Source organism: Streptomyces sp. NPDC093097 (genome assembly GCF_044754325.1).
In the GTDB taxonomy this organism is placed as follows: domain Bacteria; phylum Actinomycetota; class Actinomycetes; order Streptomycetales; family Streptomycetaceae; genus Streptomyces.
Genome location: NZ_JBIVOW010000009.1, coordinates 115,343 through 171,169, shown reverse-complemented (window position 1 = coordinate 171,169; position 55,827 = coordinate 115,343). Strand labels below are relative to the sequence as shown.

Annotated in this window: 54 protein-coding genes and 5 tRNA genes (2 of these 59 only partly in view); 48 read left to right on the top strand and 11 right to left on the bottom strand. The window is 72.4% G+C overall.

Annotated elements, in window-relative coordinates:
* The 6 genes from ACIQE0_RS17980 to ACIQE0_RS17955 form a co-directional block, all read left to right on the top strand.
* A protein-coding gene (locus ACIQE0_RS17980; RefSeq protein ID WP_402333050.1) for an HAD family hydrolase crosses the window boundary here: on the top strand, nt 1–176 show its 3' portion. 550 nt of this gene lie to the left of the window's left edge; only the last 176 of its 726 coding nucleotides appear in the window; its start codon lies beyond the left edge, outside the window; the stop codon is at nt 174–176.
* A gap of 89 nt (nt 177–265) precedes the next feature.
* Nucleotides 266–337: transfer RNA gene (locus ACIQE0_RS17975), tRNA-Gln, on the top strand.
* 21 nt (nt 338–358) lie between these two features.
* Nucleotides 359–431: transfer RNA gene (locus ACIQE0_RS17970), tRNA-Glu, on the top strand.
* Nucleotides 432–493: 62 nt separating this feature from the next.
* Nucleotides 494–566 (top strand) — tRNA-Glu (locus tag ACIQE0_RS17965).
* 16 nt (nt 567–582) lie between these two features.
* A tRNA-Gln gene (locus ACIQE0_RS17960) sits at nt 583–654 on the top strand.
* 21 nt (nt 655–675) lie between these two features.
* Nucleotides 676–748: transfer RNA gene (locus ACIQE0_RS17955), tRNA-Glu, on the top strand.
* Between the two features lie 224 nt (nt 749–972).
* Here ACIQE0_RS17955 and ndgR read toward each other — a convergent pair.
* Nucleotides 973–1,692 carry an IclR family transcriptional regulator NdgR gene (gene ndgR / locus ACIQE0_RS17950; protein ID WP_100599612.1) on the bottom strand — a complete coding sequence of 240 codons (720 nt, stop codon included), beginning with the start codon at nt 1,690–1,692 and terminating at the stop codon, nt 973–975.
* Between the two features lie 174 nt (nt 1,693–1,866).
* On the opposite strand from ndgR, the gene leuC reads away from it, so the two are divergent.
* The 5 genes from leuC to ACIQE0_RS17925 all read left to right on the top strand — a co-directional run bounded on the left by leuC (nt 1,867) and on the right by ACIQE0_RS17925 (nt 5,365).
* Nucleotides 1,867–3,297, top strand: coding sequence for a 3-isopropylmalate dehydratase large subunit (gene leuC / locus ACIQE0_RS17945; protein ID WP_402333046.1), 1,431 nt, complete (start codon nt 1,867–1,869; stop codon nt 3,295–3,297).
* A 5-nt stretch (nt 3,298–3,302) separates the two neighbouring features.
* A complete protein-coding gene (gene leuD / locus ACIQE0_RS17940) occupies nt 3,303–3,896 on the top strand; it encodes a 3-isopropylmalate dehydratase small subunit (RefSeq protein WP_384098800.1) in 594 nt (197 codons plus the stop codon).
* Nucleotides 3,897–4,032: 136 nt separating this feature from the next.
* Nucleotides 4,033–4,278 carry a hypothetical protein gene (locus ACIQE0_RS17935; RefSeq protein ID WP_402333043.1) on the top strand — a complete coding sequence of 82 codons (246 nt, stop codon included), beginning with the start codon at nt 4,033–4,035 and terminating at the stop codon, nt 4,276–4,278.
* Between the two features lie 125 nt (nt 4,279–4,403).
* Nucleotides 4,404–5,060: an HU family DNA-binding protein gene (locus tag ACIQE0_RS17930; protein WP_366330659.1), complete on the top strand. Its 657-nt coding sequence runs from the start codon at nt 4,404–4,406 to the stop codon at nt 5,058–5,060.
* Nucleotides 5,061–5,161: 101 nt separating this feature from the next.
* Nucleotides 5,162–5,365, top strand: a complete 204-nt coding sequence (locus ACIQE0_RS17925) for a hypothetical protein (RefSeq protein ID WP_366330658.1) — start codon at nt 5,162–5,164, stop codon at nt 5,363–5,365.
* Here ACIQE0_RS17925 and cofC read toward each other — a convergent pair.
* The gene (cofC, locus tag ACIQE0_RS17920) at nt 5,346–6,095 is read right to left on the bottom strand and encodes a 2-phospho-L-lactate guanylyltransferase (protein ID WP_402333039.1); all 750 of its coding nucleotides are present in this window, start codon (nt 6,093–6,095) and stop codon (nt 5,346–5,348) included. The genes ACIQE0_RS17925 and cofC overlap by 20 nt on opposite strands.
* Before the next feature lie 140 nt (nt 6,096–6,235).
* On the opposite strand from cofC, the gene ACIQE0_RS17915 reads away from it, so the two are divergent.
* The 3 genes from ACIQE0_RS17915 to ACIQE0_RS17905 all read left to right on the top strand — a co-directional run bounded on the left by ACIQE0_RS17915 (nt 6,236) and on the right by ACIQE0_RS17905 (nt 9,411).
* Entirely contained in the window at nt 6,236–7,102 is an 867-nt protein-coding gene (locus ACIQE0_RS17915; protein WP_366330656.1) for a lysophospholipid acyltransferase family protein, read from the top strand.
* Entirely contained in the window at nt 7,099–8,100 is a 1,002-nt protein-coding gene (locus tag ACIQE0_RS17910) for an NAD(P)H-dependent glycerol-3-phosphate dehydrogenase (protein WP_366330655.1), read from the top strand. Before ACIQE0_RS17915 ends, ACIQE0_RS17910 begins: the two co-directional genes overlap by 4 nt.
* Nucleotides 8,101–8,274: 174 nt before the next feature.
* Nucleotides 8,275–9,411 carry a D-alanine--D-alanine ligase family protein gene (locus ACIQE0_RS17905; RefSeq protein WP_402333035.1) on the top strand — a complete coding sequence of 379 codons (1,137 nt, stop codon included), beginning with the start codon at nt 8,275–8,277 and terminating at the stop codon, nt 9,409–9,411.
* A 163-nt stretch (nt 9,412–9,574) separates the two neighbouring features.
* Here ACIQE0_RS17905 and ACIQE0_RS17900 read toward each other — a convergent pair whose 3' ends face one another.
* Both ACIQE0_RS17900 and ACIQE0_RS17895 read right to left on the bottom strand, forming a co-directional pair.
* Entirely contained in the window at nt 9,575–10,057 is a 483-nt protein-coding gene (locus ACIQE0_RS17900) for a DUF3515 domain-containing protein (protein WP_366330653.1), read from the bottom strand.
* 21 nt (nt 10,058–10,078) lie between these two features.
* The gene (locus tag ACIQE0_RS17895; RefSeq protein WP_366330652.1) at nt 10,079–10,312 is read right to left on the bottom strand and encodes an Lrp/AsnC ligand binding domain-containing protein; all 234 of its coding nucleotides are present in this window, start codon (nt 10,310–10,312) and stop codon (nt 10,079–10,081) included.
* A 158-nt stretch (nt 10,313–10,470) separates the two neighbouring features.
* Between ACIQE0_RS17895 and ACIQE0_RS17890 the strand changes: the two genes are divergently transcribed.
* Entirely contained in the window at nt 10,471–11,439 is a 969-nt protein-coding gene (locus ACIQE0_RS17890; RefSeq protein ID WP_366330651.1) for a thiamine-phosphate kinase, read from the top strand.
* A 9-nt stretch (nt 11,440–11,448) separates the two neighbouring features.
* Nucleotides 11,449–12,267 (top strand): bifunctional hydroxymethylpyrimidine kinase/phosphomethylpyrimidine kinase, encoded by an 819-nt coding sequence (thiD, locus tag ACIQE0_RS17885; RefSeq protein WP_402333030.1) that lies wholly within the window; start codon nt 11,449–11,451, stop codon nt 12,265–12,267.
* Between the two features lie 115 nt (nt 12,268–12,382).
* Here the strand turns inward: thiD and rpmB are convergent, their stop codons facing one another.
* Nucleotides 12,383–12,568 carry a 50S ribosomal protein L28 gene (gene rpmB, locus ACIQE0_RS17880; protein ID WP_043266286.1) on the bottom strand — a complete coding sequence of 62 codons (186 nt, stop codon included), beginning with the start codon at nt 12,566–12,568 and terminating at the stop codon, nt 12,383–12,385.
* 234 nt (nt 12,569–12,802) lie between these two features.
* On the opposite strand from rpmB, the gene ACIQE0_RS17875 reads away from it, so the two are divergent.
* From ACIQE0_RS17875 to mutM, 9 genes are all read left to right on the top strand, one after another.
* A complete protein-coding gene (locus ACIQE0_RS17875; RefSeq protein WP_402333026.1) occupies nt 12,803–14,455 on the top strand; it encodes a DAK2 domain-containing protein in 1,653 nt (550 codons plus the stop codon).
* A gap of 103 nt (nt 14,456–14,558) precedes the next feature.
* Entirely contained in the window at nt 14,559–17,552 is a 2,994-nt protein-coding gene (locus ACIQE0_RS17870) for a helicase-related protein (RefSeq protein WP_402333023.1), read from the top strand.
* A 209-nt stretch (nt 17,553–17,761) separates the two neighbouring features.
* Nucleotides 17,762–18,361, top strand: a complete 600-nt coding sequence (rsmD, locus tag ACIQE0_RS17865) for a 16S rRNA (guanine(966)-N(2))-methyltransferase RsmD (RefSeq protein WP_402333020.1) — start codon at nt 17,762–17,764, stop codon at nt 18,359–18,361.
* Entirely contained in the window at nt 18,358–18,870 is a 513-nt protein-coding gene (gene coaD, locus ACIQE0_RS17860; RefSeq protein ID WP_366330646.1) for a pantetheine-phosphate adenylyltransferase, read from the top strand. The genes rsmD and coaD overlap by 4 nt, the downstream gene beginning before the upstream one ends.
* Nucleotides 18,871–18,998: 128 nt before the next feature.
* Nucleotides 18,999–20,066 carry a cell division initiation protein gene (locus ACIQE0_RS17855; RefSeq protein WP_402333017.1) on the top strand — a complete coding sequence of 356 codons (1,068 nt, stop codon included), beginning with the start codon at nt 18,999–19,001 and terminating at the stop codon, nt 20,064–20,066.
* Nucleotides 20,067–20,280: 214 nt separating this feature from the next.
* The gene (locus ACIQE0_RS17850; RefSeq protein ID WP_366330644.1) at nt 20,281–20,868 is read left to right on the top strand and encodes a YceD family protein; all 588 of its coding nucleotides are present in this window, start codon (nt 20,281–20,283) and stop codon (nt 20,866–20,868) included.
* A 2-nt stretch (nt 20,869–20,870) separates the two neighbouring features.
* Nucleotides 20,871–21,044 carry a 50S ribosomal protein L32 gene (rpmF, locus tag ACIQE0_RS17845; RefSeq protein WP_016578620.1) on the top strand — a complete coding sequence of 58 codons (174 nt, stop codon included), beginning with the start codon at nt 20,871–20,873 and terminating at the stop codon, nt 21,042–21,044.
* Between the two features lie 7 nt (nt 21,045–21,051).
* The gene (gene rnc / locus ACIQE0_RS17840) at nt 21,052–21,900 is read left to right on the top strand and encodes a ribonuclease III (protein ID WP_366330643.1); all 849 of its coding nucleotides are present in this window, start codon (nt 21,052–21,054) and stop codon (nt 21,898–21,900) included.
* Between the two features lie 128 nt (nt 21,901–22,028).
* On the top strand, nt 22,029–22,976 hold the full coding sequence (gene mutM / locus ACIQE0_RS17835; RefSeq protein WP_402333012.1) for a bifunctional DNA-formamidopyrimidine glycosylase/DNA-(apurinic or apyrimidinic site) lyase: 948 nt from the start codon (nt 22,029–22,031) through the stop codon (nt 22,974–22,976).
* 22 nt (nt 22,977–22,998) lie between these two features.
* On the opposite strand, the gene ACIQE0_RS17830 is transcribed toward mutM, so the two are convergent.
* Nucleotides 22,999–23,925, bottom strand: coding sequence for a CAP domain-containing protein (locus ACIQE0_RS17830; RefSeq protein ID WP_402333009.1), 927 nt, complete (start codon nt 23,923–23,925; stop codon nt 22,999–23,001).
* A 132-nt stretch (nt 23,926–24,057) separates the two neighbouring features.
* Between ACIQE0_RS17830 and ACIQE0_RS17825 the strand changes: the two genes are divergently transcribed.
* The 4 genes from ACIQE0_RS17825 to ACIQE0_RS17810 all read left to right on the top strand — a co-directional run bounded on the left by ACIQE0_RS17825 (nt 24,058) and on the right by ACIQE0_RS17810 (nt 30,668).
* Nucleotides 24,058–24,339, top strand: coding sequence for an acylphosphatase (locus tag ACIQE0_RS17825; protein WP_366330639.1), 282 nt, complete (start codon nt 24,058–24,060; stop codon nt 24,337–24,339).
* A gap of 385 nt (nt 24,340–24,724) precedes the next feature.
* Nucleotides 24,725–24,928, top strand: a complete 204-nt coding sequence (locus ACIQE0_RS17820) for a hypothetical protein (RefSeq protein WP_039632428.1) — start codon at nt 24,725–24,727, stop codon at nt 24,926–24,928.
* Nucleotides 24,929–25,324: 396 nt separating this feature from the next.
* Nucleotides 25,325–28,996 (top strand): chromosome segregation SMC family protein, encoded by a 3,672-nt coding sequence (locus ACIQE0_RS17815; protein WP_402333005.1) that lies wholly within the window; start codon nt 25,325–25,327, stop codon nt 28,994–28,996.
* A 253-nt stretch (nt 28,997–29,249) separates the two neighbouring features.
* Entirely contained in the window at nt 29,250–30,668 is a 1,419-nt protein-coding gene (locus tag ACIQE0_RS17810; RefSeq protein ID WP_402333002.1) for a sugar porter family MFS transporter, read from the top strand.
* 98 nt (nt 30,669–30,766) lie between these two features.
* Here the strand turns inward: ACIQE0_RS17810 and ACIQE0_RS17805 are convergent, their stop codons facing one another.
* From ACIQE0_RS17805 to ACIQE0_RS17795, 3 genes are all read right to left on the bottom strand, one after another.
* Nucleotides 30,767–32,476: an ankyrin repeat domain-containing protein gene (locus ACIQE0_RS17805; protein WP_402332999.1), complete on the bottom strand. Its 1,710-nt coding sequence runs from the start codon at nt 32,474–32,476 to the stop codon at nt 30,767–30,769.
* Nucleotides 32,477–32,538: 62 nt separating this feature from the next.
* Nucleotides 32,539–33,543 carry an LLM class flavin-dependent oxidoreductase gene (locus ACIQE0_RS17800; protein WP_402332996.1) on the bottom strand — a complete coding sequence of 335 codons (1,005 nt, stop codon included), beginning with the start codon at nt 33,541–33,543 and terminating at the stop codon, nt 32,539–32,541.
* A 91-nt stretch (nt 33,544–33,634) separates the two neighbouring features.
* On the bottom strand, nt 33,635–35,134 hold the full coding sequence (locus tag ACIQE0_RS17795) for a cytosine permease (protein WP_366330634.1): 1,500 nt from the start codon (nt 35,132–35,134) through the stop codon (nt 33,635–33,637).
* 465 nt (nt 35,135–35,599) lie between these two features.
* Here ACIQE0_RS17795 and ACIQE0_RS17790 point away from each other — a divergent pair, with 465 nt between their 5' ends.
* Both ACIQE0_RS17790 and ftsY read left to right on the top strand, forming a co-directional pair.
* The gene (locus ACIQE0_RS17790; protein ID WP_366330632.1) at nt 35,600–35,842 is read left to right on the top strand and encodes a hypothetical protein; all 243 of its coding nucleotides are present in this window, start codon (nt 35,600–35,602) and stop codon (nt 35,840–35,842) included.
* A 111-nt stretch (nt 35,843–35,953) separates the two neighbouring features.
* Nucleotides 35,954–37,183, top strand: coding sequence for a signal recognition particle-docking protein FtsY (gene ftsY / locus ACIQE0_RS17785; RefSeq protein WP_366330631.1), 1,230 nt, complete (start codon nt 35,954–35,956; stop codon nt 37,181–37,183).
* 265 nt (nt 37,184–37,448) lie between these two features.
* On the opposite strand, the gene ACIQE0_RS17780 is transcribed toward ftsY, so the two are convergent.
* The gene (locus ACIQE0_RS17780; RefSeq protein ID WP_402332991.1) at nt 37,449–38,159 is read right to left on the bottom strand and encodes a bifunctional DNA primase/polymerase; all 711 of its coding nucleotides are present in this window, start codon (nt 38,157–38,159) and stop codon (nt 37,449–37,451) included.
* A 467-nt stretch (nt 38,160–38,626) separates the two neighbouring features.
* Here ACIQE0_RS17780 and ACIQE0_RS17775 point away from each other — a divergent pair, with 467 nt between their 5' ends.
* From ACIQE0_RS17775 to ffh, 5 genes are all read left to right on the top strand, one after another.
* On the top strand, nt 38,627–40,120 hold the full coding sequence (locus ACIQE0_RS17775; RefSeq protein WP_402332988.1) for a hypothetical protein: 1,494 nt from the start codon (nt 38,627–38,629) through the stop codon (nt 40,118–40,120).
* Nucleotides 40,121–40,288: 168 nt separating this feature from the next.
* Nucleotides 40,289–41,638 (top strand): ammonium transporter, encoded by a 1,350-nt coding sequence (locus ACIQE0_RS17770; protein WP_384098751.1) that lies wholly within the window; start codon nt 40,289–40,291, stop codon nt 41,636–41,638.
* Nucleotides 41,635–41,973 (top strand): P-II family nitrogen regulator, encoded by a 339-nt coding sequence (locus tag ACIQE0_RS17765; RefSeq protein WP_366330627.1) that lies wholly within the window; start codon nt 41,635–41,637, stop codon nt 41,971–41,973. Before ACIQE0_RS17770 ends, ACIQE0_RS17765 begins: the two co-directional genes overlap by 4 nt.
* 62 nt (nt 41,974–42,035) lie before the next feature.
* The gene (locus tag ACIQE0_RS17760; RefSeq protein ID WP_402332984.1) at nt 42,036–44,540 is read left to right on the top strand and encodes a [protein-PII] uridylyltransferase; all 2,505 of its coding nucleotides are present in this window, start codon (nt 42,036–42,038) and stop codon (nt 44,538–44,540) included.
* A gap of 144 nt (nt 44,541–44,684) precedes the next feature.
* Nucleotides 44,685–46,235, top strand: coding sequence for a signal recognition particle protein (gene ffh, locus ACIQE0_RS17755; protein WP_402332981.1), 1,551 nt, complete (start codon nt 44,685–44,687; stop codon nt 46,233–46,235).
* A 99-nt stretch (nt 46,236–46,334) separates the two neighbouring features.
* Here ffh and ACIQE0_RS17750 read toward each other — a convergent pair whose 3' ends face one another.
* The gene (locus ACIQE0_RS17750) at nt 46,335–47,186 is read right to left on the bottom strand and encodes a methyltransferase domain-containing protein (protein ID WP_402332978.1); all 852 of its coding nucleotides are present in this window, start codon (nt 47,184–47,186) and stop codon (nt 46,335–46,337) included.
* Nucleotides 47,187–47,739: 553 nt separating this feature from the next.
* On the opposite strand from ACIQE0_RS17750, the gene ACIQE0_RS17745 reads away from it, so the two are divergent.
* The 12 genes from ACIQE0_RS17745 to ACIQE0_RS17690 all read left to right on the top strand — a co-directional run.
* Nucleotides 47,740–48,330, top strand: a complete 591-nt coding sequence (locus tag ACIQE0_RS17745) for a hypothetical protein (RefSeq protein WP_073447690.1) — start codon at nt 47,740–47,742, stop codon at nt 48,328–48,330.
* A 155-nt stretch (nt 48,331–48,485) separates the two neighbouring features.
* Nucleotides 48,486–48,926: a 30S ribosomal protein S16 gene (gene rpsP, locus ACIQE0_RS17740; RefSeq protein WP_366330623.1), complete on the top strand. Its 441-nt coding sequence runs from the start codon at nt 48,486–48,488 to the stop codon at nt 48,924–48,926.
* A 2-nt stretch (nt 48,927–48,928) separates the two neighbouring features.
* The gene (locus ACIQE0_RS17735) at nt 48,929–49,168 is read left to right on the top strand and encodes an RNA-binding protein (RefSeq protein WP_003980229.1); all 240 of its coding nucleotides are present in this window, start codon (nt 48,929–48,931) and stop codon (nt 49,166–49,168) included.
* Nucleotides 49,169–49,379: 211 nt separating this feature from the next.
* The gene (gene rimM / locus ACIQE0_RS17730) at nt 49,380–49,925 is read left to right on the top strand and encodes a ribosome maturation factor RimM (RefSeq protein WP_366330622.1); all 546 of its coding nucleotides are present in this window, start codon (nt 49,380–49,382) and stop codon (nt 49,923–49,925) included.
* Nucleotides 49,925–50,734, top strand: coding sequence for a tRNA (guanosine(37)-N1)-methyltransferase TrmD (gene trmD / locus ACIQE0_RS17725; RefSeq protein WP_402332973.1), 810 nt, complete (start codon nt 49,925–49,927; stop codon nt 50,732–50,734). The genes rimM and trmD overlap by 1 nt, the downstream gene beginning before the upstream one ends.
* A 136-nt stretch (nt 50,735–50,870) precedes the next feature.
* Nucleotides 50,871–51,218, top strand: coding sequence for a 50S ribosomal protein L19 (rplS, locus tag ACIQE0_RS17720; protein ID WP_366330620.1), 348 nt, complete (start codon nt 50,871–50,873; stop codon nt 51,216–51,218).
* A 98-nt stretch (nt 51,219–51,316) separates the two neighbouring features.
* Nucleotides 51,317–52,081 (top strand): signal peptidase I, encoded by a 765-nt coding sequence (lepB, locus tag ACIQE0_RS17715; protein ID WP_366330619.1) that lies wholly within the window; start codon nt 51,317–51,319, stop codon nt 52,079–52,081.
* The gene (gene lepB, locus ACIQE0_RS17710) at nt 52,074–53,129 is read left to right on the top strand and encodes a signal peptidase I (RefSeq protein WP_402332969.1); all 1,056 of its coding nucleotides are present in this window, start codon (nt 52,074–52,076) and stop codon (nt 53,127–53,129) included. Before lepB (ACIQE0_RS17715) ends, lepB (ACIQE0_RS17710) begins: the two co-directional genes overlap by 8 nt.
* 100 nt (nt 53,130–53,229) lie before the next feature.
* Nucleotides 53,230–54,033 carry a signal peptidase I gene (gene lepB, locus ACIQE0_RS17705; protein ID WP_384098734.1) on the top strand — a complete coding sequence of 268 codons (804 nt, stop codon included), beginning with the start codon at nt 53,230–53,232 and terminating at the stop codon, nt 54,031–54,033.
* Between the two features lie 55 nt (nt 54,034–54,088).
* Nucleotides 54,089–54,817, top strand: a complete 729-nt coding sequence (lepB, locus tag ACIQE0_RS17700) for a signal peptidase I (RefSeq protein WP_402332965.1) — start codon at nt 54,089–54,091, stop codon at nt 54,815–54,817.
* A 187-nt stretch (nt 54,818–55,004) separates the two neighbouring features.
* Nucleotides 55,005–55,529, top strand: a complete 525-nt coding sequence (locus ACIQE0_RS17695) for an NUDIX hydrolase (RefSeq protein WP_402332962.1) — start codon at nt 55,005–55,007, stop codon at nt 55,527–55,529.
* Between the two features lie 38 nt (nt 55,530–55,567).
* On the top strand, nt 55,568–55,827 hold the 5' portion of the coding sequence (locus ACIQE0_RS17690) for a DUF2469 domain-containing protein (RefSeq protein WP_003980220.1). Its footprint extends 49 nt past the window's final position; only the first 260 of its 309 coding nucleotides appear in the window; the start codon lies at nt 55,568–55,570; the stop codon falls past the right edge of the window.

Sequence of the window (55,827 nt, the reverse complement as noted above, 5' to 3'; positions counted from 1 at the left end):
GGCTCGACGTCGACGGCCTGGGCGCCAGGGACGCCGGACTGGTGCCCGTATGGCTGGACCGCGCGGGCAGCGAGGAGCAGCCTCCGTCGGGCGTGCACCGCATCCGCGGGCTGGCCGAGCTGCCTGAGCTGGTGCGCCGGGTCATCGGTTTTGGAGCACCCTCCACGATCAGGTAATGTTCTTCCTGCGCCGCCCGAGAGGGCCGAAAGGCCGGAACGGAAAGCGCAGATCAAAGAGAAGCCCCCTGCACGGGGTTGCACTTTGATGGCCTATGGTGTAATTGGCAGCACGACTGATTCTGGTTCAGTTAGTCTTGGTTCGAGTCCAGGTAGGCCAGCTCGCAGAGCTCATCTGCAAAGCCCCCGTTGTGTAGCGGCCTAGCACGCCGCCCTCTCAAGGCGGTAGCGCCGGTTCGAATCCGGTCGGGGGTACAGATCCTTCTCGGGGAGGCAGTCTGGGTCGCACCCACTGCCACTCACGCAGGATCGCTAGGGCCCCCGTTGTGTAGCGGCCTAGCACGCCGCCCTCTCAAGGCGGTAGCGCCGGTTCGAATCCGGTCGGGGGTACTGGTCTACACCACCATGGCCTATGGTGTAATTGGCAGCACGACTGATTCTGGTTCAGTTAGTCTTGGTTCGAGTCCAGGTAGGCCAGCTCGCAGAGCTCATCTGCAAGGCCCCCGTTGTGTAGCGGCCTAGCACGCCGCCCTCTCAAGGCGGTAGCGCCGGTTCGAATCCGGTCGGGGGTACCTGAGGGAAAGGCCCTCCGCTTCATGCGGAGGGCTTTTCTCGTGTGTCCGGACAACACCTCCGGCGGTCAACCGCCCTGTGAAGCGGGGGAGTTGGCGCGGCCCGGCGGCAGCGGCCCTTGCGGGGCGGCCAGTTGGGCGGGCGGTGGCGGTGTGCGCCGGAGAGCGGGCCGGCCGGCCACCGCGGGGAGCGGGGCCGGCCGGCTGTGTCATCGGAGGACGTTCTAGGAGCCGTTGCGGCGCAGGCCCTCGGAGAGGCGGGCGGCGGCGTCGATGACCGCCTGGGCGTGCATCCGGCCCGGGTGGCGGGTCAGCCGCTCGATCGGTCCGGAGACCGAGACGGCGGCCACCACGCGGTTGGAGGGGCCGCGGACGGGCGCCGAGACGGAGGCCACACCGGGCTCCCGCTCGCCGATCGACTGGGCCCAGCCGCGGCGCCGCACGCCGGACAGCGCGGTGGCGGTGAAACGGGCGCCCTGGAGGCCGCGGTGCAGCCGCTCAGGCTCCTCCCAGGCCATCAGGATCTGGGCCGAGGAGCCCGCCTTCATGGTCAGCGTGGAGCCCACCGGGACGGTGTCCCGCAGTCCGGACAGCCGCTCCGCCGCCGCCACGCAGATCCGCATGTCGCCCTGGCGGCGATAGAGCTGGGCGCTCTCGCCCGTCACGTCCCGCAGATGCGTGAGCACCGGTCCGGCCGTGGCCAGGAGGCGGTCCTCGCCGGCCGCCGCGGCCAACTCGGAGAGCCGCGGGCCGAGTATGAACCGGCCCTGCATGTCCCTCGCCACCATCCGGTGGTGTTCCAGAGCCACGGCCAGCCGGTGGGCCGTGGGTCGGGCGAGTCCGGTCGCCGCGACCAGCCCGGCGAGGGTGGCCGGACCGGACTCCAGAGCGCTCAAAACCAGAGCCGCCTTGTCGAGAACGCCGACGCCGCTAGAGTTGTCCATGCAACGATACTTGCGTCTCACAGTGTGAAACGCAAGTTCAATTTTCCAGCGAAGTCGTCACTCTGTATTCGCGGCCCCCGACCAGGGCCCGGCGTCAGGCCCGTCAGGGGAGATTCGCGGGTCACCGCGCACATACGAGCAAGGCCGGCACTGTGGCCGGCCGGAGGGAAAGCGATGGGACGGACACTCGCGGAGAAGGTCTGGGACGACCACGTCGTCCGGCGCGCGGAAGGCGAGCCCGACCTTCTCTTCATCGATCTGCACCTGCTGCACGAGGTCACCAGCCCGCAGGCGTTCGACGGCCTCCGCAAGGCAGGCCGCCAGGTGCGGCGTACGGACCTGACCATCGCCACCGAGGACCACAACACCCCCACCCTCGACATCGACAAGCCGATCGCCGACCCGGTCTCGCGCGCCCAGCTGGAGACCCTGCGCAAGAACTGCGCGGAGTTCGGCGTCCGGCTGCATCCGCTGGGCGACGTCGAGCAGGGCGTCGTCCACGTCGTGGGACCGCAGTTGGGACTGACCCAGCCCGGCACCACCGTGGTCTGTGGCGACAGCCACACCTCCACCCACGGCGCGTTCGGTGCGCTGGCGTTCGGCATCGGCACCAGCCAGGTCGAGCATGTGCTCGCGACCCAGACGCTGCCGATGGCGCCGTTCCGGACCATGGCGATCACGGTGGACGGGGAACTGCCCGAGGGCGTCACCGCCAAGGACCTGATCCTGGCGATCATCGCGAAGATCGGCACCGGCGGCGGTCAGGGCTATGTCATCGAGTACCGTGGCTCGGCCGTCGAGAAGCTGTCGATGGAAGCCCGGATGACCATCTGCAACATGTCGATCGAGGCGGGCGCCCGGGCCGGCATGATCGCCCCCGACCAGACCACCTTCGACTACCTCCAGGGCCGCGACCACGCCCCGCAGGGCGAGGACTGGGACGCCGCCGTCGCGTACTGGAAGACGCTGCGCACCGACGACGACGCGGTCTTCGACGCCGAGGTCGTCATCGACGCCGCGTCGCTGGCGCCGTTCGTCACCTGGGGCACCAACCCCGGCCAGGGTGCGCCGCTTTCGGCGAACGTCCCCGACCCGGGTTCGTACGAGGACCCCTCGGAGCGGTTCGCCGCCGAAAAGGCCCTGGAATACATGGGGTTGACGGCGGGTCAGCCGCTGCGCGAGATCTCCGTGGACACCGTCTTCGTAGGTTCGTGCACCAACGGCCGCATCGAGGACCTGCGCGCGGCGGCGGCGGTCCTCGCCGGCCGCAAGGTCGCGGACGGGGTGCGGATGTTGGTCGTCCCCGGCTCGGTCCGGGTCGCCCTCCAGGCCGTCGAGGAGGGCCTGGACGCGACCTTCACCGCCGCCGGTGCCGAATGGCGGCACGCCGGCTGCTCGATGTGCCTGGGCATGAACCCCGACCAGTTGGCGCCCGGCGAGCGCTCCGCGTCCACCTCCAACCGCAACTTCGAGGGCCGGCAGGGCAAGGGCGGCCGCACGCACCTCGTGTCGCCCCAGGTCGCCGCCGCAACGGCGGTTCTCGGCCATCTGGCCTCACTGGCCGATCTGTCCGACGCCACCGTCGCCACGCCCGCGGGAGTCTGAACACCATGGAAGCTTTCACCACCCACACCGGCCGGGCCGTTCCGCTGCGGCGCAGCAACGTCGACACCGACCAGATCATCCCGGCCCACTGGCTGAAGAAGGTCACCCGCGACGGCTTCGAGGACGGCCTGTTCGAGGCCTGGCGCAAGGACCCCGAGTTCGTCCTCAACCAGGAGGCGCACAAGGGGGCAACGGTCCTGGTGGCGGGCCCCGACTTCGGCACCGGCTCCTCCCGCGAGCACGCCGTCTGGGCGCTCCAGAACTACGGTTTCAAGGCCGTTGTCTCCTCCCGTTTCGCGGACATCTTCCGCGGCAACTCCCTGAAGAACGGCCTGCTGACGGTGGTCCTGCCGCAGGAGACCGTGGACCGCCTCCAGGAGTTGGCGGAGTCCGACCCGACCGCCGAGGTGACGGTCGACCTGGTGGGCCGCGAGGTCCGCGCCGAGGGCATCACCGCCGGCTTCGAGCTGGACGAGAACGCCCGTTGGCGGCTCTTGGAGGGCCTGGACGACATCAGTCTCACCCTTCGGGAGGAGTCCGCGATCGCCGCATACGAGGCGAACAGGCCGCGGTTCAAGCCGCGTACCATCGAGGTCTGACCTCGGGTTTTATGGCTCAAAGCCTTATTGCGTACGATGCGCCCCCTGTGCAGTTGGCAGGGGGCGCATCGCCGTGTTGAGGCCGGTGTTGAGGCCCCGTGAAGCGACAACTCGGCGCAGATGGCACAATTAGCGCATGGAACGCGACGACCAACTCGAGCTCTACGGTTTCGTCGCCGACCGACTCAAGGACGCACACGCAAGAGTGCGGACACTGCAAGTCCCGGAGGGCGTACGGATGGCGCTGACCCGGAAGCTGCTCGTCATCACGGCCGCGGCTAAACACGATCTTGCAGACGCAGCAAGGCGTCTGGAGTGGTTCATGCATGACCTTGACGAAGGTCGTTATCCCGAAGATGTGCATGCCGGCGGAAGTCCGTGAAGGTCGAGTCCGTTGCGGCACAAGGGTGATTAGCCCGTTTCGTGTTTGATTTGCGGTATATATCTGCCTAACGTGCGAAAAAGCTTGGAATCTTTCGTTCCAGCAATGTCTCCGAAGGGGAAGACGTGAACAAGGCGCAGCTCGTAGAAGCCATTGCCGACAAGCTCGGCGGCCGCCAGAACGCCGCGGAAGCGGTGGACGCCGTACTGGACGCAATCGTCCGTGCAGTTGTCGCCGGCGACCGCGTATCGGTCACCGGATTCGGTTCGTTCGAGAAGGTGGACCGCCCGGCCCGTTACGCCCGCAACCCGCAGACGGGCGAGCGCGTGCGGGTCAAGAAGACCTCGGTGCCGCGTTTCCGCGCCGGTCAGGGCTTCAAGGACCTGGTGAGCGGCTCGAAGAAGCTCCCCAAGGGCGGCGAGGTGGCCGTGAAGAAGGCCCCCAAGGGCAGCCTGACCGGCGGTGTCGCCATCAAGAAGGCCGCCGCGAAGAAGGCGGCCGCGAAGAAGGCCGCGGCCAAGAAGGCGGCGCCGGCGAAGAAGGCGGCGGCGAAGAAGACCACCGCGAAGAAGGTCACCGCGAAGAAGGTCACCGCGGCGAAGAAGACCACCGCGAAGAAGGCGGCGGCGAAGAAGGCCGCGCCCGCCAAGAAGACCACCGCCAAGAAGGTCACGGCGAAGAAGACCGCGCCCGCCAAGAAGGCCACGGCGAAGAAGGCTCCCGCCAAGAAGACCACGGCGCGCAAGACCACCGCCAAGAAGACCACTGCCCGCAAGCGGTAATTCCACAGCGGCAAACGCAACGCCAGGCGCCGGGCCGGTCTCCCTCCGGGGAGCCCGGCCCGCGGTGCGTGCCCCGTCAGGGCCCCGTCTACGCTGACCCCATGCAGGCCACCGCGTACACCTACGACGAGACGACCCGCGCCGGCAGCGTGCTGCTGGACGACGGGACCCCGCTGCCGTTCGACGCGGCCGCCTTCGACGCCGGCGGCCTGCTCCTGCTGCGGCCCGGTCAGCGGGTGCGCATCGAGGTCACCGGCGAGGGCACCGACCGGCGGATCGTCCTGGTCACGCTCCAGACGCTCTGACCTGCGGCGGCACCGCCGCGCCCGGCGCGCGGGCGGCGTCCGCGGCCAGGGGGGCGCCGGACGGGCGCCGCACGGCCGCCCAGCCCGGCACCTGCGGGGTCTGCCGCGCGGTGTGCGGGCCCACGCCCAGCGCCAGCGCCGCCCGCAGATCGTCCCCGGTGTCCACGTCCCGGCGTACCGACGGCACGTTCGGCGCGACGATCTCCCGCGCCCCGGACGCCAGGTGACGGGCCCGCGAAGCGCCCCCGAAAGCCGGGTCCAATTCCACACCGGAAGTCGCGGACAGAAGTGTTGTCCCGATATCCGCCGCATCCGCGAGAAATGCGCGCGGAAAAAGCGCGGCGGAATGGAGCACTACGGCCAGCTCGGCCGGGCGGAGCGCCGGCAGATCGGCGTTCAGTGCGGCGATCGGGGCTTCGGGGCGCCGGGCCCGTACCACGGCCGCTCCGTGGGCCAGTGCGGCATTCAGCCCGTTGGCCGGAGCGTCCGGCACAATGCGCGCCCCCAGCCCCGCCAAGTGCTCCCCGGCCACCGGATCGTCCGTGACAACCGCCACATCCCGCACGTCCGCGCAGGCCAGTGCCGCCGCCACCGTGTCCAGTGCGAATGCCAGCGCCAACCGGGGCCGGAACTCCTCACCGGCGGCCTGGGAGAGCCTGCTCTTGGCCCGCACCAGCGGTTTCAGCGGCACCACGAGGCTCCAGCCCACATCCGCTCCGTCTCTTCGCATCGGGATCATTCTCACCTGCCGCCGGGCCTTTCCTTCAGCGACGGGGTTACGGTGTTCTCGACATAGCGGGTACACGGGGCGACACTTGTGCGGCTGCCGGCTCGCAGCAGCTCCGCAGATCCCACAAGGAGGGTGTCCCAGTGTCCCGCCGCAGAATCGGCTTCTGGTACCGCTTGGCCGCGGTCATCTGCAAACCGCCGCTCTTGGTTCTGTTCAAGCGGGACTGGCGGGGAATGGAACACATTCCGGCCGACGGCGGTTTTATTACCGCGGTCAACCACAACTCGTATCTCGATCCGCTCTCCTATGCGCACTATCAGTACAACACCGGGCGGGTCCCCCGATTCCTCGCCAAGGCCGGTCTCTTCAAGAGCGGCTTTGTCGGCATGGTGATGCGGGGCACGGGACAGATCCCGGTCTACCGGGAAACCACCGACGCCGCCAACGCCTTCCGGGCCGCCGTGAACGCCATCGAGAAGGGCGAATGCGTCGCCTTCTACCCGGAGGGCACCCTCACCCGCGACCCCAACCTGTGGCCTATGCAGGGCAAGACCGGTGCCGCCCGGGTCGCACTGCTGACGAAGGCGCCGGTCATCCCCGTCGCCCAGTGGGGCGCCAACGAGGCGATGCCGCCGTACGCCAAGGAGAACAAGCTCCAGCTCCTCCCGCGCAAGACGCTGCGGGTCAAGGCCGGACCGCCGGTCGACCTCAGCGAGTTCTACGACCGGGAGCCCACCGCCGAGGTGCTGCGGGCCGTCACCGAGAAGATCATGGCCGCGATCACCGCGGAACTCGCCGGTATCCGCGGCGAGACCGCGCCGGCCGAACCGTTCGACTACCGCAAGGAAATCGCCAGGGAGCGACGGGCCGCCCGAGAGGCCGCGCGGGCCGCTCAGGCCGCCGCCACCGGCGACGCCGTACTGGAACCGGCCGAGTCCGCCGCACCGGCCGCACCCGCGCACACAACCCGAAGCACCCGGCAGGCACAGGAGGATGAAGGCAAGTGACGCGCTGCGCCGTCTTCGGCACGGGGTCCTGGGGCACCGCATTCGCGATGGTGCTCGCCGACGCGGGATGCGAGGTGACCCTGTGGGGGCGCAGAGCGGCCCTCGTCGACGCCATCAACACCGGCCGCACCAACCCGGACTACCTACCGGGCGTCGAACTCCCCAAGGGCGTACGGGCCACCACCGACCCGGCCGAGGCCGCCCGCGGCGCGGACTTCACCGTCCTCGCCGTGCCCTCCCAGACGCTGCGTGACAACCTCGCCGAGTGGGCGCCCCTGCTGCCCTCCGACACCGTCCTGGTCTCCCTGATGAAGGGCGTTGAACTGGGCACCGCCAAGCGCATGAGCGAGGTCGTCGAGGAGGTCGCCAAGGTCCCCGCGGAACGCGTCGCGGTGCTGACCGGCCCCAACCTCGCCAAGGAGGTCGCCGCGAAGCAGCCCGCCGCCGCCGTGGTCGCCTGCGCCGACGAGGACGTCGCCCGGCGCCTCCAGACCGCCTGCCACACCGCGTACTTCCGCCCGTACACCAACACCGACGTGGTGGGGTGCGAACTCGGCGGCGCGGTCAAGAACGTCATCGCGCTCGCGGTCGGCATCGCCACCGGCATGGGCCTGGGCGACAATGCCAAGGCGTCCCTGATCACCCGGGGTCTGGCCGAGACCACCCGGCTCGGCCTGGCCATGGGCGCCGACGCGCACACCTTCGCGGGCCTGGCCGGCATGGGCGACCTCGTCGCCACCTGCTCCTCGCCGCTCTCCCGCAACAACACCTTCGGCACCAACCTCGGCCGGGGCATGTCGTTGCAGGAGACCATCGCGGTCACCAAGCAGACCGCCGAGGGCGTCAAGTCCTGTGAATCCGTGCTGGATCTGGCCCGCAGGCACGGCGTCGACATGCCGCTCACCGAGACCGTGGTGGAGATCGTCCACGAGGGCAAGCCGCCGCTGGTGGCCCTCAAGGAGCTGATGTCCCGCAGCGCCAAGCCGGAGCGGCACTGACCGCCCGCCCGTCGCCCGACCACCACCCCTCGACGGCCCCACTGCGCGGCGGCACCGACCCCTGATCCGTCGCCCGACCACCGCCCCTCGACGGCGCCGCTGCGCGGCGGCACCTCGTACCGCGCCCGGCGCCGCACTGCCGCAACCCCTACCAGCAGGTACCCTCAAGCCGATATGAGCAGCGAGACCTCCTCCCACAAGCCCCGCGTCGCCGTCGTGTTCGGCGGCCGCAGCTCCGAGCACGCCATCTCCGTGGTCACCGCCGGAGCCGTGCTGGCCGCCATCGACCGCGACAAGTACGACGTGCTGCCCATCGGCATCACGACCGACGGACGCTGGGCGCTGACCGCCGACGATCCCGGGCGGATGGCGATCACGGACCGGAGGCTGCCGAGCGTGGCCGAGCTCACCGAGGGCGGCGACGGCACGGTGACGTTCTCCGCGGACCCCACCAGCCGCGAGGTCGTCTACAGCGAGCCGGGCTCGGTCCCCAAGGCGCTCGGCGAGGTCGACGTCGTCTTCCCCGTGCTGCACGGCCCGTACGGCGAGGACGGCACGCTCCAGGGCCTGCTGGAGCTGTCCGGGGTGCCCTACGTCGGCTGCGGTGTGCTCGCCTCGGCCGTCGGCCAGGACAAGGACTACATGAAGCGGGTGTTCACCTCCTTCGGGCTGCCGGTCGGCCCGTACGAGGTCATCCGCCCGCGCGAGTGGGAGAACGACCCCGCCGCGGCCCGCAAGAGGATCGTGGACTTCGCCGGCGAGCACGGCTGGCCGCTGTTCGTGAAGCCCGCCCGGGCCGGTTCGTCCATGGGCATCAGCAAGGTCGACGACCCGGCCGGGCTGGACGCGGCCGTGGAGGAGGCGCGCCGCCACGACCCCAAGATCATCGTGGAGTCGCTGCTGCGCGGCCGCGAGATCGAGTGCGGGGTGCTGGAGTTCGAGGACGGCCCGCGGGCCAGCGTGCCGGCCGAGATCCCGCCGGTCACCGCGCACGACTTCTACGACTTCGAGGCCAAGTACATCGACTCGGCCGCCGGTGTCGTGCCGGCGCCGCTGACCGCGGAGCAGACCGCCCGCGTCCAGGAACTGGCAGTTCAGGCCTTCGAGGCGGCGTCCTGCGAGGGCCTGGTCCGTGCGGACTTCTTCCTCCAGGACAACGGCGAGTTCGTGATCAACGAGATCAACACGCTGCCCGGTTTCACGCCCATCTCGATGTACCCGCGGATGTGGCAGGAGAGCGGCGTCAGCTACCCGGAACTGATCGACCGGCTCCTCCAGGCGGCGCTGCGCCGCTCCACCGGCCTGCGCTGAGCGCGGCATCGGGGGCGGGCGAACAGATCCCCTAGGGGATGCGCGCGCCCCCTGCGGGGCCCCAACGCGGGCGGGCCGGGCGGTATTCCGGATCCGGGGGCCGGGAGCATCCACGGCGCTTCGGCTCCCCGGTGCTTCGGTTCCCCGGCTCCCGGGGCACCGGCTACACCCCGGCCGGAATGGACTTCTTCACCGCGTCCGCGAGGTCGGGCAGCACATTGACCTCGGGGGCGTACTTCCCCGGCACCGTCACCTCGACGTTGACCTTCCGCAGCACCGTCGTGAAGCGGTAGCCGTCGTCCTGCTTCTCGAAGAGCCACTGGACGCCGTCGACTTCCGCCGAGTTGGTGTCGGGGTTGTAATGTTCACTCCCGTGTCTGAGCACCTCCGGCTTGGGCACCCCGCAGCGCAGCTCCACGGCAGGATCGCCCCATATGGCAGTGAAGTCCGAGACCGGCTCGGCGGTACCCCGTGTGAGCCCGTCGACGGTCCGCGGCAGGTTCTGGTGGAGTGCCCGGCAGGCCCGCGCGGCGTCGCCCGTGGGGGAGGGCGGTGCGACCTGCGGGGCGGACGAGCAGCCCGCCACCGCGCACACCGCGGTGAGCAGGGGCAGAGCGGCCAGGTACCGGCGATTCGCGCGTATCATCCGGCCGAGCATACGGGGGAGCTAGAGATGGACCACCGGGCAGGTGAGCGTCCGCGTGATGCCTTCCACTTGCTGGACCTTCGCGACCACCATGCGACCCAGTTCGTCGACGGTGTCCGCCTGGGCGCGCACGATGACGTCATAGGGACCGGTCACGTCCTCGGCCTGGATCACGCCGGGGATCTCCGCGATCACCTGCGCCACCGCCGAGGCCCTGCCGACCTCGGTCTGGATCAGGATGTAAGCCTGTACCACGGAACCTCCAGGACGGCTACGAGGATCATGTGGGAAGAAGGGACGCCACGGTACCGCGTCACCAGGCGGAGCGGGGAGACCCGCGCGGTGAACACGGCCGGTGGGGCGCAGTCGTCAGCCACGTACGGACCGTCCGTACACATGGGAAGGGCAACAGCATGAAGGGCACCGTGGGCGAGCTGGGGGAGTTCGGGCTTATCAGAGAGCTCACCGCCCGGCTCACCTCCACTCCCGCCGTACGGATCGGGCCGGGTGACGACGCCGCAGTGGTCACCGCGCCGGACCGCAGGGTGGTCGCCAGCACCGACGTCCTCCTCGAAGGACGGCACTTCCGCCGCGACTGGTCCACCGCCTACGACGTCGGCCGGAAGGCCGCGGCGCAGAACCTCGCCGACATCGCGGCGATGGGCGCGGTGCCCACCGCGATCCTGCTCGGCCTGGTCGTCCCCGCCGAACTCCCCGCGACCTGGGCGACCGAGCTGATGGACGGGCTGCGCGACGAGTGCCAGGTGGCCGGCGCCGCGGTGGTCGGCGGGGACGTGGTCCGCGGCGACACCATCACCGTCGCCATCACCGCCCTCGGCGACCTGCGCAACCAGGAGCCGGTGACCCGGGGCGGCGCCCAGCCCGGCGACGTGGTCGCGGTGACCGGCTGGCTCGGCTGGTCCGCCGCCGGCCACGCCGTGCTCTCCCGCGGCTTCCGCTCCCCGCGCGCCTTCGTGGAGGCCCACCGCCGCCCCGAACCGCCGTACCACGCCGGTCCGGCCGCGGCCGCGCTCGGTGCCACCGCCATGACCGACGTCAGCGACGGACTCGTCGCCGACCTCGGGCACATCGCCGAGGCCAGCAAGGTCCGCATCGACCTGTGGTCGCCCCGCATCGACATCCCCTCGCAGATGTCCGATATCGGCACGGCGGTCGGCGTGGACCCGATGCAGTGGGTCCTCAACGGTGGTGAGGATCACGCCATCGTGGCCACCTTCCCGCCCGACGTGAAGCTGCCCGCTCGCTGGAAGGTGATCGGCGAGGTCCTCCACCCCTCGGCGCTGCCGCAGGTGACGGTGGACGGCGCCCCCTGGGTCAAGGCCGGCTGGGACCACTTCGGCGACAACGGGGACGCCGAGTAGATTCGCGGCATGCAGACACCCCCGCGCGTGCTGACCGTCGCCGGCTCCGACTCCGGCGGCGGGGCCGGCATCCAGGCCGACCTGAAAACGATGCTGGCGCTGGGCACCCACGGCATGAGCGTGCTCACCGCCGTCACCGCGCAGAACTCCCTGGGCGTCCAGGGCGCGTGGGAGCTGCCCGCCGAGGCGGTGCGCGCCCAGTTCCGCAGCGTCGTCGACGACATCGGCGTCCAGGCCGTCAAGACCGGGATGCTCTCCTCGGCCGTGCTCGTGGAAACCGTCGCGGAGCTGCTCGCCGGCCTCACCGCCCCGGTCGTCGTCGACCCCGTGGGCATCTCCAAGCACGGCGACGCGCTGCTGGCAGCCTCGGCCCTGGACGCCGTCCGCACCAAGCTGCTGCCCACCGCGACGGTCGCCACCCCCAACCTCGACGAGGTCGCCCGGCTCACCGGCGTCCGCGTGCACACCGCGCAGGAGATGCGGCGGGCCGCCGACGCGGTCCTGGCCTTCGGGCCGCGCTGGGTGCTGATCAAGGGCGGCCATCTGCCGGCCGACGCGGCCGACGCCGCGGGCAGCGCCGTGGACCTGCTCACCGACGGCAGCGCGGAGCACTGGCTGCGCGCCCCCCGCCACGGCAACCAGCACACCCACGGCACCGGCTGCACCCTGGCCAGCGCCCTCGCGGCCCGGCTCGCCCTGGGGGACACCGTCCCGCAGGCCGCCGCGGCGGCCAAGGAGTACGTCACCGGCGCGCTCGCGGCCGGCTTCCGACTGGGCGCGGGCATCGGCCCGGTCGACCACGGCTGGCGGCTGCGCGGCGCCCGCTGACCGCGGCCGGGCCCCAGGGCGGGCGGCCCTGCCCAGGGCAACGGCAGAAGCCGGCCCACCCATGAGGTGGACCGGCTTCACAAGCAACCGGCGGGGCTGCGCTACGGCTAAGGCGTCAGCGCGAGACCTTGCCGGCCTTGATGCACGAGGTGCAGGCGTTCAGCTTCTTCGGCGTGCGCCCGACCACTGCACGCACCGTCTGGATGTTGGGGTTCCAACGACGGTTGGTGCGGCGGTGCGAGTGCGAAACACTCTTGCCGAAGCCCGGCCCCTTGCCGCAGACGTCGCAGTTGGCAGCCACGGGTCACTCCAAAGACTTCAGATGCACTTACGGTGAGAACCGGTCGGGTCGAGTGCATAGCCGTGCCGACGCCGACAGGAGGGGAAAAGGCCCGATTTTCATCGGGCAACCGGAGCAGCATACAACGACCGCTCCTGCAGGACGAAACTACCACGCACCCTCCGGCCCCCGCCCCGGCCCCCGGTCCCGGCCGCGACTACTGTGCGGGTGCATCCCGCGACCCAGGAGGACGATGTGCCAAACCCGCTCGACGCCACCGCGGTCCGCGCCTGGTGCGGACTGGCCCTGGAGGCGCTCGGACGGGAACGCGAGCGGATCGACGCGATCAACGTCTACCCGGTCGCCGACGGGGACACCGGCACCAACCTCTACCTGACGCTGGAGTCGGCCGCCCGCGCGGTCGAGGCCGCCTTCGACGGCCATGCCTCCGCCGGCACCGCGCCCGTCCTCGCCGACGCCGTCGGCGCCATGGCGCACGGCGCCCTCATCGGGGCCCGCGGCAACTCCGGCACCATCCTGGCCCAGCTGCTGCGCGGCATGTCCCAGGAGCTGGCGGGCGCCCCGGTCGGCGGGAGCGGCGCCGCGGACGCCCTGCGCACGGCGCTGCGGCGGGCCGCCGCGGCGGCGTACGAGGCGGTGGCGCACCCCGTGGAGGGCACCGTGCTGACCGTGGCGACGGCCGCCGCCGAGGCCGCCGGGACCGCGGCCGCCGAGCCCGCCGCGGTCGCGCGGGCCGCCCACCAGGGCGCCGCGGAGGCGCTGCGGGCCACCCCGGGGCAGCTCGCGGTGCTGGGCCGGGCCGGAGTGGTGGACGCCGGCGGCTGCGGGCTGGTGGCCCTGTTGGGCGCGCTCGCCGACGCGCTGTCCGGGGAGGTCACCGCCGCCCCCGTCGCCGTGGGGGCCGGTGCGGCGCTGCCGGTGGCGGGCGGGTGCCGGGTCGCGGGCCAGGAGGCGGACGGCGGCGCCGACCCGCACGCCGGCGGCCCCGCCTTCGAGGTGATCTACCTGCTGGAGGCCGGGGACGCCGAGGTGGCCAGGCTGCGCGGCCGGCTCGACCGGCTCGGCGACTCGCTGGTGGTGGTCGGCGGCGACGGCCTGTGGAACGTGCACGTCCACGTCGACGACGCGGGGGCCGCGGTGGAGGCCGGTATCGAGGCCGGCCGGCCGTACCGGATCCGGATCACCCACTTCGGCGCGGGCCCCCGGGCCGCGGAGCCCGAGCCGGCGGCCCGGGCCGTGGTCGCGGTGGTGGCCGGCGCCGGGCTGGCCGGGCTGTGCGAAGAGGCCGGCGCGACCGCTGTGAGCGTCCGCCCCGGGGAGCCGCCCGCCAGCGGTGAACTGGTCCAGGCGATCCGGCAGGCCCGCGCCCGTGAGGTGATGCTGCTGCCCAACGACCCGGAGCTGCGGCACACCGCGGAGGCCGCGGCCGAGCAGGCCCGGGCCGAGGGCATCCGGGTCGCCCTGATCCCCACCCGCTCCGCCGTACAGGGCCTCGCGGCGCTGGCGGTCCACGAGCCGGGCCGCAGCTTCGACCAGGACGTGGTCGCGATGACCGCCGCGGCCGGCGCCACCCGCTACGCCGAACTGGCCGTCGCCGAGCACCGGTCCTGGACGATGGCCGGCGTCTGCCAGGCCGGGGACGTGCTCGGGCTGATCGACGGCGACGTCGCGGTGATCGGGCCCGACCTGGCCCGCACCGCGACGGCGGTGCTCGACCGGATGCTCTCCGCGGGCGGCGAACTGGTCACCCTCGTCCTCGGCGCGGACGCCCCCGCCTCCCTCGCCGCACACCTGGAACGGCACGTCCGGGAACGCCATCTCGCGGTGGACACGGTCGTCTACGCCGGCGGCGCCTACGCGGCGCCGCTGCTGATCGGCGTGGAATAGCGCGCACCCGGCCGCTATCCGCCGCCCGGCAATTCCTCCCGGAAGGTAATTCCCGACCGCGGAAAACGGCGGTGGTGGCTCGTTGTCAGTGGCGTGGTGTGCAATGGAACGCGTGGCAGCGCTCGACGAACCCCTGAAGAAAATCCTCGGTGGCACCACCGCGAAGGTGCTGGCCGAGCACCTCGGCCTGGAGACGGTCGGCGATCTGCTGCACCACTATCCGCGGCGCTACGCCGAGCGCGGTGAGCTGACCCGGCTGGCGGACCTGCCGCTGGACGAGCACGTCACGGTCGTCGCCCGGGTCGCCGACGCCCGCGTCCTCACCTTCAACCACGGCCGCGGGCAGCGGCTGGAGGTGAACCTCACCGACGGCAGCGGCCGCCTCCAGCTGGTCTTCTTCGGCCGGGGCAGCCACAAACCGCACAAGGACCTGCTGCCCGGGAAGCGCGCGATGTTCGCCGGCAAGGTCTCGGTCTTCAACCGCAAACTCCAACTGGCCCACCCGGAATACGAACTCCTCGACCGGGAGGCCGACAGCGGCGCCGTCGACGCCTTCGCCAACCAGCTCATGCCGATCTACCCGGCGTGCCAGCAGATGGCCTCCTGGAAGATCGCCAAGGCGGTCGACGCGGTGCTCCCCAGCGCCCAAGACGCCGTCGACCCGCTGCCCCCGGCGCTGCGCGAGGGCCGCGGTCTGGTCCCGCTCACCGAGGCGCTGCTGAAGATCCACCGCCCCGGCACCAAGGCCGACATCGCCGACGCCCGCGCCCGGCTGAAGTGGGACGAGGCGTTCGTCCTCCAGGTCGCGCTCGCCCGCCGCCGCCTCGCCGAGACCCAACTCCCCGCCGTGCCACGACAGTTGATCCCCGGCGGCATCCTCGACGCGTTCGACGCCCGGCTGCCGTTCACCCTCACCGAGGGCCAGACGAAGGTCAGCCGGGAGATCTTCGACGACCTGGCCACCGAGCACCCGATGCACCGCCTCCTCCAGGGCGAGGTCGGCTCCGGCAAGGCCCAGCCGCTGGACGCCCTGGTGCTCACCCCGCGCGGCTTCCGCCCCATGGGCGCGATGGCGCCGGGCGTCGAAGTGGTGGTGCCCAGCGGCGAGACCGCCCTGGTGGACGGGGTGTTCCCGCAGGGCGAGCGGGAGGTGTGGCGGCTGGTGCTCTCCGACGGCAGCACCGTGGAATGCGACGACGAGCACCTGTGGATCGTCTCCTCCCGCGCCACCGGGGAGTGCGTACGGACCACCCGCGAGCTGCGGTCCCGCCTGCTGGACGACGACGGCCGGCCGCGGTGGTCGATCGCCCCGGCCACCCCCGTGGATCTCGACGACGGAGGCCACCGGCCCCTGGATCCCCACGCGTTGGGCCGGACGCTGGGTGCGGGCGGCGCCGGCCCGGCCGGCCGCACCGTCCCCGACGCGTACCGCAACGCCCCCGTCAAGGACCGCCGGGCGCTGCTGCACGGCCTGCTGGACGGCGGCGGCGAGCGGCGCGGCACCGACGGGGTGTTCCGCGCCGGCCCGGCCCCGCTGGCCGCCGATGTCGCCTGGCTTACGCGTTCGCTGGGCGGCACGGCCCGGATCGCTCCGGCCGGTGACGGCGCCGCCGCCGTCACCGTGAGGCTCCCGGGGGACGGCGCAGGCGGGGCGGACTTCCGGCGCGCCGTCACCGCCGTCGAGCACGTCGGCCGCAGGCCCGTCCAGTGCATCAGCGTCGCCCACCCCTCGCGCGCCTATGTGACCGACCACTTCACGGTCACGCACAACACCATGGTCGCGCTGCGCGCCATGCTCGGCGTCGTCGACAGCGGCGGCCAGGCGGCGATGCTCGCGCCCACCGAGGTGCTGGCCCAGCAGCACCACCGCTCCATCACGGAGATGATGGGGGAACTCGCCGAGGGCGGCATGCTGGGCGGCGCGGAGCAGGGCACCAAAGTGGTGCTGCTGACCGGCTCGATGGGGGCCGCGGCCCGCCGCCGGGCGCTGCTCGATCTGGTCACCGGCGAGGCCGGCATCGTCATCGGCACCCACGCCCTGATCGAGGACGTGGTGCAGTTCCACGACCTCGGCCTGGTCGTCGTCGACGAGCAGCACCGCTTCGGCGTCGAGCAGCGCGACGCCCTGCGCTCCAAGGGCAAACAGCCGCCGCACCTGCTGGTGATGACCGCCACACCGATCCCGCGGACGGTCGCCATGACCGTCTTCGGCGATCTGGAGACCTCCGTCCTGGACCAGCTCCCCGCCGGACGGTCGCCGATCGCCAGCCATGTGGTGCCCGCCAAGGACAAGCCGCACTTCCTCGCCCGGGCCTGGGAGCGGGTCCGGGAGGAGGTGGCCGCGGGCCACCAGGCGTATGTGGTCTGCCCGCGGATCGGCGACGACGAGGACGACGGCGCGGCCAAGGGGAAGGCCGCCAAGGGGAAGAAGGCCAGCGGCGCCCAGGAGGAGCCGAGTTCACCGGAGGACCTCGCCGAGAAGCGCCCCCCGCTGGCGGTCCTCGACATCGCCGAGCAGCTGCGGACGGGCCCGCTCGCCGGCCTGCGGGTGGCGGCGCTGCACGGCCGGATGGCCCCCGACGACAAGGACGCGGTGATGCGCCGGTTCGCCGCCGGCGAGTTGGACGTCCTGGTCGCCACCACCGTCATCGAGGTCGGGGTCAACGTCCCCAACGCCACCGCCATGGTGATCATGGACGCGGACCGCTTCGGCGTCTCCCAGCTCCACCAGCTCCGCGGCCGGGTCGGCCGCGGCTCGGCGCCCGGCCTGTGCCTGCTGGTCAGCGAGATGCCCGAGGCCAGCCCGGCCCGCGCCCGGCTCGCCGCGGTCGCCGCCACCCTCGACGGCTTCGAGCTCTCCCGCATCGACCTCGAACAGCGCCGCGAGGGCGACGTCCTCGGCCAGGCGCAGTCCGGCGTCCGCTCCTCGCTGCGGATGCTCGCGGTCATCGACGACGAGGAGGTCATCGAGGCGGCCCGCGACGAAGCCACCGCCCTGGTGGCCGCCGACCCCGAGCTGACCGGCTGCCCCGAGTTGCGGACCGCGCTGTCCGCCCTGCTGGACGAGGAACGGGAGCAGTACCTGGACAAGGGCTAGGGCGCCCTGGCACCGCCCTACGGGCAGACGGCAGGAGTGCGGTGCCAGGCCTTAGGCCCTCGGCCGAACTCCCCCCGCCCGTCGTGAGAACGATCACGGGCGGGCGGCGCCCGCGAAGGGTCCGCCCCGTTGGAGACGGACATATCGTGGGGAGGACGGTGCCCGCCCGGGCCCCGCCCCCGAACCACGCTCAACGTAAGGACGGGCCCATGACCCGCGTGATCGCCGGCACGGCCGGCGGCCGCCGCCTCGCCGTACCACCGGGCAACGGCACCCGCCCGACCTCCGACCGGGCCCGCGAGGGGATGTTCTCCACCTGGGAGTCGCTCGACGGCCCGCTGGCCGGCGCCCGGGTGCTCGACCTCTACGGCGGCTCCGGCGCGGTCGGCCTGGAGGCGCTCTCCCGCGGCGCCGCGCACGTCCTGCTGGTCGAGGCCGACGCCCGCGCCGTCCGCACCATCCGGGAGAACGTCAAGACCGTCGGCCTCCCCGGCGTCGACGTCCGGGCCGGCAAGGCCGAGCAGATCGCGGCGACCCCGGCCCCCGGCGAGCCCTACGACATCGTCTTCCTGGACCCGCCCTACGCGGTCACCGACGACGACCTCCGGGAGATTCTGCTCACACTCCGTGGTCAGGGGTGGCTTGCCGCGGAGGCACTCGTCACCGTGGAACGGAGTACCCGCGGCGGCGCGTTCGCCTGGCCGGACGGATTCGAAGCGATCAGGGCCCGTCGCTACGGCGAGGGGACGCTTTGGTACGGTCGCGCCGCTTCGGCGTCCGCCGAACCGACGTCAGCAACCGTGTCATGAACGGACCGGAGAGCGAGGAGACCAAGTTGCGCCGCGCCGTCTGTCCGGGGTCCTTCGACCCCATCACCAACGGGCACCTGGACATCATCGCCCGGGCCTCCAAGCTGTACGACGTCGTCCATGTCGCCGTCATGATCAACAAGTCCAAGCAGGGCCTGTTCACCGTCGACGAGCGGATCGACCTGATCAGGCGGGCCACCGCCGAGTACGGCAACGTCGAGGTCGAGGCCTTCCACGGCCTGCTCGTCGACTTCTGCAAGCAGCGCGACATCCCCGCCATCGTCAAGGGCCTGCGCGCGGTCAGCGACTTCGACTACGAGCTCCAGATGGCCCAGATGAACAACGGCCTCTCCGGGGTGGAGACGCTCTTCGTGCCCACCAACCCCACCTACAGCTTCCTCTCCTCCAGCCTGGTCAAGGAGGTCGCGGCCTGGGGCGGCGACGTCTCCCACCTGGTCCCGCCGTTCGTCCTGGAGGCACTGACCGAACGGCTGCGCAAGAAGTCCTGACCGCATCCCGGTGCGGAGGGGGCCGGCACACTTCTGACGGGTCGTCAGCATGTGTCGGGACGGGGGTTCCTGGCCGTACAGTCGTCCCGTTCCGTCCTTCCGATCCTGCAGAGAGTGGCGAGTCCAAGGTGGACGTCCAGAAGAAGCTCGACGACATCGTCCAGACCGTCGGCAGCGCCCGGTCCGTGCCCATGTCGGCCTCGTGCGTGGTCAACCGCGCCGAACTGCTCGCCCTGCTGGAGGAAGTGCGCTCCGCGCTGCCCGGTTCCCTGGCGCAGGCGCAGGAACTCCTCGGCGGGCGCGAGCAGATGGTGGAGGAGGCGCGCGCCGAGGCCGAGCGGATCATCGAGTCCGCGCACAGCCAGCGCGGTTCGCTGATCTCGGACACCGAGGTGGCCCGGCAGGCCCAGGACGAGGCGGACCGGATCCTGGCCGAGGCGCGCCAGGAGGCCGAGGAGGTCCGCGCCCAGGCCGACGACTACGTCGACAGCAAGCTCGCCAACTTCGAGGTCGTGCTCACCAAGACCATCGGCGCCGTCGACCGCGGCCGCGAGAAGCTGCTCGGCCGCGGTCCGGGCCTGGACGAGCAGGGCTTCGAGGACACCGAGGCCCCCGAGCGCAGCGCCGACCCGGAGACCCTCAAGCAGCGCGCCGACGCGTACGTGGACACCAAGTTCGGCGCCTTCCAGGCCGTGCTGACCAAGACCCTGGAGGCGGTCGGCCGCGGCCGGGACAAGCTCCAGGGCGCCCGCCCGATCGACGAGCTCGCCGCCCACCTCGCCGCGCAGAGCGATCCGCAGTCCGCCGCCCCGCCGCAGGCCGACGCCGACTACCTCGCCGGCCTGGCCGGCCTCCCCCCGGTCCAGGGCGACCAGCAGCCGCAGCCCGGCTACTACACCGACCAGGCAGCCGCCTACCAGCAGCCGGCCGACTTCGCCTACCAGCAGCCCGAGCAGGCCGCCTACGCCCAGCAGCAGGACCCCTACGGCTACGACTGGCAGCAGCCCCAGCAGCCGGCCGCCCAGGTGCCCGCACAGGGCTACGACGCGGCCGTCGGCTACCAGCCGCAGCAGGTGCCCCCGCAGCCCCAGCACGCCCCTGCCGCCCAGCCCGGCATCCTGGACGAGACCAGCCTCTTCGACACCAGCCTGATCAACCTCGACCAGCTGCGGCAGTACGAGGAGCGCCGCCGGTAGACCGGGTCCGGCCCCGCGCCCACCGGCCCGCGGCCGGGAAGGGTTGGGGCGGATTGGGCCTAACGGGGGTGGTCCAGTATCCTGGCTGTTCGGTCGCGTGTATGCCCGCGATCAACGCTGCCCGCACACCGGATCTCCGGCCGTGCGCGGCTGATACCGCAGTACAGAAAGCAGGAAAGCCTTGGGCGCCCGCCTCGACCACCGTGCCCCGCTCGTGTTCGACACACGCGAGCTGGGTCGCCGTCCCGGCACGCTCAAGCGGCTCTCCCGCACCGTCGAGGCCCCCGCGGACCTCGGCAACGAGGTCGTCGGAGCGCCCCAGGGCGAGCCGGTCGAGCTCGACCTCCGCCTGGAATCGGTCATGGACGGGGTGCTCGTTACGGGTACCGCCCGTGCGACCGTGAAGGGGGAGTGCGTAAGGTGTCTGGAGCCGCTGGAGCGCATGCTCGAAGCGGACTTCCAGGAGCTGTTCGCCTACCCCGACGCCGATGCCCGGACCACCGAGTCCGGCGACGACGCCGAGGACGAGGAGGACACGTTCTACATCGAGGACGATCTGTTCGACCTCGAACCCGTGCTGCGGGACGCGGTGGTGCTGGCACTGCCGCTGCAGCCGGTGTGCCGGGAGAACTGCCCGGGCCTGTGTTCCGATTGCGGGGCACGGCTGGCGGACGACCCGGACCACCACCACGACGCCGTCGACATGCGCTGGGCGGCGCTGCAGGAACTCGTCGAGTCCAACCAGGACCGCGAGAAGGACAACGAACCCCGCCTCGGTGGGGATGAACCTCAGGAGAAGTAGCCGTGGCTGTTCCGAAGCGGAAGATGTCGCGCAGCAACACGCGCCACCGCCGGTCGCAGTGGAAGGCTGCGGTCCCCACCCTGGTTGCGTGCGAGCGCTGCCAGGAGCCGAAGCAGCAGCACATCGCGTGCCCGAGCTGCGGCACCTACAACAAGCGCCAGGTCATCGCGGTCTGAGCGGCTGGTGACAGGCACTGTGTCTAGCCCCAAGAAGGCATCAGACGGCCAGACGTCACCCCGCAAGCGCGGCGACGAAACGGCACCGGCGGACACGGCCTCGTCCCTCTCGCTTCTGGAAGGGCGGCTCGGGTACACACTTGAGTCCGCCCTTCTGGTGCGTGCACTGACGCACCGCTCGTACGCCTACGAGAACGGCGGTCTGCCCACCAACGAGCGACTCGAATTCCTCGGGGATTCGGTGCTCGGCCTGGTGGTCACCGACACGCTGTACCGCATCCACCCCGACCTGCCCGAAGGCCAACTGGCCAAGCTGCGGGCCGCGGTGGTCAACTCGCGGGCGCTCGCCGAGGTGGGCCGCGGCCTCGACCTCGGCGCCTTCATCCGCCTCGGACGGGGCGAAGAGGGCACGGGCGGCCGGGACAAGGCCTCCATCCTCGCCGACACCCTGGAAGCGGTGATCGGCGCGGTCTATCTCGACCAGGGCCTCGATGCGGCCGGCGAGCTGGTACACCGGCTCTTCGACCCGCTCATCGAGAAGTCCTCCAGTCTGGGCGCAGGCCTCGACTGGAAGACCAGCCTCCAGGAGCTCACCGCGACCGAGGGGCTGGGTGTTCCGGAATACCTGGTCACCGAGACCGGTCCGGACCACGAGAAGACCTTTACTGCTGCCGCCCGCGTCGGTGGTGTCTCGTACGGCACCGGCACCGGCCGCAGCAAGAAGGAAGCCGAGCAGCAGGCGGCCGAATCCGCGTGGCGTGCGATCCGCGCCGCGGCGGACGAGGCGGCAGGGAAGACGCCGGACGGCGCCGACCCGGCTCAGGCTTCGGGCGACACCTCGTCGCCGACACACTGAGAACGACGCTTCTGACCCCTCCCGGACGGCCCCATCGGCCGCCCCGGGTGGGGTCAGAGGTCTTTTCCGACAGTCCTTTGCGACGCGCGGTCCTCATGACGCGGCGCCGAAGAGCGTGAGGAGCGCCCGTGCCCGAGCTGCCCGAGGTCGAGGTCGTCCGCCGTGGCCTTGCGCGCTGGGTCAGCGGGCGGACCATCGCCGCCGTCGAGGTCCGCCACCCGCGCGCCATCCGCCGGCACACCGCCGGCGCGGAGGACTTCGCCGCCCGGCTCACGGGTCTGCGGGTCGGCCCGGCCCGCCGCCGCGGCAAGTACCTGTGGCTCCCGGTGACCGGCGGCGGCCCGGCCGCGCAGAGCGCTGCCGAGGGCATCGCCCCGCGTCTCACCCCCGATGTCACCCACGGCCTGGCGATCCTCGCCCACCTCGGCATGAGCGGGCAGCTGCTGGTCCAGCCGCAGGACACCCCCGACGAGAAGCATCTGCGGATCCGGGTCCGCTTCGCCGACGCCGGCACCCCCGCCGAAGCCCGTGGCACCGAGCTGCGCTTCGTCGACCAGCGCACCTTCGGCGGCCTCTCGCTGCACGACACCGTGCCCGGCGACCCCGACCTGCTCCCCGACGTGATCGCGCACATCGCCCGCGACCCGCTCGACCCGGCCTTCGACGACGCCGCCTTCCACGACGCGCTGCGCCGCCGCCGGACCACGATCAAGCGCGCACTCCTGGACCAGACCCTGATCAGCGGCGTCGGCAACATCTACGCCGACGAGGCGCTCTGGCGCTCCCGGCTCCACTTCGACCGGCCGACCGCCACCTTCACCCGCCCCCGCACCGCCGAACTGCTCGGCCACGTCCGGGACGTGATGACCGCCGCACTGGCCGTCGGCGGCACCAGCTTCGACAGCCTCTACGTCAACGTCAACGGCGAGTCCGGCTACTTCGAGCGCTCCCTGGACGCCTACGGCCGCGAGGACGAACCCTGCCGCCGCTGCGGCACGCCGATCCGCCGCCGCCCCTGGATGAACCGCTCCAGCTACTTCTGCCCGCGCTGCCAGCGTCCGCCCCGGGCGCACTGACACACCACCGGCCCGGGCTCCCTCAGAAGCCGAACTCCTGGGTCCACCACGGGCCGCCCGGGCCGAAGTGGGCGCCGACGCCGAGGGTCTTGTACTCGCAGTTGAGGATGTTGGCGCGGTGGCCCGGGCTGGTCATCCAGGTGTCCATCACCGCCTGCGCGTCGGCCTGGCCGCGGGCGATGTTCTCCCCGCCGAGGTCCGTGACGCCCTGTGCGCGGGCCCGGTCCCAGGGCGAGTGGCCGTCCGGGTCGGTGTGGCCGAAGAAGTCGCGCCGCGCCATGTCGTCGCTGAACGCCTGGGCCAGATCGCCCAGTTCGTCGCCGGCGGTCACCGGCGAGCAGCCCGCCCGGGCGCGTTCCTGATTGACCAGCCGCACCACCTCGGCCGCGGCCGAGGCCTCGGTGCCGCCGCTGACGCTCGGGCCGACGGTCGGCGAAGCGGACTGCTCGGGCACGGTGGCGGTCGGCTCGCCGGTGGGCTGCGCGGTGGGCCGGTCGGACGCCTGAGGGGAGGGGGAGGCGGCGGGCCGGGACGCGGCGGGGGAGGCACTGGGCGCGGACGGGGAGGGGGCCGAAGAGGTCCGCCCGCTGCCCCGGGACGCGGGCTTCCCGCCGCCGCGCTCGGTCGCGTCCGGGACGCCGACCGCCGGCGCGGAGGAGGTCTGCAGCGGTATGCCGACCGTCGGGGCGCCGGCATCGACCCGGTCGGTGCGGTCGCCTCCGCTGCCGACCTCCACGAACCGCCCGCTGCCCGGGACGAGTCCGGTCGTCACCGCCACCGCGCCCATCGCCACCGCAGCGGAGGCACCGAGCAGTCCGGTGCGCACCGGCGCGGTCCGGCGGGCCGCCCGGTGTCCCCGGCGTGCCGCGGGCGCGCCCACCGGTCCGTCAACGGGCCCCGTACGAACGGGTTCCGAAGCGTGGGGAGCAGAGCGTCGATGGCGGCCCATCCGCAGAAGTTCCTTCCGTCCAGCGTCAAACCGGCTCACCCATAAGGGTGAGCCCTCGCTGTCGGGGGACTGTACGCCATGACGTCAGGGGCAGATGTGCCTGCTGAGCAATTGGCCGGTTAACGTGCACACATGGATGAGCACGTGCGGATGACCGCGTGGGTACGCGGGCGGGTCCAGGAAGTGGGGTTCCGTTGGTTCACCCGCGCGAACGCCTTGCGCATCGGCGGACTCGCCGGCTTCGCGGTCAACCTCGGTGACGGCCGCGTCCAGGTCGTCGCGGAGGGCGCCAAGGAGCGCTGCGAGCAGTTGCTGGAGTGGCTCCGCACCGGGGACACGCCCGGGGCCGTCGCCGGGGTCACTGAGATTTGGGCCACGCCGCGGGGCGGCTACGACGGCTTCGAGATCCGCTGACCGGGCCGGGAGGAAGCCGCTTCGACGGCCGCGTCCGACGCTCTCGCGGGTGCCGGTTCGTGAGCGGCTTACGGGAGATAAGCCCAGGTGGTTGCCAACTCGGCCGACCCGTGCAAGGCTGCCGCTGTACGGATGATCTCCACGCCCCATGGGACCTTTCTGGGGAGTAACGCGCTCTGCTTTGGCGGCACGCGCACTCTCAGGTGCCCGAGGATACGGGGTGTGATCGTGTTGACCCCCCATCCGTTTGGTGAGACTCTGGAATCCCCGCGCACCTTAGCTGTTTGGCATTGAGTACACCTGGAGAATGACAAGCACCGCGGGTGCGAATCCCTCACGACCCACACCGCTTCGGTCGGTCACTCATTGTGGAGGACCATCCATCATGGCAAAGGCGCTTCTCGGTTACGTCGGCGGCTCCGACCCCCGAGTCCTCGCCGAGATGCGACGGCTTCAGCAGCGCGTACAGGACCTCGAATCCGAACTCATTCGGATGCAGGCCGAGAACGACATGCTCTCCGCTGCCGCGCGTCGCGACGACTCGGTGCTCGACATCGACGTACCCCAGGCGGAGCCCGCGCTCACCTGACCCCGACCGGGGTCGGACGGGCTGCACGCCAGCCGCTTGAGGCACCGCACGCTTCAAGATCTGCACTTCAAGATCTGCAAGGGACGCTTCGGCGTCCCTTCGTCGTTTCCCCGTCGTCCCGCCCCTCGGTCATTCCGCCCGGTCGCGCTTTTCCTTCTCCGGGCCGCCGGGTATCGGGTGCCCTCCGGTCACTTCCGTCGCGGGGAGTTTCCCCTGCCCCTCGGCGTCGTCCTTACCGCATGATGTGCCCTTCCCTTTACCCGGTGAAACCGGCCTCTTACAGCTCGGTTGAACCGGTGGCGAAGGGTGGCGGACATGTGGGGGTCGTATGAGGCAACGGCGGCCGCCGGAATGGTGCGGAGGGGGCGGGCGGAGCGGCCGGTAGAGTTCAAAGGCGTGCATCTGAAGAGTCTGACCCTGCGAGGCTTCAAGTCCTTCGCCTCCGCCACGACGCTGCGGTTCGAACCGGGCATCACCTGTGTCGTGGGCCCCAACGGTTCCGGCAAGTCCAATGTCGTGGACGCGTTGTCGTGGGTGATGGGGGAGCAGGGAGCCAAATCGCTGCGCGGCGGGAAGATGGAGGACGTCATCTTCGCCGGGACGACCGGGCGGCTGCCGCTGGGCCGCGCCGAGGTCTCGCTGACGATCGACAATTCCGACGGTGCGCTGCCCATCGCATACGCCGAAGTCACCCTGACCCGGACCATGTTCCGCAACGGCGGCAGCGAGTACCAGATCAACGGCGACACCTGCCGGCTGCTGGACATCCAGGAACTGCTCTCCGATTCCGGTATCGGCCGCGAGATGCACGTGATCGTCGGGCAGGGGCAGCTGGACTCCGTCCTGCACGCCGATCCGATGGGCCGCCGGGCGTTCATCGAAGAGGCCGCCGGTGTGCTCAAGCACCGCAAGCGCAAGGAGAAGGCGCTGCGGAAGCTGGACGCGATGAAGGCCAACCTCGCCCGTGTCCAGGACCTGACCGACGAGCTGCGGCGGCAGCTCAAACCGCTGGGGCGGCAGGCCGCGGTCGCCCGGCGGGCCGCCGTCATCCAGGCTGATCTGCGCGACGCCCGGCTGCGGCTGCTCGCCGACGACCTCGTCACGCTGCGCCGGGCGCTGGCCGCCGAGATCGCCGACGAGGCGGCGCTGAAGGAGCGCAAGGAGACGGTGGAGGCGCGGCTGCGCACCGCCCGGCAGCACGAGGCGGCGCTGGAGGCGGAGGTGCGGGCGCTGGCGCCGCGGGTGCAGCGGGCCCAGCAGACCTGGTACGAGCTGTCGCAGCTGGCCGAGCGGGTGCGCGGGACGGTGTCGTTGGCCGAGGCCCGGGTGCGCAGTGCGGCGGCGGCCCCGCCGGAGGAGCGGCGCGGGCGGGACCCGGAGGACCTGGAGCGGGAGGCCGCCCGGATCCGTGAGCAGGAGGCGGAGTTGACCGCCGCGCTGGAGGCGGCGAGCCGGGCGCTGGAGGACACCGTCGAGCATCGGGCCGTGCTGGAGCGGGAGTTGGCCGACGAGGAGCGGCGGCTGCGGGACGCGGCCCGGGCGTCGGCCGACCGGCGCGAGGGGCTGGCCCGGCTGAGCGGGCAGGTCACCGCCGCCCACGGCCGGGCCGCCTCGGCGCGGGCCGAGATCGGCCGGCTGGCCGAGGCCCGGGACGCCGCCCGGGCCCGGGCGGTCGCGGCCCAGGAGGAGTACGAGCAGCTCAAGGCCGAGGTCGACGGGCTGGCCGCGGACGACGAGGAGATCGCCGGCCGGTACGAGGCGGCCCGGCGGGAGCTGGCCGAGGCGGAGGCCGCGCTGGGCGCGGCGCGGGAGGCGCTGACCGCGGCCGAGCGGGAGCGCGCCGCGACCGCAGCCCGGCACGACGCGCTCGCCCTCGGGCTGCGCCGCAAGGACGGCACCGGTGCGCTGCTGGCGGCCGGGGACCGGATCGGGGGACTGCTCGGGCCGGCGGCCGAACTGCTCACCGTCGCGCCCGGTTTCGAGGTCCCGGTGGCGGCCGCGCTGGGCGCCGCGGCGGACGCGGTCGCGGTCACCGACCCGGCCGCGGCCGCGGAGGCGCTGCGGCTGCTGCGCAAGGAGGACGCGGGGCGGGCGGCGCTGGTGCTGGCCGGCAGTCGGCCGGCGCGGGTGCCGGCGCCGGCCCGGGCGCGGGAGGACGTGGCGGCCGTCGCCGCGGTGGAGGGCGCCGAGCGGGCCGGTGGCGAGGCGTCCGGCGGGGCCGGGAGCGGCGGTGCGCCGCCGGCTCCGCGGCCGGTCGGCGCGCCGGTGCCGGCCGAGGAACTGGTCGGCGGGCCACGGGAGTTGACCGCCTCGGTGGCCCGGCTGCTGCGGGACGTGGTGGTGGTCGGGACGCTGGCGGAGGCCGAGGAGCTCGTGGCGGCGCGGCCGGAGCTGACCGCCGTCACCGCGGAGGGCGATCTGCTCGGGGCGCACTTCGCGCAGGGCGGTTCGGCGGGGGCGCCGAGCCTGCTGGAGGTCCAGGCCTCCGTCGACGAGGCGGCCGCGGAGCTCACGGAGCTGGTGGCCCGCTGCGACGGGCTGGACCGGGCGCGGCAGGTGGCGGAGCGGCGGCGTGCGCAGTGCGCCGCGCTGGTCGAGGAGTGGGACGCCCGGCGGCGCGCGGGCGACCGGGAGAAGTCGCAGGTCGCCGGGGACCTGGGGCGGTTGGCCGGGCAGGCGCGGGCCGCCGCGGGGGAGGCCGAACGGTCCGACGCGGCCGCCGCCCGGGCCGAGGAGGCGCTGGCGCGGGCCACCGAGGAGGCGGAGGAACTGGCCGCCCGGCTCGCCGCGGCCGAGGAGGCGCCCGGCGCGGCCGACGAGGAACCGGACACCTCCGTTCGCGACCGGTTGGCGGCGGACGGCGCCAACGCCCGGCAGACCGAGATGGAGGCCCGGCTCCAGGCGCGTACGCACGAGGAGAGGGTCAAGGGGCTCGCCGGGCGGGCGGACGCGCTGGACCGGGCGGCGCGGGCCGAGCGCGAGGCGCGGGCGCGGGCCGAGCGGCGGCGGGCACGGCTGCGCCACGAGACGGCGGTGGCCGGGGCGGTGGCCTCGGGGGCGCGGCAACTGCTGGCGCATATCGAGGTGTCGGTGGTCCGGGCCGAGGAGGAGCGGGCCGCCGCGGAGCGGGCCAAGGACGAGCGGGAGCGGGCGCTGGCGGTCGCCCGTGAGGAGGGCCGCGGGCTGGCCGGCGAGCTGGACAAGCTGACCGACTCGGTGCACCGCGGTGAGGTGCTGGGTGCGGAGAAGCGGCTGCGGATCGAGCAGTTGGAGGGCCGGGCGCTGGAGGAGCTGGGGGTGGAGCCGGCCGCGCTGGTGGCGGAGTACGGCCCCGACCAGCCCGTCCCGCCGTCCCCGGCGGCCGAGGGCGAGACGCTGCCCGAGGCCCCCGACGACCCGCGCAACCAGCCGGTGCCGTTCGTGCGGGCCGCGCAGGAGAAGCGGCTGAAGGCCGCCGAGCGGGCGTACCAGCAGCTCGGGAAGGTGAACCCGCTGGCGCTGGAGGAGTTCGCGGCGCTGGAGGAGCGGCACCAGTTCCTCAGCGAGCAGCTTGAAGACTTGAAGAAGACCCGCGCTGACCTGCTGCGCGTGGTCAAGGAGGTCGACGAGCGGGTCGAGCAGGTCTTCACCGAGGCGTACCGCGACACCGCGCGGGAGTTCGAGGGTGTCTTCGCCCGCCTCTTCCCGGGCGGCGAGGGGCGGCTGGTGCTGACGAACCCGGACGACATGCTGGCGACCGGGGTGGATGTGGAGGCGCGCCCGCCGGGGAAGAAGGTCAAGCGGCTCTCGCTGCTGTCGGGCGGGGAGCGTTCGCTGACCGCGGTGGCGCTGCTGGTGTCGATCTTCAAGGCGCGGCCGAGCCCGTTCTATGTGATGGACGAGGTCGAGGCGGCGCTGGACGACACCAATCTCCAGCGGCTGATCCGGATCATGGAGGAGCTCCAGGAGAGTTCCCAGCTGATCGTGATCACGCACCAGAAGCGGACGATGGAGGTCGCCGACGCGCTCTACGGCGTCTCGATGCAGGGCGACGGCGTCTCGAAGGTGATCAGTCAACGGCTGCGCTGAGCACGCCGGGTGGGCCCGCGGCGGGCCCGTGACGGTTTCTCGTCACTTCCTGAAGATCAATTCAGAACTTGAATGGAAGCCGCGCCGGGCAGGTGAGGAAGGCGTCAGCTCGGAGGTATTGACTTCGAAACTTAAACGCATAGTCTCTGCAACGTTGCTTTTACCTTCAAGTGGTGGGTACCCCCGACGTGTGCACCACTTGTAGGGCCAGCCCCCTACGCCCGGCAGCGCAGCCGGGCCACTGGAGTTCACGTTGACCAGCACCGCGCAGCCGACGGTCCCGGAAGGCCGCAAGGCCCAGCCGGAACACCTCGGCCATGTCATCTTCATCACCGCGGCTGCCGCGATGGGCGGCTTTCTCTTCGGCTATGACAGCTCCGTCATCAACGGTGCCGTCGAGGCCATCCGCAGCCGCTACGACGTGGGGTCCGCCGTCCTCGCGCAGGTGATCGCCATCGCCCTGATCGGCTGCGCCGTCGGTGCCGCCACCGCCGGCCGGATCGCCGACCGGATCGGCCGGATCCGGGTGATGCAGATCGCCGCGGTGCTGTTCACCATCAGTGCGGTCGGCTCCGCGCTGCCGTTCGCCCTGTGGGACCTGGCGATGTGGCGCGTCCTGGGCGGCATCGCGATCGGCATGGCCTCGGTCATCGGCCCGGCCTACATCGCCGAGGTCTCGCCGCCGGCCTACCGCGGCCGGCTCGGCTCCTTCCAGCAGGCCGCCATCGTCGTCGGCATCGCCGTCTCCCAGCTCGTCAACTGGGGCATCCTCAACCTCGCCCACGGTCAGCAGCGCGGCAAGATCGGCGGCCTGGAGGCCTGGCAGTGGATGCTCGGCGTGATGGTCGTCCCCGCCATCCTCTACGGTCTGCTCTCCCTGGCGATCCCCGAGTCGCCGCGCTTCCTCATCTCCGTCGGCAAGACCGCCCGCGCCAAGGAGGTGCTCGGTGAGGTCGAGGGGCACGCGGTGAACCTCGACGCCCGGGTCGCCGAGATCCAGGACGCGATGCGCCGCGAGCACAAGTCGACCTTCAAGGACCTGCTCGGCGGCAGGAAGGGCTTCCTGCCGATCGTCTGGGTCGGCATCGGACTCTCCGTCTTCCAGCAGCTGGTCGGCATCAACGTCGCCTTCTACTACTCCTCGACGCTGTGGCAGTCGGTCGGGATCAACCCGGAGAGCTCGTTCTTCTACAGCTTCACCACCTCGATCATCAACATCATCGGCACCGTGATCGCGATGATCTTCGTCGACCGGATCGGCCGCCGCCCGCTGGCGTTGATCGGCTCGGCCGGTATGGCCGTCGCGCTCGCCCTGGAAGCCTGGGCCTTCTCCGCCAAGACCGGGGCCGGCACCCTGCCGGCGCTCCAGGGCACCGTGGCCCTGATCGCCGCGCACGGCTTCGTCCTCTTCTTCGCGCTCTCCTGGGGCGTCGTGGTCTGGGTCTTCCTGGGCGAGATGTTCCCGAACAAGATCCGCGCCGCCGCGCTGGGTGTCGCCGCCTCCGCGCAGTGGATCGCCAACTGGGCGATCACGGCCAGCTTCCCCAGCCTCTCCGACTGGAACCTGTCCGGCACCTACGTGATCTACACGTTCTTCGCCCTGCTCTCGATCCCCTTCGTGCTCAAGTTCGTGAAGGAGACCAAGGGCAAGGCGTTGGAGGAGATGGGCTAACCCCCCCGCCAGCCCACTCCTCGGCTCTCACTGCTGCCCCGGCTCACCCGAGCCGGGGCAGCAGTGGTTTCCGCGGCCGGGCACGCCGCCTCGCGCCCCTACGGGAGGAGCGGGCTGCCCCCGGGTATCTCCACCCAGCGACGGGGCGGGCCGGTCACGGCTTCCGGATCCGTCACGCGCACCCCGGCCGCCGCGGAGGCGTACGCCAACGCGGCGGCGTCGTACAGGTCGTCGGGCAGCGCCCAGCTCCAGAAGCGGTGGGTCCAGTGGGCCTCGGGCACCTCGTCGGACGGGGGCAGGCCGATCTCCTCGGACAGCTCGATGCGGCCGTCGCGCGCGAGCGTGCCGAACGTGCCGCCCATGGGATTGACGAACAGGCCGTACGCGGTGGTGCCGGGGGAGAGCGCGGCCAGCGGCGGGTCGGTGCTCAGCACGTAGGACGACCACTGGACCAGGACGCAGCCGCCGGGCACCCCCGTCACCCCGACCCGGCGGTGGGCCTCGGCGCCGTACGGATCGAGACCCCAGGAGGCGGGGTCGGACGGATCCGCGCCGGGCCCGGGCGCGAACACCGGGCAGTCGCCGGGGTCGCGGCCCAGCCGGCGGACCGCCTCCTCCTCGCCGATGCCGGCGACGAACGCCACCGACATGCCCCCGGTGCGGACGCCGCGGAAGATCGCGGTCCGCTCGTCCGCGTCCCGCTGGGCGGCGCGCTCCTCGGGTGTCGGCTCCACCGCCCCCGGCAGCCCGGCGAACAGCGGGGCCAGCGGTGTGGTCAGCGCCAGCCGGCCGGGGGAGCGGCCGCCGATCTGCGGGCGCCAGGCGTCCGCGCCGGCGCGCAGCAGCACCTCGGCGGTCTCCTCGGAGCCGTGGCAGACGGCGTGCCACAGCGGGGTGCAGCCCTCGCCGTCCGGTGCGTCCACCGCCGCGCCGTGATCCAGGAGCGCGGCGACGGCCTCGGCGGAGCCGTGCGCGGCCGCCAGATGGAGCGGGGTCTCCCCTGAGCCGGGCGCCAGGGCGGTCGGATCGGCGCCGCGGTCCAAACGGGCCAGTACCAGCGCGGTGTCCCGCCAGTGGCGCCGGCCCAGGAGCTCCCAGTCGCCGCGCGCGGCATCGGGGGCGGGCGGGGCCCACGCCCGCTCCGCCGGCTCGGGCGGTCGGGCCAGGATCTCCGCGGGGCCCGGGCCGACGGTGCGCAACCCCCGCGACGGGGCACCCTCCGCCGGCTCGGCGTCCCGCCAGACCTCCCGCGCCTCGCCGGCCGCCACCCGCAGCGGCCCGGCGTCGAAGACGGTGACCGTCTCGGGCACCTGCTCGTCCGGCCACTCGACCACCAGCTGGGTGGCGCCGGCCGGCGGCAACTGCGAGAGGTGCAGCTCCAGTTGATAGTGGAAGGCGCCGCCGGAGCCGCCGCTGAGCCGCAGGGTCGGGCCGCGGCGCCCGGCCGGCGGCCAGGGCTCGCCGTCGAGCGTGGTGACCTTCCGTCCGTCGGCCAGCAGCAGACCGCAGCGCAGCGCCCCGCCGCCCGGGTGCCCGTACGGCGACGTTCGCCCGCCGGGACGGATCCGCCGCAGGAAGACCGAGAGCCGCATCGTCACCGAACCCGGCCAGACGTCCCACCCGGTGAGCAGGATCCGCGCGTCGGGGCCCGCGCCGGCCTCGGCGACCTGCGGGAGCCGGGCCGGGACGTACCACTGGCAGGGCGTGAACTCCTCGTCGTCGCCGGGTGCGTAGGGGCCCAACTCCAGGGTGTCCTGCGAGGGTTCGGGGGGTGGTGCGGAGGCGGGCAGACCGTCGAAGAAGCTCATGCCCCGATCGTGACACCCGCCACTGACAATCGCGTGCTGCGCGGGCGCGGCCCGCTGCGACCTCAGCCCGCCACGTGCGGCAGCACCCGTTCCGCGAACAGCCGCAGCGACCGCCAGCCCTCCTCGACCGGCAGACCGCCGCACAGCGGATGCAGTATCAACATCCCCTGGGTGCCGTCCTCTTGGGCCAGTCGCACGCAGGCGTCCGGCGTGACGATCCGGTAGACGCCCTCGGCGCGCAGTGCCGCGGTGTCCTGCGCGGCGGAGCGCACCGCCGAGTGGCTCCCCGCGGACTGCCAGGCCGCGTACCGCCGCGCCTCGTACAGCAGATGGCCGCCGTACGCCTGCCAACTCCGGTCCGGATCCTCGGAGAGGTGCAGCAGGCAGGTGCGCGGCGGCGGTTGCAGCACCCAGCCGTCCGTTCCGGCCGCGGCGCACTGCTCGTGGTAGTAGCGCTCCAGCTCCGGTAGATGGGCGCTGGGGAAGAGCGGCAGTCCCAGACGGGCCGCGCGCCGGGCCGCGGGTCGCGAGCCGCCCCCGATGAGCAGCGGCGGGTGCGGCCGGGAGTACGGGCGCGGGGTGACCTGGACCGTGCGCCCCCGATAGCGGAACGGTTCGCCGGTCCAGGCGTCCAGCAGCGCCCGGAGCACCTCGTCCTGGAGTGCGCCGCGGTCGCGCCACTCCTTGCCGTGCGCCGCGTACTCCTCGGGCCGGTAGCCGAGGCCGGCGACGGTGATCAGCCGGCCGCCGCCGAGCAGATCGAGCACGGCGAGGTCCTCGGCCAGCCGCAGCGGGTCGTGCAGCGGGGTGATCAGGGCGGAGACGGTGACGCCGATCCGGCGGGTGGCGCCGAGCACGGCGCCCGCGAAGGCGAGCGGGGAGGGCATCCAGCCGCTGTCGGTGGCGTGGTGCTCCTCGGTCTGGATCATGGCCAGACCGTGGTCGTCGGCGTACCGGGCCATCTCGACGGCGGCCCGGTAGCGGGCGGAGAGTTCCCCCGGCGCGGCCGGCGGGCCGGCGAGGTTGAAGCGCAGGACCGTGGTGGGTGCGGCAGAGCCGGCGGACATGGCAGGTCCCCTTCGCCGGAGCAGGTGGCGAAGGGGACCGTAGCTGACGATACGTCAGTTCACCAGGTTCGTGCCGGGATCCGGCCGGTGGTCAGTCGACCGTGACGGCCGGCCGCTCCTCGTCGGACCCCGCGGCGGGGTCGGATGCCGGGGCGCCGTTCTCCTCGGCGGCCGGCAGGACCGCGAAGACCACCGCGGCGATCAGGATGGTGACCGCCCAGCCCAGGCCGTTCCGGCCGATCCAGGTGTCGGCCAGGGGGCCGGTGAACCACTGCACCTTGGTGAAGGCCAGGCCCGCCAGCAGGGCGAGCGCCCAGGCCGTCAGGGCCTGCCAGCAGAAGCCGCCCTTGTACCAGTAGCGGCTGGTGCGGCCGATGGTCATCAGGCTCTCGGCGTGGTAGCGGACGGCCTTGTTGCGGCGGCGGGCCATGTCGATGCCGTAGACGCCGATCCAGGCGGAGAAGGAGACCGCGAGCAGCGTCAGGAAGGCGATGAACTGGCCCACGAAGTCCTTGGCCACCAGCATCATGAACAGCCCGCCGACCAGGCTGATGGCGGCGTTGACGCTGACCGCCAGGGCGCGCGGCAGCTTGACGCCCATGGTCTGCGCGGTGAAGCCGGCGGAGTACATCGACAGGCTGTTGATCAGCATCATGCCGATCAGCGCGGTGATCAGGTACGGGATCGCGATGGCCGACGGCAGCACCTGGCCGAGGAAGGACATCGGGTCGGTGTTCTGGTTGGCCAGCTCCGGGTTGGAGACGGCCATCACGCCACCCATGACCACCATGGGGACCAGCACCAGGGCCGCACCGGAGACGGTGGTGCCGACGATCTTCTTGCCCGAGGCGGAGTGCGGCAGGTAGCGCGCGAAGTCCGGGCCGGTGGGCACCCAGCTGAGGCCGCCGGCCGCGATGGTGCCGATGCCCGCGATCATCATCGCGCCGCTGCCCGGGGACTTGGAGAAGATCGCGCCCCACGGCATCTCGACGATCAGGTAGACCAGGACGACGACGCTGATGAGGCTGAAGAGGTACGTGGAGTACTTGTTGCAGACGTTGAGCGCCTTGCGGCCCATCCCGCTGACCAGGAACGTGCAGGCGACGAAGGCCAGCAGGGTCACCACGACCAGGACGTTGTTGGTCTGGATGCCGAACACCAGGCGGAGCACGGTCAGGATCGCGTAGGCGCCGCTGACCGCGTTGATCGTCTCCCAGCCGAAGCGGGCGACCCACAGGATCGCGCCCGGGAAGTAGTTGCCGCGCACGCCGAAGGCGGCCCGGGAGAGCATCGCGCCCGGTGCGCCGCCCCACTTCCCGGAGACCGACAGCAGGCCGACGATCCCGAAGGAGAGGGTCGAGGCGATCGCGGCCACGACCAGGACCTGCCAGAAGTTCAGACCGTTGTTGATCACCAGGGAGGCGCCCATGGTGAGCAGCAGCACGCTGATGTTCGCCGCCACCCAGGTCGGGAAGAGCTCCCTGACCTGTCCTCGGCGTTCGTGGTCCGGAACCGGCTCGATACCGCGCGTTTCGACGGCGCCGTCGGCGTCGGGGGTGGACGTGGATGTGGACGTGGTGCTGGTGCCCATGGGTGCAGCTGTCTCCGTGCGGGGGGTCTGGGGCACCCCCCGGAAAGGAGGTGCAGGCAGCGGCTGTGGTGCCTGGCCAGAAGTGGTTGCCAGGACTCTACGCGCGTCGCGCAGCCGTCCACCATCGTACTTTGGTCCAAGTTCTCTCGATCCGTCCCCTTGGACCCCTTGACGATCGCACGAAATTTCCGGCTCTGTCGATGAACCCAGTCACACCCCCGTGATCAGGACATACGCGACGCGGTCGGCCGCCCGCCGTCCGCTCCCGCGTGCCACCGGGCCGGTTCCCGCCCCCGTCACCGTCCCGTCGGAGAGACGTATGTCTCGTTTGAGCGAGGGGAGGCGGCCACCGGGGCGCGCACCTCCAGGTCCCGCCGTCGAACGCCCGTCCACCGGGCCGACGACGGGAGGGCGGTCACCAGGGACCAAGGCATGACGCACCGGAATTGGTGCAAGGTGATTCCGATGAACGACAGCGAACCCGCACAGGAGGCCGATGTGCCCGCCAAGACGTGCCAGTGGTGCCAGGGCACCGGCTATGTGGCCCAGGCCCTGGCCTACGCCCCCGGTGTCGACCCGTTCCAGGGCCCGTACGAGACCGTCCAGCGGGCCGGGGAGTGCCGGCACTGCCGGGGCTCGGGGAAGTACGACTCCGACCGCGACCCCACCCTGGAGCGCTGGCGCACCGAGGAGCGCCGGGAGTCCTGAGGGGGATCGCTCAAGGGTCCCGGGGACCCGGGAAGCCCCGCCGGGATCCGGGTCGGATCCCCGGCCGCGTGCGGCTGTCCGCAGTGGGGCGTGGCTGATACTGGAGGGGTTATGGAAACCGTCATCCTTGCCGTAGTCATCGCAGTGGTCGTGCTCGGCGCGATCAGCGGGCTCGTCGTCAGCGGCCGCAAGAAGAAGCAGCTGCCGCCGCCGGCCGCCCCCAAGCCCTCCGTCACCGCGCCCCCCGCCGAACCGCAGGTCGGCGAGGAGGCCGAAACCCCGCGCGACGAAGAACGTCGCACGATCGAAGAAGTCGAGTTGCCCACGGCCGAGGCCCCCGCGGCCGAGGCCGAGGCGCCGGTCGCCGAGCCGGAGGCGCCCGCGGCGCCCGCCGTCGAGGTCCCCGAGCCGACCGCCGGCCGCCTGGTCCGGCTGCGCGCCCGGCTCGCCCGCTCCCAGAACACCCTCGGCAAGGGCCTGCTGACCCTGCTGTCGCGGGAACACCTCGACGAGGACACCTGGGAGGAGATCGAGGACACCCTGCTCACCGCCGACGTCGGCGTCGCCCCCACCCAGGAGCTGGTCGAGCGGCTCCGCGAGCGGGTCAAGGTGCTCGGCACCCGCACGCCCGAGGACCTGCGCCAGCTGCTCCGCGAGGAGCTGCTCGCCCTCATCGGCACCGACGCCGACCGCACCGTGCACACCGCCAACGGCATCGGCAACGGCGGGGACGAGATCCCCGGCGTCGTGATGGTCGTCGGCGTCAACGGCACCGGCAAGACCACCACCACCGGCAAGCTCGCCCGGGTGCTGGTCGCCGACGGCAAGTCCGTGGTCCTCGGCGCGGCCGACACCTTCCGCGCCGCCGCCGCCGACCAGCTCCAGACCTGGGGCGAGCGGGTCGGTGCCCGTACGGTCCGCGGCCCGGAGGGCGGCGACCCGGCCTCCATCGCGTTCGACGCGGTCAAGGAGGGCATCGCCGAGTCCGCCGACGTCGTCCTGATCGACACCGCCGGCCGGCTGCACACCAAGACCGGCCTGATGGACGAGCTCGGCAAGGTCAAGCGGGTCGTGGAGAAGCACGGTCCGGTCGGCGAGGTGCTGCTCGTCCTCGACGCCACCACCGGCCAGAACGGCCTGGTGCAGGCGCGGGTCTTCGCCGAGGTCGTGGACATCACCGGTGTGGTGCTCACCAAGCTCGACGGCACCGCCAAGGGCGGCATCATCATCGCCGTCCAGCGTGAACTGGGCGTTCCGGTCAAGCTGGTCGGCCTGGGCGAGGGCGCGGACGACCTGGCGCCGTTCGAGCCCGAGGCGTTCGTGGACGCGCTGATCGACTAAAAGCGGCGGCACGGCGCGACGGCGGCGGCCCCCGGTACCCGTGGACGACGGGTGCCGGGGGCCGCCGCCGTTCCCGGAGAGCGTCCGGGGAAAGCCCTGTCCAGAACGTCCGGATCGAGCCAAGACGGTGGCCGGTCCGCTGCGGTCACCGGTCACATCCGGCCAATGCGATCGCCTGGTGGGGCCGTGGGCGGCGCCGACGGCCCGTGCCCGGCGCCGGGCCGGCCGCCGAACGCCCGTCCCGCGGCGCGACGATCCGCCGGCCTCAGCCCACCGGCGGGCCGGCCTCCGCCGCGTCGGAGGCCACCCGGCTCCCCACCGATCTGTTGCACACATACGCCAGCGTGCCCAGCAGCAGCCGGGCCTGCGGCGGGCAGCCGGCGGTGTCCAGGGCCGGCGGGCGCAGCCAGCGCATCGGCCCATGGCCGCCGAGGTCGGACGGCGGTGCGGTGATGTGGTCGCCGCGGCCCAGCGGACGCAGGTCCAGGTCCGCGTCGTCCCAGCCCATGCGGTAGAGGAGGTCGGGGAGCGCGGCGGCCGCCCCCGGGGCGACGAAGAACAGCGCGCGCCCGGTCGGCGTGGCGGCGACCGGGCCCAGCGGCAGGCCCATCCGCTCCAGCCGCGCCAGCGCGCCCCGGCCCGCGTCCTCGGGGACGTCGAGGACGTCGAAGGACCGGCCCAACGGGAGCAGCACGGCCGCGCCCGGCGTCTCGGCCCAGGCGGCCAGCGCCTTCTCCAGCGTTGCGCCGGCCGGCAGTTCACGGGCGAAGGAGAGCGGATGGGCGCCCGGGGACGGGCAGTCGGCGGCCCCGCACGAGCACTCCGTCCGGCCGCCGGCCCGCACCGCGCGGCCCCCGGGGACGACGTCCCACCCCCACAGCCCGGTGTACTCCGCCACCGCGGTGCCCTCGGCCGAGCGGGCGCGGCGGCGCGAGCCGGAACGGAGGTCCCGGATGCCGCCGATCGTGAAACCCATGCCCCCTCCAACGGGTGGTGCGAGTAAGTGGCGACGCGTCAGCACGTTGACGAGGAGACGGTTCTTCACGCTGGTGTTCACACTCCGTCGGCGGTCCGCAGTGACGGTGGTGCGCCGGGTGGCGCGGCTCGGTGCGCACGCCCTCCTGTGCACCGAGCCGCCCGCGCCCGGGCTACCTGTGTCAAGTCAATCGCGAGAGAGTGCCGGGGAGTTCATTCAAAGGGGTGGCGAATGGTGGCGTTTCCGTAGCCGCCCTCCCGGTGAGCGTGATCGTAGGATTACTTTCGGTGCACGGACCCGCGGGGGCGGTATTCGCACGCGTATGCCCGCGGCGCGGCGCGAGGAGGGGCGACCGGAGGTGTGGCCGGATTCCGCGGTCGGGTAGAGGTACCGCGGAACGGGCGCCGCAACAGGCGGCATCCTGTGGGGGGTTCGCGGACAAGCGCTATCGGAATGGGGGCATTCCTGTGGGCGGCACGGACGGCACCGCCGGCTCCACCAGCACGGACGGCACCGATGCCGTCAAACGTCCCAACGCGCAGTTGGGTTCGTGGTTCCTGCGCAGCGGCTGGTCCAAGGGGGAGCTGGCGCGGCAGGTCAACCGCCGGGCGCGCCAGATGGGCGCCCACCACATCAGCACCGACACCTCCCGCGTGCGCCGCTGGCTGGACGGCGAGCAGCCCCGGGAGCCCATCCCGCGGATCCTCTCCGAGCTCTTCTCCGAACGCTTCGGCTGCGTGGTCGGCATCGAGGAGCTCGGACTGCGCTCGGCGCACCCCTCCCCGTCCGTCTCCGGCGTCGACCTCCCCTGGGCCGGGCCCCAAACCATCAGCCTGATCAGCGAGTTCACCCGCAGCGACCTGATGCTGGCACGCCGCGGCTTCCTGGGCACCTCGCTCGCGCTCGCCGCCGGCCCCTCCCTGATCGAGCCGATGCAGCGCTGGCTGGTGCCGGTGCCCGCCACCCCGGGCGAGTCCGGCGCGCACGCCGAGCGGAGCCGGCGCCCGGCCCGCCTCTCCGGCCCCGAGCTGGAGCTGCTGGAGGCGACCACCGCGATGTTCCGGCAGTGGGACGCCCAGTGCGGCGGCGGCCTGCGGCGCAAGGCGGTGGTCGGCCAACTCCACGAGGTCACCGACCTGCTCCAGGAGCCCCAACCGCCCGAGGTCGCCCGCCGGCTGTTCAAGGTCGCCGCGGAACTCGCCCAGCTGGCCGGCTGGATGAGCTACGACGTCGGCCTCCAGCCCATCGCCCAGAAGTACTTCGTCCTCGCCCTGCACGCCTCCAAGGAGGCCGGCGACCGCCCCCTGGGCTCGTTCATCCTCTCCAGCATGAGCCGGCAGATGATCCACCTCGGCCGGCCCGACGACGCACTGGAGCTGATCCACCTCGCCCAGTACGGCAGCCGGGAGACCGCCACCGCCCGCACCCAGGCCATGCTGTATGCGATGGAGGCCCGGGCCTACGCCGGCATGGGCCAGCCCAGCAAGGTCAAGCGGGCGGTGCGGATGGCCGAGGACACCTTCTGCGACATCGCCTCCGGCGAACCGGAGCCGGACTGGATCCGCTTCTTCTCCGAGGGCGAACTCAACGCCGAGAACGCCCACTCCTACCGCGACCTCGCCTATGTCGCCGGCCGCAGCCCCACCTACGCCTCGCTCGCCGAACCGGCCATGCGGCGCGCCGTCGAACTGTTCGGCAAGGACCCCGACCACCAGCGCTCGTACGCCCTCAACCTGATCGGCATGGCCACCGTCCACCTGCTCCAGAAGGAGCCGGAGGCGTGCGCCGAGATGGCCCAGAAGGCGATCCCGTTCGCCCGCCAGGTCCGCTCCGAACGGGTCAACAACCGGTTGCGCAAGACGGTGGACACCGCGGTCCGGGAATTCGGGACCGTCGGCGAGGTGGTCGCGCTCGGGGACGAGCTCTGCCGCCAGCTCCCGGAGACCGCCGTCGCCATCTGACCGGACCGCTCCGGCGACCGGACCCGGGAGTTCATCGGGGTGTAACGCGGAGGACGGCTTCGTCACCCCGGTGAAACACCGGCAAGGTTTGGCTGAAACGGCGCCGCGACACCCTCATCGCGAAGCCGGCCCACCCGCACGGGCCGCATCGACGACGAGGAGACGCCGATGCCCCCAGGCATCCTTCCGCTCGCAGACGGCCTCGCGGAAAAGGCCGTGCTCAGCCCGGCGAACACCGGGTTCATGCTGGTCTGCGCCGCGCTGGTGATGCTCATGACCCCCGGCCTGGCCTTCTTCTACGGCGGCATGGTCCGGGTCAAGAGCGTGCTGAACATGCTGATGATGAGCTTCATCAGCCTCGGGATCGTCACGCTGCTGTGGGTGCTCTACGGCTTCGCCCTCGCCTTCGGCACCGACAGCGGCGGTGTCATCGGCTGGAACGGCGACTTCGTCGGCCTCGGCCACCTGGGCCTGACCGAGCTGTGGGGCACCTCCACCATCCCCGTCTACGTCTTCGCCGTCTTCCAGCTGATGTTCGCGGTGATCACCCCCGCGCTGATCAGCGGTGCCCTCGCCGACCGGGTGAAGTTCAGCGCCTGGGCGCTCTTCACCGCCCTGTGGGTCACCGTCGTCTACTTCCCCGTCGCCCACTGGGTGTGGGCCGACGGCGGCTGGCTGTTCCGCCTGGGCGTCATCGACTTCGCCGGCGGCACCGCCGTCCACATCAACGCCGGCGCCGCGGCGCTCGGCGTGCTCCTCGTCGTCGGCAAGCGCATCGGCTTCCAGAAGGACCCGATGCGGCCGCACAGCCTGCCGCTGGTGATGCTCGGCGCCGGTCTGCTGTGGTTCGGCTGGTTCGGCTTCAACGCCGGCTCCTGGCTGGGCACCGACGACGGCGTCGCCGCGGTCGCCTTCGTCAACACCCAGGTCGCCACCGGCGCCGCGATGCTCGGCTGGCTCGCCTACGAACGGCTCCGGCACGGCTCGTTCACCACCCTGGGCGCGGCCTCCGGCGCGGTCGCCGGCCTGGTGGCCATCACCCCCGCCTGCGGCGCGGTCAGCCCGCTCGGCGCGATCGCGGTCGGCGCGGTCGCCGGGGTGCTCTGCGCGATGGCCGTCGGCCTCAAGTACCGGTTCGGCTACGACGATTCGCTCGACGTCGTCGGCGTGCACCTCGTCGGCGGCATCGTCGGCTCGCTGCTGGTCGGGCTGTTCGCCACCGGCGGTGTGCAGAGCCACGCCAAGGGTCTCTTCTACGGGGGCGGCTTCGCGCAGCTCGGCAAACAGGCCGTCGGGGTGGTGTGCGTCCTGCTGTACTCGCTGGCCGTCTCCTACGTCCTTGCCAAGGCGATCGACCTGGTGATGGGCTTCCGGGTCGGCGAGGACGAGGAGATCGCCGGCGTCGACCAGGCCGCGCACGCCGAGACCGCGTACGACTTCGCCGGCGCGGGCGGCGGCACCGCGGCCCGCAGGACCACGGCACTGGGCGAATCCCCGACCAAGAAGGTGGACGCGTGAAGCTCATCACGGCAGTTATCAAGCCGCACCGGCTCGACGAGGTGAAGGACGCCCTCCAGGCATTCGGCGTGCACGGCCTCACCGTCACGGAGGCCAGCGGCTACGGGCGGCAGCGCGGGCACACCGAGGTGTACCGGGGCGCCGAGTACACCGTCGACCTGGTGCCCAAGGTCCGGATCGAGGTGCTCGTCGAGGACGCGGACGCCGAGGAGCTGGTGGAGGTCGTGGTCGAGGCCGCCCGCACCGGCAAGATCGGCGACGGGAAGGTGTGGAGCGTGGCCGTCGAGGAGGCGGTGCGGGTGCGGACCGGGGAGCGCGGCCCCGACGCGCTGTGAGCCACGGGCGGCGGGGGCGGCAGCGGCGCCGCGGGGGACAACACGACCAAGGAGAGCCCGAGTTGACCGAGCGCGCCGAACAGCCCGCAGACGCCGCCACCTGGGCGGACCGTCCGGGCGGCGACTACCCCGCCGCCCGGCTGCGGCTCCTGCGGGACGGCACCCCCGCCGGCCCGGACCGCCGGGCCGCCCTCGCCCGCCTCACCGACGACTGGCTCGCCGCCCTGCTGGCCGCCGCGACTGCCCCCGCCGCCCGTGGCCCCGTCGCCCGCGGCACCGCGCTGGTCGCCGTCGGCGGCTACGGCCGCGGCGAACTCTCCCCCCGCAGCGACCTCGACCTCCTCCTGCTGCACGACGGCCGCGCCGCCACCGCAGACCTCGCCGCCCTCGCCGACCGCCTCTGGTACCCCGTCTGGGACCTCGGCCTGGACCTCGACCACGCCGTCCGCACCCCGGCCGAGGCCCGCCGCGCGGCCCGCGACGACCTCAAGGTGCAGCTCGGCCTGCTCGACGCCCGCCACCTGGCCGGCGACCCCGAACTGACCGCCGCGGTCCGCACCGCCGCCTACACCGACTGGCGGGAGTCCGCGCCCCGGCGGCTGCCCGAACTCCGCGCACTCTGCCAGGAGCGCGCCGCCCGCCACGGCGAACTCCCCTACCTCCTCGAACCCGACCTCAAGGAGGCCCACGGCGGCCTCCGGGACGCCACCGCACTGCGGGCCGTCGCCGCCTCCTGGCTCGCCGACGCCCCGCGCAGTGGACTGGAGGCCGCCCGCGCCCGGCTCCTGGACACCCGGGACGCCCTCCACCTCACCACCGGGCGCGCCACCGACCGCCTCTCCCTCCAGGACCAGGACCAGGTCGCCGGCGCCCTCGGCCTGCCCGACGCGGACGCCCTGCTCCGCCACACCTACGAATCCGCCCGCACCATCGCCTACGCCGCCGACGTCACCTGGCGCGAGGTCGGCCGGGTACTGCGCGCCCGGTCCGTCCGACCGGTGCTGCGCGGGCTGCTGCACGGCCGTTCCGCCGGCCGCGGTGAACGCCGGCCGCTCGCCGACGGCGTCGTCGAACTCGACGGGGAGGCGGTGCTGGCCCGCACCGCCCGGCCCGAACGCGACCCGGTCCTGCTGCTGCGCGCCGCGGCCGCCGCCGCCCAGGCCGGCCTCCCGCTGGCCACCCACGCCATCCGCCGCTGCGCCGCCGCCCGGACCGGCGCGCCGCTGCCGGTGCCCTGGCCCGCGGAGGCCCGCGAGCAACTGGTCACGCTCCTCGGCGCCGGTGCGCCCGCCGTGCCCGTATGGGAGGCCCTGGAGGCCGAGGGCGTCCTCGCCCGCCTGCTGCCCGAGTGGGAACACGTCCGCTGCCGTCCGCAGCGCAACCCCGTGCACACCTGGACCGTGGACCGCCACCTGGTCGAGACCGCCGTCCGGGCCGCCGCCCTGACCCGCCGCGTCCAGCGGCCCGACCTCCTGCTGATCGCCGCCCTGCTGCACGACATCGGCAAGGGCCGGCCCGGCGACCACGCGCTGGCCGGCGCGGCCGTCGCCCGCGACACGGCCGCCCGGCTCGGCTTCGGCCCCGGCGACACCGAGGTGATCGCCGCCCTGGTCCGGCACCACCTGCTGCTCGTCGAGACCGCCACCCGGCGCGACCTGGACGACCCGGAGACCGTCGGCGCGGTCGCCGACGCCGTCGGCAGCCCCGGCACCCTGGAGCTCCTGCACGCCCTCACCGAGGCCGACGCGCTCGCCACCGGGCCCGCCGCCTGGAGCCCCTGGCGCGCCGGCCTGGTCGCCGGCCTCGTCCGGCGCGTCACCGACCGGCTCGCCGGCGAACCCGCGCCGGACCCGCGCGAGACCGGCGCCCCCACCGCCGCACAGGAACGGCTGGCCATCGAGGCCCAGCGCACCGGCGCCCCGGCACTGACGCTGCACACCCGCCCCGAGAACGGCCCGCCGGACGCTGCCAAGGAGGGCCCGGACGCCGCCGGGGAGCCGGTCGGTGTGGAACTCCTCATCGCCGTCCCGGCCCACCCGTCGCCCGGTGTGCTCCCCGCGGCGGCCGGTGTGCTGGCCCTGCACCGCCTCACCGTCCGCGCGGCCGAGCTGCGCGCCCTCGACCCCGAAGGCCGCGGCCCGGTGCTGCTGCTGAGCTGGCGGGTGGCGGCCGAGTACGGCTCGCTCCCCGAGGCCGGCCACCTCCGCGCCGACCTCGTCCGGGCCCTCGACGGCTCCCTGGACGTCCCCGCCCGCCTCGCCGAACGCGAGCGCGCCTACGCCCGCCGCTCCCGCGCCGCCCTCGCCCCGCCGCCCCGCGCCACCGTGGCCGCCGGCAGCTCCCGCACCGCCACCGTCATCGAGGTCCGCGCCCAGGACGCGCACGGACTGCTGCACCGGATCGGGCGGGCCCTGGACGCGGCGGGTGTCAGCGTGCGCAGCGCCCACATCAGCACGCTGGGCGCGAACGCGGTGGACGCCTTCTACGTCACGGACGCGGAGGGGGCGCCGCTGCCCGATCCGGTGGCCCGTGAGGTGGCCGCGGCGGTCGAGAGCGCGCTCCAGTAGTGCCGGGGACGGCCCGCTCCGGGGCGCGCGGGCCGGCGCCCGTCGTACCGGGCCGGAGCGGGCCACGACGGGATCGCTTGCACGGCCGGATACCCTAGAACCCGACTGGACCTAAGCCCCCGACCCCGAGGATCGACGACCGCCGTGTTCGATACGCTTTCCGACCGCTTGGCGAGTACTTTCAAAAACCTCCGGGGCAAGGGCCGCCTGAGCGAGGCGGACATCGACGCCACCGCGCGGGAGATCCGGATCGCCCTGCTGGAAGCGGACGTCGCCCTGCCGGTCGTCCGCGCCTTCATCAAGCAGGTCAAGGAGCGCGGCCTGGGCGCCGAGGTCAGCCAGGCGCTGAACCCGGCACAGCAGATCATCAAGATCGTCAACGAGGAGCTCATCGGCATCCTCGGCGGCGAGACCCGGCGCCTGCGCTTCGCCAAGCAGCCCCCGACCGTGATCATGCTCGCCGGCCTCCAGGGTGCCGGTAAGACCACCCTGGCCGGCAAGCTCGGCCGCTGGCTCAAGTCCCAGGGCCACTCCCCGCTGCTGGTCGCCTGCGACCTCCAGCGCCCCAACGCCGTCAACCAGCTCCAGGTCGTCTCCGAGCGCGCCGGTGTCGCGTTCTACGGCCCCGAGCCGGGCAACGGCGTCGGTGACCCGGTCCAGGTCGCCAAGGACTCGATCGAGTACGCCCGCGGCAAGCAGTACGACGTGGTCGTCGTCGACACCGCCGGCCGCCTCGGCATCGACGCCGAGATGATGCAGCAGGCCGCGGACATCCGGGACGCGGTCAGCCCCGACGAGGTCCTCTTCGTCGTCGACGCCATGATCGGCCAGGACGCGGTCAACACCGCCGAGGCGTTCCGCGACGGCGTCGGCTTCGACGGCGTGGTGCTCTCCAAGCTGGACGGCGACGCCCGCGGTGGTGCCGCGCTCTCCATCGCGCACGTCACCGGCAAGCAGATCATGTTCGCCTCCAACGGCGAGAAGCTGGACGACTTCGACGCGTTCCACCCGGACCGCATGGCGTCCCGCATCCTCGGCATGGGCGACATGCTCTCGCTGATCGAGAAGGCCGAGCAGACCTTCAGCCAGCAAGAGGCCGAGAAGATGGCGGCCAAGCTGGCGAAGGGCCCCAAGGAGTTCACCCTCGACGACTTCCTGGCCCAGATGGAGCAGGTCCGGAAGATGGGCTCGATCTCCAAGCTGCTCGGCATGCTGCCCGGTATGGCGCAGATGAAGGACCAGATCAACAACCTCGACGAGCGCGAGGTCGACCGCACCGCCGCCATCATCAAGTCGATGACCCCGGCCGAGCGCCAGGACCCGACGATCATCAACGGATCGCGCCGGGCCCGTATCGCCCGCGGTTCCGGTGTCGACGTCAGCATGGTCAAGAACCTCGTCGAGCGGTTCTTCGACGCCCGCAAGATGATGTCGCGGATGGCCCAGGGCGGCGGACTGCCCGGCATGCCCGGCATCCCCGGGATGGGCGGCGGCGCCTCCCGGAAGAAGAAGCAGATCAAGCAGGCCAAGGGCAAGCGCAAGAGCGGCAACCCGATGAAGCGCAAGGCCGACGAGGAGGCCGCGGCGGCGCGCCGCGAGGCGGCCGCGGCCGGCAACCCGCTCGGCCTGCCGCAGGGCGGCCAGGACCCGCAGGACTTCGAACTCCCCGACGAGTTCAAGAAGTTCATGAAGTGACGCGATCGAGGTGACGTGGCGCCCGCCCGGTGCCGCACGCCGAGCCCCCGCCCACCTCCCGGTGGCCGGGGGCTCGTCCGTTGCGCTCCAGGATCGCGGCTAACGGGTGCGCGCGATCAGGTACCGGAAGACGTTCGCCATCCAGACCGTCCCGTCCGCCCGCCGGTACGGCCGGAGCGCCGTTGCCAGCTCCTGCTCCACCTGCCGCGGCCCGGCCGCCTCCAGCGCCGCGTCGAACAGCCCGGTCGACAGCATCCCGCGCACCGCGCCCGCCAGGTCCGCGTAACCGAACGGGCAGGCCACCCGCCCCGACCCGTCGGGACGCAGCCCCGCACGGCCCGCCAGCTCCTCCAGGTCGTCCCGCCCGGCCGGCCGCCAGCCGCCGCCCAGCCCCGCCGAGGGATCCGCCAGCCGCCGCGCCACCCCGAGCACCCCGGCCGCCGCGCACCGCTCCACCGGGCCCCAGCCACCCAGCACCACCGCACTGCCCCGCTCGGCCATCGCCGCCGCCGCGGTCAGCGCTCCGGCCGGCTCCTGTACACCCCCGCCGCAACCCGCCGGGTGGAACGCGGTGATCACGGTGAACGCCGCGCCCGGCGGTGCCGCGTCCGCCAGCCCGCCGCTGACCAGCCGGGTCACCTCCGGCATCCCGTCCGGGGTGAGTCGCCGGCGGGCCAGCTCCAGCCGGCCCTCGTCCGCGTCCACGCCGCTGACCTGCGCCCCGCGCGCCGCCGCGAGCAGCAGGGCCAGCCCGGACCCGCAGCCCAGCCCCAGCAGCCGGGTGCCGGGCCCGACGCCCAGCCGGTCGTACGCGGCCTCGTAGAGGGGGACCAGCATCGGCTCCTGGATCTCCGCCCAGTCGCGGGCGCGGGTGCCGGTCGGCGCGTCCGGGGCGGTGCAGCGGGCGGACCCGGTGTTCGGAAGCTGGTGCCGCACGAGCGTGGGTGACATCGATAGCGCCCCTATCCGCCGAGAACCCGAAGCTGATCAGTACAGTCCGCCCCCGTGTTTCCGAACGCTGCGCCCCCGCGACCGGACGACCGCGCGACCGACCGGGCGTCCAGGGGTGCGCCGAGGATGGCTCCCGCGCGCCCCTGTGTGCGCCGGGCCACACACTCCCGGAGCGCCGTTCCAGCGTGCCCCGGGGGCCACGGTCCCGCCACGCCAGCGTCGGCCGCCCGGCGCCCCGCTGCACGTACCGCCCGCCGGGCCACCCCGCCCCGCTGCCCTACCGTGGCCGGGACGAGCCCCGTGCGCGGCGCAATTCCTACCATCGGTAACATCGCCGCACGTCCGCGCCCCAGCGCGCGGACGGCGTACGCCATGCGGCGTACGCGGGGATACGGGTCGTGCGTACCGGCTTGCCGCCTGCGGGGTGCCTTCTGTGCAGATCGGCCCACCGCGCCCCCGCCACGCCCCCTGCCCAGAAACTGACCGGTACGTGCAAATTATTTGGGATGCCCCGGAATCGGAACACTGGGCGACTCCGGCTCGTTGTCACGACGTGAGCACGACACCGCCTGTTCTCGCCGCCGAGTTGGCGCTCGCGTGGGCCGACATTCAACGGCACCACCCCGAGCTGCCGGACCTGGCCGCGCCCGAATCCCTGATCGGAGAGTCCTCGTCCGCCTGCGGCGCCGAGCTCTCCTTCGAGAGGCTGCTCCACGAGGCAGTCCACGGCATCGCCGCCGCCCGCGGCATCCGTGACACCTCCCGGGCAGGCCGTTACCACAACCGCCGATTCCTGGCGATCGCGGAGGAGCTGGGCCTGGACCACACCGACGAGCCGCACCCCAGCAGCGGCTTCTCGCTGGTCACGCTCAATCCCGAGGCCAGACGGCGCTACCGTCCCACCATCGAGCGGCTCACCAGAGCCCTCAAGGCCCACAGCGCCGCCACCGCCACCGACACCGCCCGCAGCTTCCGCGGGCCGGCCGCCCGGCACGGCTCCTCCGGGGGCGGCGTCCGCGTCAAGGCCGTCTGCGACTGCGGGCGCAACGTCCGGGTCGTCCCGTCGGTGCTGGCGCAGGCGCCGATCGTCTGCGGCGGCTGCGGCAAGCCCTTCCGGATCCCCGAGGTGGCCGCGGTCGGGTGACCTTCGGGCGTGTGGCACAATTGCCAGCTGTACTCGACAGCCGCACAGGACCCCTCTCTCCTCCGGCTGACGCGTCCATCGGGGCCCCGAGTACCGCAACCCCACGTGGCATCTCGTTGTGCCCCACCCCGTCAAGACCAGGAGACACCACTCCAGTGGCAGTCAAGATCAAGCTGAAGCGTCTGGGTAAGATCCGCTCGCCTCACTACCGCATCGTCGTCGCCGACTCCCGCACCCGCCGGGACGGTCGCGCCATCGAGGAGATCGGCCTGTACCACCCGGTGCAGAACCCCTCCCGCATCGAGGTCGACTCGGAGCGTGCGCAGTACTGGCTGAGCGTCGGCGCCCAGCCGACCGAGCCGGTTCTGGCCATCCTCAAGGTCACCGGTGACTGGCAGAAGTTCAAGGGTCTGCCCGCCCCGGCGCCGATGAAGGTCGCCGAGCCGAAGGCCGACAAGAGCGCCCTCTTCGAGGCCGCCGCCAAGGCTTCCGGTGACGAGCCGAAGGGTGAGGCCATCACCCCGAAGGCGAAGAAGGCCGACAAGAAGGCGGACGAGGCCGCGGCTGAGTCCACCTCCGAGTCCACCGAGGACTGAGCGTGCTTGAGGAGGCCCTTGAGCACCTCGTCAAGGGCATCGTCGACAACCCCGACGACGTGCAGGTAGCCTCGCGCACCCTGCGCCGCGGGCGCGTGCTGGAGGTCCGGGTCCACCCCGACGACCTCGGCAAGGTGATCGGCCGCAACGGCCGCACCGCACGCGCCCTGCGGACGGTCGTGGGCGCGATCGGCGGCCGGGGCATCCGCGTCGACCTCGTCGACGTCGACCAAGTTCGCTGATCAAGTTGAACACCGGCTCGGGCCGGGGAGGGCCTTCGGGCCGTCCCCGGCCCGCGTCCGTATGCGGGCGCGGCACCTGAGGACGCCCCAGGGCGACCCCACGGCCACCCCCGTACCGGACCCATCACCGCAACCATCCATTGAGGAACCACGGCGTTCCGCAACCACGTCCGCGAAAGCGGCGGCGGTTTAGCCGCAAAAGGGGAGAACAGTGCAGCTGGTAGTCGCCCGGATCGGCCGCGCCCACGGCATCAAGGGCGAGGTCACCGTAGAGGTGCGCACCGACGAGCCGGAGCTCCGGCTCGCCCCGGGCGCCGTCCTGGCCACCGACCCGTCCTCCGTCGGGCCGCTGACCATCGCCACCGGCCGGGTCCACAGCGGCCGGCTGCTGCTGCGTTTCGAGGGCGTCGCGGACCGCACCGCCGCCGAGGCGCTGCGCAACACCCTGCTGATCGCCGAGGTCGACCCCGAGGAACTCCCGGAGGATCCCGAGGAGTTCTACGACCACCAGCTGATCGACCTCGATGTCGTGACCCGCGACGGCACCGCCGTCGGCCGGATCACCGAGGTGTCCCACCTGCCCTACCAGGACCTGCTGATCGTCGCCCGGCCCGACGGCAGCGAGGTCATGATCCCGTTCGTCACCGAGATCGTGCCCGAGATCGACCTGGAGGAGCAGCGCGCGGTGATCGAGCCGCCGCCCGGCCTCCTCGACGAGACCCAGGCCGAGATCGCCTCCAGCCGGGAGGACAGCTGATGCGGCTCGACGTCGTCACGATCTTCCCCGAGTACCTGGAACCGCTGAACGTCTCGCTGGTCGGCAAGGCCCGCGCCCGGGGACAGCTCGACGTCCGCGTCCACGACCTGCGGGAGTGGACGCACGACAAGCACCACACCGTCGACGACACCCCCTACGGCGGCGGCCCCGGCATGGTCATGAAGCCCGAGCCGTGGGGCGAGGCGCTCGACGACGTCCTGGCGTCCGGCGAGGGCGCACCGGTCCTCGTCGTCCCGACCCCCAGCGGCGTCCCGTTCACCCAGCAGCTGGCCGTCGAACTCTCCACCAAGCCCTGGCTGGTGTTCACCCCGGCCCGCTACGAAGGCATCGACCGCCGGGTCATCGAGGAGTACGGCGACCGCCTCGACGTCCGCGAGGTCTCCATCGGCGACTACGTCCTGGCCGGCGGTGAGGCCCCGGTCCTGGTCATGGTCGAGGCGGTGGCCCGGCTGCTGCCCGGCGTCCTCGGCAACGCCGCCTCCCACCAGGACGACTCCTTCGCCCCCGGGGCGATGGCCGACCTCCTGGAAGGCCCCGTCTACACCAAGCCCCCGGAGTGGCGCGGCCGCGCCATCCCCGAGGTGCTGATCAGCGGCCACCACGGGAAGATCGCCCGCTGGCGCCGCGACGAGGCGTTCCGCCGCACCGACCGCAACCGCCCCGACCTCCTGGAGCGCGCCGACCCCGCCGCCTTCGACAAGAAGGACCGCGAGATGCTCTCCATGCTGGGCTGGGCCGAGCGCGAGGACGGCCGATTTGGGCGGATGAACCACCCCGTGGAAGAATGAGCCGCTGCTGTCCGCGTCCGGCGTGCGCCCCTGCCACAGGGGGAACGACGTCCGCCCGGCGATCCGACGGCGAACCATCCTCTTTCCGAATCATTCCGCTGATGACCTGTGGCATCGGCGAAGAAAGCAGTAGGTCATGAACCTCCTCGACTCCATTGACTCCGCGGCGCTGCGCAGCGACATCCCGGCCTTCCGCCCGGGTGACACCGTCAACGTCCACGTCCGCGTCATCGAGGGCAACCGCTCCCGCGTGCAGCAGTTCAAGGGCGTCGTCATCCGTCGCCAGGGCTCCGGCGTGCGCGAGACCTTCACGGTCCGCAAGGTCAGCTTCTCGGTCGGCGTCGAGCGCACCTTCCCCGTGCACACCCCGATCGTCGAGAAGATCGAGGTCGTCACCCGCGGTGACGTCCGTCGCGCCAAGCTGTACTACCTCCGTGAGCTGCGCGGCAAGGCCGCCAAGATCAAGGAGAAGCGCGAGAGCTGAGCCGGCACCGCACCGGAGCGGCCACGATCCGTTCCGGTGCACCGCGAGGCCACGCTCGCGACCGGTGCCCGAGCCCGGCCGGATAGGCTCTGGGCCTCATGGACACCGACGCAGAGCTCACGGAGCGCGATCCCTCTTCCGACCCCGTACAGGGGACGGAGCGGGGGTCGCGCTCCGCGCGTTTCCGGGAGCGGGTGGCGGAGCTGCGGTACCGGCCGGTCACCCTCTTCGCGCTGTGCCTGGTGTTCCTGTTCCTGCTCAGCACCTTCGTCGCGCAGCCGTTCCTGATCCCCAGCTCCTCCATGGAGAACACCCTGCAGGTCGGCGACCGGGTCCTGGTGAACAAGCTGGCGTACCGCTTCGGCTCCGCCCCGCAGCGCGGCGACGTGATCGTCTTCGACGGCACCGGATCTTTCGTTCACAGGGAGCAGGGGGAGAATCCCGTCACGGGACTGCTGCGCAAGGCCGGCGCGGCGCTGGGCCTGGCCCGGTCCGACGACACCGACTACGTCAAGCGCGTCATCGGCGTCGGCGGGGACCGGGTGACCTGCTGCGACAAACAGGGGCGGATCGAAGTGAACGGTGAGCCGGTGAACGAGGGCTATCTCCATCCCGGGGACGCGCCGTCCGCCGTCCCCTTCGACATCGTGGTGCCGACGGGACGGCTGTGGGTCATGGGCGACCACCGTGCCCGCTCCAGCGACTCCCGCGACCACCTCGGCGAAGCGGGCGGCGGCACCATCCCGATCGGCAAGGTCATCGGCCGCGCCGGCCTGATCACCTGGCCGATCGGCCGCTGGAGCACCCTTGATGCCCCAGGGTCCTTCGCCCGTATACCGGCCCCGGCAGGCCCCCATGGGTAGCCACGGACGCCCCCGCCGCGGGCACGAGACGACCGCCGGCCCCGGCCCGCAGACCGGCACCGAAGAGGGAGAGGGGGCCGGGGGGGTCCGCGAGGCACCGGCCACCCGCCGGGCGACCGCCGGACGGGCCGAGCGACGCCGTCTGGCCAAGCGCGTCAAGCGCCGCAGGCGCCGCTCCTACCTCAAGGAAATCCCGATCCTCATCGGTGTGGCGCTGGCCATCGCGCTGATCCTGAAGACGTTCCTGGTCCAGGCGTTCGTGATCCCGTCCGGCTCCATGGAGCAGACGATCAAGATCGGGGACCGGGTGCTGGTCGACAAGCTGACGCCGTGGTTCGGCTCCAAACCGCAGCGCGGCGACGTCGTGGTCTTCAAGGACCCCGGCGGCTGGCTCAAGGGCGAGCAGAACCAGTCCACCGGCAACCCCGGACCGGTCAAGGACTTCATGACCTTCATCGGGCTGCTGCCGTCCGCCAACGAGCAGGACCTCATCAAGCGCGTGGTCGGCGTCGGCGGCGACACCGTCCGCTGCTGCGACGCACAGGGCCGGGTCACGGTCAACGGCACCCCGCTCACCGAGTCCTACGTGCACCCCGGAAACCCGCCCTCCCAGCTGAAGTTCACGGTGAACGTCCCCACCGGACGGATCTTCGTGATGGGCGACCACCGCTCCAACTCGGCGGACTCGCGCTACCACCTGGACGAGCCCTACCGCGGCACGGTTTCGGAGGACAACGTCGTGGGCAAGGCGGTGGTGATCGCCTGGCCGTTCAGCCACTGGCGGTTCCTCAAGGAGTCCGACACCTTCGCCGGCGTGCACGACGCGCCGGGCGCGGAGGCATCGGCGGCGGGTGCAGCGCATAGGGTGTCCCCCGAGAGTTTGACCGTACTCCCGACCCCTGCGGAACTCCCGCTCGTTATGGGAGTGGTGGGCCTGCGCCGGTTGACGGGCGGGCGAGTGCGCGGAGTAAGGAGTGGATGTGGGGGACTTGGCGTTCGGCGCGCGGTCCGGAACCGGAGAGCCCGAAGAGCCGGCGGGACGCGGTGAGTCCACGTCGCAGGTGGTGAGCTCCGTAGACCAGCCACAGGCCCAGTCAGGCAGGTCCGCGCCGGACTGGTCGGGGACCGATCTATCGAAGCAGTCGGACGTGACGGCCGACGAGGAGGCGACCGGCAGCGTGACCAAAGGCAAGAAGCCGCGTGCCTTCTGGAAGGAACTGCCGATCCTCATCGGCATCGCCCTGCTCCTCGCCCTGCTGATCAAGACGTTCCTGGTGCAGGCCTTCTCCATCCCGTCCGACTCGATGCAGGACACCCTCCAGCGCGGGGACCGGGTGCTGGTCGACAAGCTGACGCCGTGGTTCGGCTCCAAGCCGCAGCGCGGCGAGGTCGTCGTCTTCCACGACCCGGGCGGCTGGCTCAACGAGACCCCCACTCCGCAGCCCAACCCCGTCCAGAAGGTCCTCAGCTTCATCGGCCTGATGCCCTCGGCCGAGGAGAAGGACCTGATCAAGCGGGTCATCGCGGTCGGTGGCGACACCGTCGAGTGCCAGGGCACCGGCCCGGTGAAGGTCAACGGCAAGGCCCTCAAGGAAGATTCCTACGTCTACCCCGGCGCCACCCCGTGCGGCGACCGCCCGTTCGGTCCGATCCACGTCAAAAAGGGCCGGATCTGGGTGATGGGCGACCACCGCGACGACTCCCTCGACTCCCGCTACCACCAGAACCTCCCGGGCAACGGAACGGTCTCCGAATCCGAGGTCGTCGGTCGCGCCTTCACCATCGCCTGGCCCGTCAACCGCTGGTCGACCCTCCCCGTACCGGACACCTTCGACCAGCCCGGCATCAACAAGGCGATGGGCGCCGCCCCGGCCGCCCTCGGCCTGATGGGTGCGGTCCCCCTGGTCATCTGGCGCCGCAAGAGGCTGACCGCGGCGCGTAACCCCAGGTAAGGTGCCGTCCCGGATCTTCGACGCGGGGCTCGCCCCGCGGGGCGGGAGCGCTGGGATGAGCAGCAGTACGGAACGTGCGACGGACGGCCACGGCCGGACCACGGGCAGCGTCCTGTCCGGTCTGGCCGTGGCCGTCGGCTGTGTGCTGTTCCTGGGCGGCTTCGTGTGGGGCGCGCTGCTCTACCGCCCGTACACCGTGCCCACCGACTCGATGACCCCCACCATCGCCGCCGGTGCCCGGGTCCTGGCCGAGAAGGTCGGCGGCTCGGAGATACGCCGCGGTGACGTCGTCGTCTTCAAGGACGACACCTGGGGCGATCTGCCGATGGTCAAGCGGGTCGTCGGCATCGGCGGTGACAAGGTCGCCTGCTGCACCAAGCAGGGCCTGCTGACGGTCAACGGAACCCCCGTCGAGGAGCCGTACCTCCAGGGCCACGGCCCCGCCGCGCCTGTCGGTTTCCGCGCCACCGTCCCGGCCGACCAGCTCTTCCTCCTCGGCGATCACCGCAGCGCCTCCCTCGACTCCCGCGTCCACCTCACCGACGGCGACCACGGTTCCGTACCGCGCAGCGCCGTCGCCGCCCGGGTCGACGCCCGCGCCTGGCCGCTCGGCAGCCTCGGCATGCTCCAGCGCCCCGGGAGTTTCGCCGCACTCCCCGGTGGCACCTCGCAACCGGGACCACTCCGGCCCCTCGTCCTCGCGGTCGTCGCCGGGGCTGTGCTCATCCTTGGAGGGGCGGCATACGGGCCGCTCGCACGACGGAAGGGGCGCGGACGTGGGTGACGACGTCGGGGAAGGTGAAGACGTGGGTGCATACGGACGGGAGCCGGAGCGGAAGCCCGGACGGGACCGTGAGCGGGGGAGGGGCGGGACGTCCGGTGCGGTGGGGGACGGCGAGACAGCTGCGAACCCTGTGGCTGCTGCGGCCGGAGTGTCTACCAGCGCGTCTCCTGAGGCCACTGCGACCACCGTGATCGCTACGCCCCCTGACCTCCCGCCATCCGAAGAGGGCACACCGGTGCGCCGGGTCTCCCGCGTCGTGCTGCTCGACCCGGACGACCGGATCCTGCTGCTGCACGGCTTCGAACCGGACCGTCCGACCGACACCTGGTGGTTCACGCCCGGCGGCGGTCTGGAGGGTGCAGAAACCCGCGGCGAAGCCGCGCTGCGCGAGCTCGCCGAGGAAACCGGCATCACGGGGGCCGCCCTCGGCCCCCTCCTGTGGAAGCGCCGCTGCGCCTTCCCTTTCGACGGGCGACGCTGGGAACAGGACGAGTGGTACTACCTGGCACGGACCGACCGGACCACCACCGACACCGCCGGCCACACGGACCTGGAACGACGCAGCGTCTCGGGGCTGAGGTGGTGGACCCTCGAGGAACTGTCGGCGGCGCATGAGACGGTGTATCCGACCAGACTCGCCGAGCTGCTGCGCACACTGCTCGACGAAGGGCCCCCGAGTGCGCCGGTGCTCCTGGAGACCGAGAGGGTCTGACGCACAATAGGGGGACGCACGGCTGAAGGGGATCTGCCATGAGCGCCGAGGACCTCGAGAAGTACGAGACCGAGATGGAGCTGAAGCTCTACCGGGAGTACCGAGACGTCGTCGGACTGTTCAAATACGTGATCGAGACCGAGCGTCGCTTCTACCTCACCAACGATTACGAGATGCAGGTGCACTCGGTCCAGGGTGAGGTGTTCTTCGAGGTCTCGATGGCCGACGCCTGGGTCTGGGACATGTATCGACCGGCCCGGTTCGTCAAGCAGGTGCGGGTACTCACGTTCAAGGACGT

What these genes read in the sequence shown, in the direction of transcription:
- ndgR (WP_100599612.1), bottom strand. Translation starts at nt 1,692, where the DNA reads ATGGACAACTCTAGCGGCGTCGGCGTTCTCGACAAGGCGGCTCTGGTT.
- leuC (WP_402333046.1), top strand. Translation starts at nt 1,867, where the DNA reads ATGGGACGGACACTCGCGGAGAAGGTCTGGGACGACCACGTCGTCCGG.
- leuD (WP_384098800.1), top strand. Translation starts at nt 3,303, where the DNA reads ATGGAAGCTTTCACCACCCACACCGGCCGGGCCGTTCCGCTGCGGCGC.
- ACIQE0_RS17935 (WP_402333043.1), top strand. Translation starts at nt 4,033, where the DNA reads ATGGAACGCGACGACCAACTCGAGCTCTACGGTTTCGTCGCCGACCGA.
- ACIQE0_RS17925 (WP_366330658.1), top strand. Translation starts at nt 5,162, where the DNA reads ATGCAGGCCACCGCGTACACCTACGACGAGACGACCCGCGCCGGCAGC.
- cofC (WP_402333039.1), bottom strand. Translation starts at nt 6,095, where the DNA reads ATGCGAAGAGACGGAGCGGATGTGGGCTGGAGCCTCGTGGTGCCGCTG.
- ACIQE0_RS17905 (WP_402333035.1), top strand. Translation starts at nt 8,275, where the DNA reads ATGAGCAGCGAGACCTCCTCCCACAAGCCCCGCGTCGCCGTCGTGTTC.
- ACIQE0_RS17900 (WP_366330653.1), bottom strand. Translation starts at nt 10,057, where the DNA reads ATGATACGCGCGAATCGCCGGTACCTGGCCGCTCTGCCCCTGCTCACC.
- ACIQE0_RS17890 (WP_366330651.1), top strand. Translation starts at nt 10,471, where the DNA reads ATGAAGGGCACCGTGGGCGAGCTGGGGGAGTTCGGGCTTATCAGAGAG.
- thiD (WP_402333030.1), top strand. Translation starts at nt 11,449, where the DNA reads ATGCAGACACCCCCGCGCGTGCTGACCGTCGCCGGCTCCGACTCCGGC.
- ACIQE0_RS17870 (WP_402333023.1), top strand. Translation starts at nt 14,559, where the DNA reads ATGGAACGCGTGGCAGCGCTCGACGAACCCCTGAAGAAAATCCTCGGT.
- rsmD (WP_402333020.1), top strand. Translation starts at nt 17,762, where the DNA reads ATGACCCGCGTGATCGCCGGCACGGCCGGCGGCCGCCGCCTCGCCGTA.
- coaD (WP_366330646.1), top strand. Translation starts at nt 18,358, where the DNA reads ATGAACGGACCGGAGAGCGAGGAGACCAAGTTGCGCCGCGCCGTCTGT.
- ACIQE0_RS17830 (WP_402333009.1), bottom strand. Translation starts at nt 23,925, where the DNA reads ATGGGCCGCCATCGACGCTCTGCTCCCCACGCTTCGGAACCCGTTCGT.
- ACIQE0_RS17825 (WP_366330639.1), top strand. Translation starts at nt 24,058, where the DNA reads ATGGATGAGCACGTGCGGATGACCGCGTGGGTACGCGGGCGGGTCCAG.
- ACIQE0_RS17820 (WP_039632428.1), top strand. Translation starts at nt 24,725, where the DNA reads ATGGCAAAGGCGCTTCTCGGTTACGTCGGCGGCTCCGACCCCCGAGTC.
- ACIQE0_RS17805 (WP_402332999.1), bottom strand. Translation starts at nt 32,476, where the DNA reads ATGAGCTTCTTCGACGGTCTGCCCGCCTCCGCACCACCCCCCGAACCC.
- ACIQE0_RS17800 (WP_402332996.1), bottom strand. Translation starts at nt 33,543, where the DNA reads ATGTCCGCCGGCTCTGCCGCACCCACCACGGTCCTGCGCTTCAACCTC.
- ACIQE0_RS17795 (WP_366330634.1), bottom strand. Translation starts at nt 35,134, where the DNA reads ATGGGCACCAGCACCACGTCCACATCCACGTCCACCCCCGACGCCGAC.
- ACIQE0_RS17790 (WP_366330632.1), top strand. Translation starts at nt 35,600, where the DNA reads ATGAACGACAGCGAACCCGCACAGGAGGCCGATGTGCCCGCCAAGACG.
- ftsY (WP_366330631.1), top strand. Translation starts at nt 35,954, where the DNA reads ATGGAAACCGTCATCCTTGCCGTAGTCATCGCAGTGGTCGTGCTCGGC.
- ACIQE0_RS17780 (WP_402332991.1), bottom strand. Translation starts at nt 38,159, where the DNA reads ATGGGTTTCACGATCGGCGGCATCCGGGACCTCCGTTCCGGCTCGCGC.
- ACIQE0_RS17770 (WP_384098751.1), top strand. Translation starts at nt 40,289, where the DNA reads ATGCCCCCAGGCATCCTTCCGCTCGCAGACGGCCTCGCGGAAAAGGCC.
- ACIQE0_RS17750 (WP_402332978.1), bottom strand. Translation starts at nt 47,186, where the DNA reads ATGTCACCCACGCTCGTGCGGCACCAGCTTCCGAACACCGGGTCCGCC.
- trmD (WP_402332973.1), top strand. Translation starts at nt 49,925, where the DNA reads ATGCGGCTCGACGTCGTCACGATCTTCCCCGAGTACCTGGAACCGCTG.
- rplS (WP_366330620.1), top strand. Translation starts at nt 50,871, where the DNA reads ATGAACCTCCTCGACTCCATTGACTCCGCGGCGCTGCGCAGCGACATC.
- lepB (WP_366330619.1), top strand. Translation starts at nt 51,317, where the DNA reads ATGGACACCGACGCAGAGCTCACGGAGCGCGATCCCTCTTCCGACCCC.
- lepB (WP_402332969.1), top strand. Translation starts at nt 52,074, where the DNA reads ATGGGTAGCCACGGACGCCCCCGCCGCGGGCACGAGACGACCGCCGGC.
- lepB (WP_402332965.1), top strand. Translation starts at nt 54,089, where the DNA reads ATGAGCAGCAGTACGGAACGTGCGACGGACGGCCACGGCCGGACCACG.